The sequence below is a fragment of the Pseudomonas sp. CFBP 13602 genome, from assembly GCF_014842725.1.
Taxonomy (GTDB): Bacteria; Pseudomonadota; Gammaproteobacteria; order Pseudomonadales; family Pseudomonadaceae; genus Aquipseudomonas; species Aquipseudomonas baltica.
In genome coordinates this window covers 397,770-455,440 of sequence record NZ_JACYVT010000005.1, presented here as the reverse complement: position 1 = coordinate 455,440, position 57,671 = coordinate 397,770, and the positions used below count along the sequence as shown (strand labels likewise).

Below are 57,671 nucleotides of genomic sequence, written 5' to 3'. Positions count from 1 at the left end.
GCCGGTCCCAGACCGACGGGCGTGTGGGTCAGCAAGGCTTCCATCTCGGTGGCCAAAGCTAGCTGCGACGCAGTGAGCTCGCCAGTGCCAGCCGACGGACGCAGATGCTGGGTGGGTACTTCCAGCTCCAGCAGAAAGTCGGCTTTGACCATGCCCTGATTGAAATGGGTCTCGAAGCCCGGATCTGAACGCAGGCCAGGTCTGCCGCCGGCATCCGGCGTACTGACTCGTACCCCGATGGCCTTGTTGAGTTCGGCCAGGCCTGGCGTGCCCTTGAAGGTGTTGGCGTGACTGTTGCCCACCAGCGCCACCCAGTTGTGCTCGCCCGTGGCGTGCTGATGGTCGGCAATGACCCGGGTCGCCAGGTAGCTGAACATGCGCTGACGCGCCGTGCTGCGCGCATCCATCACGCCCTTGGCATACCAGCTGGCAGCGCAATCGAGGCTGACCACCTGCAGACCGGCGTCGTGGGCCTTGACCACCACCTGCTCGAAGGTGAAAGGCTGCCCCGCGTCCACTTTGTGGCCGGTGTCGAGCGACTGCAACCGGGCTTTCAACGCCGGTGTCATGACGCCGCTGCCATTGAAGGCTTTGAGGTCGTCGGCCAGGAAATCCATCGGCAGATGCTCGAAGTACAAGGTCTTCACGCCAGTGGCTGCAAGCGTCGCGAAGTTGTCGATCAGAAACCGCTTGGAGGCTGCCGAGGAATGGGCTTCCCCCACCACCAGGCCATTGGCGTTTTCATACACGGCGGCAATCAAGGCAGCAGGTTGAACGTCGCTGGCCAGCACCGGCAGCGGCACGCGCGGTTCGCGCGGTGTGTGCTCGAGGTAGGCATCGGCGTCCTGCAACAACTGCCGGCGCTGGGCGAAGAACCGACTGCGGGCTGCATCCCCCGGCGTGGCCTGCAGCGACGCAGCCATTTCATCGAGGTTGTAGCGCCCCCCTCGGGCCAGTACCTGGCTCATGACGGGACGATCATCCGGTACGATCAGGTAGTCGCCCATGGCGCTGGGGTCGGCAGTGGCCCCGGTGCTGCTTCCTGCACGCGAGCGGCCGCCGGCGCGTAAACCGGTATCCAGATGAGTGACGAAGCGTCCATCGGGGCCTGGTCGAACCGGATGTTCGTGGTTGTTGGCTGCGGTTCGACGCAGGCGCAAAGTGAGTTCGCCGCGGCGACGAAACACTTCGTAGGCATGGCCATCCTGCCAGAGATAGAGCTTGCCGCCCTGTTTCCAGGTACCGGCGTCGGGTCCGCGCTGGAGCCTGGCGCCGACCAGGCTGACCGACGTCTCGTGGCCTGCGAAACCGTCGAGCCGCGTTCGCTGCGGGCTTACCTGCAGCGCAGCCGGGCGCAGGCCCTGGCGCGGCTTCAAACTGCCACGCGCGACTTTGGCAGCCGCCATCCCCGGCAGAAATGACAGCAGGGCAAAACCGAAGTTGAGTTCGGCCGATGCCAGGCGGCGCAAGCCCAGCGCGGGGTCACTGCCCGCAAAGGCCTGCACCGCCTGCCTGGCGTCATGCCAGCCGTCGCTGAGCTGCATCAGCGTACCGATACCCGGCAGGTAGGCAAGCCCGGACATCAATAACTGTTGACCACCCTCGCGCAGTTGCCGCGCGAAAGCCGCACGCACATCCTCGCGGCTGCGAGAGATGAGGCTGGCATCATCGAGCAGCTTCGATCGGTGATCGCGCAGCAGTTTGGTCGCCAACGGCCAGACAGGATCGGCCAACGGGGAAAACTTGATGAAGCGGCCATAGCTGCGTTGATAAGCCTGCTCGATGTAGCTTTCGCGCGCTGCCGTGGGTTGGCCGACGCCCGCTTGCCCCGCCAACCACCGGCGCACCGATGCGCTGCGCAGGCGCAACAACAGGCTGTCGCGCAGGCCTTGAACACTGGTTGCCTGGATGAAGTGAGCGCCGTGCGGCACATCGGGCAGGTACAGGCAGTGAAGGTCTTGGGCGGGTGCCTGGATCAGCAGCAGGCCGCTGGACAAGTCCGCCTGGCCGGGCCCAAGGCTCAGGGTGACCGCGCCGAGTGACACCCCCAGCGCCGCTTGCGCGGCGGCGGACCTGCACTGCGCCGCCCTTTCCAGCATCTGCCAGGCCTGCTCGGTCAGCCAACCCTGACACCAGGCACCAAACGCCTGCAGCCTGAATGCCGCGCTGTAGGGCAGCGCCATGATCTGCCCGTGCAGCGCGGGCCTGGCCGACGCACCCGCAGCGATGGTGAACAGCGCCTGGACGCTTTCCCGATAACGCCGGGCCACATCGAGTTCAAGCACCAACCTGCGCAAGTAGGGGATGTCCAGGCCGGCCATGCTCACCTCGGCACCGGTGTCTCGATGCACCCATTGCGCATACCTCAGGCGCAAGGTCATCTGCCGGTCGATATTGAGCAAGGCCAATTCGACGATGCTGATCGTGGAATGCGCAGCGCTGGGCACCTGAATCTGCGAGGGCACATTGGGCACCGCCTTGACCTCGACACTGTCGGGCAGCCTCAGCAGCAGTCGCTCGGGATCGATGCTCTGCTTCAGGTCGGCCCTGAGCCGTGTTTCGAGCAGATCGGCCGCGAAGGCCCGGATCGTGGTCGGCCGACCTTGCAGATACGCCTCCTGGCCCGCCGCCAGCCGGTTGTAGTCATCGAGCAGGCCGGCATAGTGGTTTCGCTGGGTCTGCCCCGCTGTCGCCAGCCAGCGAGGCAACGCCTGCAACACGGCCTGCAGACGGCGCTGCTCGGCGATATGGCCGATGGCTGTTTCTCGTATGCCGTGCGCCGGTTGCCGCAATGCGCTCGCCAGCTCCTCTCGCAGACGCTGCCGGCCTTGGTCATCGGGCATCCGCGCTGCTGCCTGATCGTACCGATCGATCGTCGCGCGAAGGTGGCTGTCGATCCAGTCTCCTTCGACCGGCGTGGTCACCAGTGGCAGTTTTTCCAGCGCCAGCAGCGGTGCCAGGCGTTTCTGCGTATCAGCAGGGAAGCGCGCCCAGAGCGCGGTGAAGGTGGGGTCACGCAGACTGGCCGTGACGCACTGCAACAGTTGCTCGAGCGAAGCGAAGCGACGCACGCCACCGCTCTCTCCTGTCAGGAACAGCAGCGCAGGCACGACCTGTTCGGTGTTCACCCACACGCTGGCCGCAGCGATGATGTAGGCTCCAGGCAGCGTGCAGGCATAGGTCGCCTCGCCCACCGCCAATTCGGCGACCACCGTACCCTCCGCGCCCCGCAGGTGAGCGTCAGGCTGATTCACGACCTCCAGTATCCGCTCAAGGTCGGCCTCCGCAAGCGTGCCCTCGCAGACTTGCAGCCCGGCGTCATGGCGCAGGGCGTTGCTCAGTTCCAGCGCCAGCGAATGCTGGCGCGACAGGCCCTGCCCCCTGTCGTGGGCCCAGAATGCACGGGTAGGCCAGGACGCCTCTGTGGTCAGTGCCTCGAGCAGCTGTCGAGTCTTGCCTTGCGCCGCTTGCCAGGCACCGTGGAGCTGGCGGTAATGCTTGTGTTCAGGGCTGTCCAGGGCATCACCTGCATACCCTTGGACACCTCCTTCGCAGGCATCCAGCTTCTCTTTGAGCAGCGCCGTGGCGATATTCGGCGTGATGCCGCCAAAGGTCAGCAGCGCCCGTTGGCGCTCGCCATCCGCCCTGATGGCAGCAGCCACCACGGCACTGATGGCCTTGGGCAGAGGAAGCCAGAAGTGTGCCGATCGCTGCCCTGACTCACTGTATTCAGGCGGTGATCCAGCTTCGGCCTGGGCCACCACTTGGCTGGCGATACTGGTCCGCAAACCATGTTCGAGTACGCGCGCTGTGTGTGGAACGAAACGCACCCTGGCGCCCAGGCTTGTGGAAAGGCCCGATAGGCCGTTTGCCGAGAACTGCAAGGCCAGGCGCTGCCGCAGCACGTGGCCCTGGGCGGAAAACAGATACTCGATCAGACCACGTCCAGCCTCGGTGGCGCAGCCGAACTCGAACAACTGCTGTTCCAGCCCAGGGCACACCAGCAAACAGCGTCCTCCACCCCGGCGCTCGATCAACTCGGCGCCGGGCAGCATGGCGTGTGTGCCGTCGCTGGCCAGCAGCGTTACCGTGCTGCACACCAGCAGTACGGCGTCCTCGCCTGGCTGCAGAGCGTCCAGCAACAGCCTGCGCCCGGCCTCGGTCACTTCGCCCAACGCTGCCAGCAACTGGGCGCGATGCATCAGGTCTTCGGCGCGCAGCGCCTCTGCGTGCTGTAACCGCGATAACACGGTGCCAGGGGCTAGGTCACTCCAATAAAGGTCGGTGTCCGTTTGCAGCTGCGCCCGGGCTTGGTGATCGAGAGACTGGAGCAGCGGTGCCCCTGCCGCCAGGCTCTGCTGCGCGAGCGTTGTCTGGGCAACGGCATCGACCAGGCTCTGCAGGCGATTGAGCAAAGGAGTGCGCAGGTGGTCTTGCCCGATATGGGTATTGAGCAGGCTGTTCAGTTGTTCATCGAGTGAGGTGTCCATGGGTTCGCTCTTGCACATTGGGCGACCACTCTGGACAGCACGGCTCACAACAGCGCGCTACATAAGCGCTACCACCAGACGACGCTCGGTTGGTGGATACGAAGCCCGGCACTGCTTGCATGATTGGCCCAACTAGCAGGAGGCTTCCTTCTCTTGCCGATGAATCCTCCTACAGCGCAAACAGGCCGGTCCGAAAGAGGCTTCCCAAACATCCACGCGATACTTCCTACGCCGAAACAAAAACCTACGCACTCCCCTTGGAACGGAGAAAGGGTGCTGATTCTTACAAACGCCCTCCTCCACATATGCAAGGCGCATCCGTAAGTCCTGTAGGACTTTTCCTGCCCGTAACACCACAGCATGGCTGCTGGTGCCCGTCTGCAACACCGCCGACGTGTGATGATTCCACGCAAGGCTTTGACAGTTATGCATTTACACAGGTTATTATCCCTTGGCACGCAGCCTGCATGAGCGACTGCCTTTTCACCTCGTTTTCAGAAACCGGAGTACCGCCCTTGGATGCCACCTTCATCAACAGCCTGTTCTTGATCGGCGCGTTGCTTGTAGGTGCGAGCATTCTGGTCAGCTCGCTTTCCTCCCGCCTGGGCATTCCCATTCTGGTGATCATCCTGGCCGTAGGCATGGCCGCCGGGGTGGACGGCGGCGGCATCATCTTCAACAACTACCCCACGGCCTATCTGGTCGGTAACCTGGCGCTGGCGGTAATCCTGCTCGATGGTGGCCTGCGCACGCGGGTATCGAGCTTTCGCGTGGCGTTGTGGCCCGCCCTGTCGCTGGCCACGGTGGGGGTGCTGATCACCACCGCGCTGACTGGCGCTGTCGCCGCCTGGCTGTTCGACCTGAGCATGATCCAGGGGCTGTTGATCGGCGCCATCGTCGGTTCCACCGATGCGGCGGCGGTGTTCTCGCTGCTGGGCGGCAAGGGCCTGAACGAACGGGTGACCGCCACGCTCGAGATCGAATCGGGCAGCAACGACCCCATGGCGGTGTTCCTCACCGTGACCCTGATCGACATGATCGCCAGCGGCCAGACCGGACTGCATTGGGGCCTGCTGGGGCACCTGCTGCGCGAGTTCGGCATTGGCGGCGTGATTGGTCTGGGCGGCGGCTGGGTCATGCTGCAACTGGTCAACCGCATCAACCTGGCCGCCGGCCTGTATCCGATCCTGGTGGTAGCCGGTGGCCTGCTGGTGTTCGCTCTGACCAACGCGCTGCACGGCAGCGGCTTCCTGGCTGTCTACCTGTGCGGCCTGGTGATGGGCAACAAGCCGATCCGCAGCCGCCATGGCATTTTGCACATGCTCGATGGTATGGCCTGGCTGGCGCAGATCGGCATGTTCCTGGTGCTGGGGCTGCTGGTCACGCCCCACGACCTGCTGCCCATCGCCCTGCCCGCGCTCGCCCTGGCCCTGTGGATGATCCTGGTCGCGCGGCCGCTGTCGGTGATGGTCGGCCTGCTGCCATTCAAAGCGTTCCATGGCCGCGAAAAAGCCTTCATTTCGTGGGTCGGCCTGCGCGGCGCGGTACCGATCATTCTTGCGGTGTTCCCGCTGATGGCCGGGCTGCCGGATGCGCAGCTGTTCTTCAACCTGGCGTTCTTCATCGTGCTGGTATCGCTGCTGGTACAGGGCACCAGCCTGCCGTGGGTAGCCAAGCTACTCAAGGTCACCGTGCCGCCGGATCCCGCGCCGATCTCGCGTTCGGCCCTCGAGGTGCACATCACCAGCGAGTGGGAGCTGTTCGTGTATCGCCTGGGTGCGGAAAAGTGGTGCATCGGAGCAGCCCTGCGCGAGCTGAAAATGCCCGAAGGCACACGTATCGCCGCACTGTTCCGCGGCCAGCAATTGCTCCACCCATCCGGCAGTACCGTGCTGGAAGTGGACGACCTGCTGTGCGTGATCGGCCACGAGCACAACCTGCCGGCCTTGGGCAAACTGTTCAGCCAGGCACCGCAGCGCGGTCTGGACCTGCGTTTCTTCGGCGACTTCGTCCTCGAAGGCGACGCGCAATTGGGCGCAGTGTCGGCGCTCTACGGCCTCAAGCTCGATGGGCTCGACCCGCAGATGCCGCTCAGCCGCTTCATCATTCAGCGGGTTGGCGGCGCGCCGATCGTTGGCGACCACGTAGAATGGAACGGCACCGTCTGGACGGTCGCGGTCATGGACGGAAACCGGATCATGAAAGTGGGCGTGAGATTCCCCGAAGGAAGTCGTCCAGGGCCTGGGCTCTTCCTTTGAATTCCTGACGGGTGAATTCAAGCCCGCTGATGAATGAACGGCCTGCGTACTCAACAACGCTAATACGACCGTTCATCCTGTAAAAAAACATTCAGCTCCCCAACTTTGTACAGACTTTAACTACTGAATCGGAATACCTTTTTTATTCAGTAAGTTGCGAACAGTGTGCAACATTGCAACGCCCCTCCCCTTTGATTTCTGCCGTTTCCGCTGGCGCGACCATTACATTGACCCTGCTAGCCTGATTGTGTCTCAACTTCCATCAGGCCAGGCCCATGCTCCCGGATACCGTACTTTCTTTTCAAGACGCAGCGGTAAATGCGCGACTGTACAACGGCTCCCAGTCACAAAGTTTCCTGTTGACCGGGAACGCTGGTGAAGATCAATTCGTGCAAAACCGCTATACGCGTTACCGCTTGAGTTCCGACGGCGCTCGATTGTGGGCGCAGCCGGAAGAAGACGTTCGGACACAACGTTTCCAAATCAGGCGCTACTCGGATGACACCGTATCGATCCAGTCCGTGCTGACTGGGTACGTGCTGACCTTCAATCATCAGACACCGACTATGGAGATCCTGGTGGCCGGCAACTTAAACCAGCGCTTCCGGCTGGTCACTCAGGGCGATGGCTCCATAGGCATCCGCAGGCACCGCTGGGCGACGTTCGAGGCCACCGTGGACCGTTTCGCGGCCATGTATCGACTGGGTACGCGCTTTCCCCTGATGAACCGGCAACCAACAGGTTTCTACGCCCCCAAGAATAGCGCTTTCAAAGTGATCGTAGTACACACGGACACCCCGCCCATCGCGATGAACCTTTTCATTGGCGCCCCTTACGCCGACACGGACACGCAATACTCCCAGCAACGAACTTATCCCCTTCAACTTGGCACCAATACCATTACCGATCCTGGTGGAGGGGTCATCTACTTCCAACTGGCCAATGAAATAAACGCCGCCAATGTCATCATTCTGGGTGCACAGGAACTTCCCTACTTCGAGCACGGCAATACCTCAACAGCGGTCTATCACGCCATGCTCGACGCCCGGCCAACCCCGTACGTGGAGTTGTACAGCGCCCGGGTCGTTCTGACCGTCGATCGGGCATCGGCGCAGGCTTACAAGAACAGTGGCATACCGCTGCTGATGGCAACTTACGAGCGCATCATTGACGTGCAAGAGACGTTACTGGGTCTGGACAAGGCAGAAGAACTTCATGCACCGGCTCCGCTGAAATATCATCTTGTACTGGGTAACCACGGTGGCGCTGGATCGGCACATGCCACCACCGGGTACACGGCATACAACATGGCGTATGCACGAGGGCTGCTTGAACCCGAGCGCCTCAAGGCGGAGTGGGCAGTGCCTCACGAAATAGGTCATCAGAACCAGATGCGCGCCTACTTGCCCAATGATTTCAGCGAAGTGACCAACAACCTCTTCGCCATGGCGACCCAGCGGGTATTCGGTGTGCGGTCGAATTTGACTCACCCCGGCGCGAACGGCAAGGACACTTGGGACAATGCGCTGGAAAAGCAGGCCGCGGCTGATCTGGACATAACCCAGCTATCTGCGTTCGAGCGTCTGGCGGCCCTGGAGCAACTACGCCTTGGGTTTGGCGACGCTTTTTGGCCACGGTTGAACCGGATTGCCCGTGAGCATGGCCCTTGGAGCACAACGCCCTCACGAGCCCAATCGTTCGATAACTTAGCACTGTTCGGGAGCATGGCCGCTTGGGCTGATCTGCGAGCCTTCGTGCGCGCCTGGGGGATGCCTCTTTCAACGGCAGCCGATCAGCAAATTGCCGAGATGCGCCTGCCTGCGCCGCCTGCAGATCTGCTGACGCTCAGGGAGCCTCGGGCTGGAGCGAGTGCGAGCTCCAGCCCTGAGAAAGAGCCGGAATGTGGCACCGAGCCGCCCGGCGACACGTCTCTGCTTAAAGATGCCTAGACTGGCTCGAAGGGCGCTGGCCCCAGCGATTTGGTCGGGGCCGCAGTCCGGCCCCGCCCGAGACTGTGTGACGGACCGAAGGCGCATAAACCGGACTGTTCACATGACATAGCCTGGCCTGCGTCAGGCAATGCGGTCATGCACGGGAACCGGATCATGAAAGTGGGCGTCAAATTCCGCGAAGGAAGTCGTCCAGGGCCTGGGCTCTTCCTCTAAACTGCCCATCTCTCTTCGAGCTGTACGACGTCTAACCTATGCGCAATTTTCTTTCCGCAGCCCTGCTGGGGCTGTGCATGGCTGTCGCCGGCGTTCAGGCTGCCGACCCCCTCAACCGTGAAACGGTGCAACAGAACCTCGACAAGATCGCCGAGCGCAAGCTGCCAGAAGCCGACCAGAAGGCGCTGCAGCAGGCGTTCGAGCAGACCCTGGGGCTGCTTGGCAACCAGGCCGACAATGAGCGCAAGCTGGCCGAGCTCAAGCAGCAACTGGCCGATGCGCCGAAGCAGACCCTGGAGGCGCAGCGCGAGCTGAGCCGTCTCAAGGGCATGCCGATCATCCCTGTGAGCCAGCGCTATGCCACCTTGAGCGTGCCGCAGCTGGAGCAGATCTTCAGCGAGCGCACCACCGAGCAGGGCGAATTGCAAAAGGCCTTGTCCGATGCCAACAGCCTGATCATCACCGCGCAGACCCGCCCGGAACGCGCGCAGACCGAAATCAGCGCCAGCCAGAACCGTATCCAGCAGATCAGCGGCATTCTCAAGCTGGGCAAGAACGACGGCAAGGCGCTGACCCCCGACACGCGCAACCAGTTGGCGGCCGAACAGGCGTCGATCAATGCCTTGATCTACCTGCGCCGCCAGGAGCTGGCCGGCAACAGTACCCTGCAGGACCTGGGCAATGCCCGTCACGACCTGGTGCTGGAGAAGACCACCCGTTTGGAGCAGGAAATCCAGGACCTGCAGACGCTGATCAACCAGAAGCGCCTGGCGCAGTCCCAGGAAACCGTCACCAAGCAGTCGCTGGAAGCACAGAAAGCCGGCGGCAGCAGCGTGCTGGCCACGGAGAGTGCGACCAACGTCAAGCTGTCCGACTACCTGCTGCGCAGCACCGACCGGCTCAACGAGCTGACCCAGCAGAACCTCAAGACCCGCCAGCAGCTGGACAGCGTGACGCAGAGCGACCAGGCCCTGGACGAGCAGATCAGCGTGCTCAAGGGCAGCCTGTTGCTGTCCAAGATTCTCTACAAACAGAAGCAGGCGTTGCCGCACTTGAAGGTCGATCGCGACCTGGCCGACGAGATCGCCGACATCCGCCTGTATCAGTTCGAAGTCAACCAGCAGCGCGAAGCCATCGGCAACCCGGCGGCGTACGTGGACAACCTGATGGTCAATCAGCCACAGGACCAGAACGCGCCGCAATTGCGCAAAAGCCTGCTGGAGTTGGCGGTCACCCGCAGCGACCTGCTCGAACGCCTGAACCGGGAGCTGAGCGCACTGCTCAACGAGTCGATCACTCTGCAGCTCAATCAGAAGCAACTGCTCAGCACCGCGCAAGGCCTGCGTGCCACGCTGGACGAGCAGATGTTCTGGATCCCCAGTAACAAGCCGCTGGATGACGAGTGGTTCAAAGCCGTGCCGCGACGCCTGGAAAACCAGGTCACCACCCTGCCCTGGGCATCGAGCGTAAGCGAACTGACCGATGGCCTGGTGCAGCGGCCGTTGCTGTTCCTGCCCCTGCTGCTGGTGATCGGCCTGCTGCAGTGGAAGCGCAAGTTTCTCTACCAGAAGCTCAATGCGGTGCATCAGGACATCGGTCACTTCAAGCGCGACCGGCAATGGCACACACCGGCGGCGATTCTGATCAACATTCTGCTGGCCATGCCCATGGCCCTGGGCCTGGCCCTGTGCGGCTACGCCTTGCTGATCGATGCTCGCGGGCAGAATGCCGGTCTTGGCGCGGCCATGTTGCAGATCGCCCAGGCCTGGCTGGTGTTCTACACCGCCTATCGCATCCTTGCCCCCGGCGGCGTGGCCGAGCTGCATTTTCGCTGGGAGCGTGCGCAGGTGGCCTTCCTCCAGGGCTGGGTGCGCCGGCTGGGCTTCGTCGTGCTGGCGCTGGTGTCGGTGGTGGCGGTGGCCGAACTGCAACCCTCGGCGCTGGCGGATGACGTGCTCGGCATTGCCGTGGTGCTGACCTGCTACGCATTGATGGCCTGGCTGCTGGGACGCTTGTTGGTCAGCAGCCCGACCCACAAGAGCGCTTCACTGTTCCGCCGTACCATCGGCCTGTTGTTCACCGCGCTGCCGATCGCGCTGTTCGTGGCTGTGTGTTTTGGCTACTACTACACGGCGCTCAAGCTCACCGACCGGCTGATCGACACCCTGTATCTGCTGATGATCTGGCTGGTCATCGAAGCCGCATTCGTGCGTGGCCTGAGCGTCGCCGCCCGGCGCCTGGCCTACCAACGGGCACTGGCCAAGCGGCAGACGGCGAAGGACAGCGGCGAAGGCGAAGCAGTCGCCGAAGAGCCGACCCTGGACATCGAGCAGGTCAACCAGCAGTCCCTGCGCCTGGTGCGTCTGGCCTTGCTGGCCGGCTTCATCGGCGCGCTGTACTGGGTCTGGAGCGATTTGATCAGCGTGTTCGCCTATCTGGACAACATCACCCTGTACGAGTACACCAGCGGCACCGGCGCGGCCATGAGCATGGTGCCGATCAGCCTCAGCGACTTCATTGGTGCGGCGGTGATCATCGGTATCACCTTCGTGCTGGCCGGCAACCTGCCGGGGCTGCTGGAGGTGCTGGTGCTGTCCAAGCTCAACCTGGCCCAGGGCAGCGCCTACGCCACCACGACGTTGTTGTCGTACGTGATCGCCGGGGTGGGTTTCGTGTCCACGCTGTCGACCCTGGGGGTGAGCTGGGACAAGCTGCAGTGGCTAGTCGCGGCGCTCTCGGTAGGGCTGGGTTTCGGCATGCAGGAGATCTTCGCCAATTTCATTTCCGGCATCATGATTCTGTTCGAGCGCCCGGTGCGCATCGGCGACACCATCACCATCGGCAACCTGTCGGGAACGGTGAGCAAGATCCGCATTCGCGCCACCACCATCACCGACTTCGATCGCAAGGACATCATCGTCCCCAACAAGACCTTCATCACCGGGCAACTGATCAACTGGTCGCTGACCGACACCATCACCCGGGTGACGTTGAAGCTGGGCGTGGACTACGGCTCGGACCTGGACCTGGTGCGCACCCTGCTGCTCAAGGCTGCGCGGGACAACCCGCGGGTGCTCAAGGACCCGGAGCCACTGGTGTATTTCCTCAACTTCGGCGAAAGCACCCTGGACCACGAGTTGCGCATGCACGTGCGTGACCTGGGTGACCGCAACCCGGTCCTGGACGAGATCAACCGCTTCATCAACAAGGAATTCAAGCGCCAGAACATCAACATTTCGTTCCGGCAAATGGAGATCTACCTGAAGAACACCACCGGCCGCGAGTACAAGCTGGTGCCCGCCGAGCCTGGAGAAAGTGCCGGCACCCTGCAGCCGGCGACGACGCCTGCGCCGGCCGAGCCACCGAGCGCACCCCAGGCCGTGGAAGCACCCAAGCCACCGCCCTCGAAACTTGATTGAGCGCACCGCGCCAACGGAGAACGCACATGAAAGGCCTCGACGAACTGATCTTCGACAACCGCTTCGCCCGCCTGGGCGACGTTTTCTCCACCCACGTGCTGCCCGAGCCGATCGACAACCCACGGCTGGTAGTGGCCAGCGATGCGGCGATGAGCCTGCTGGACCTGGACCCGGCATGCGCCCGGACGCCACTGTTCGCCGAGCTGTTCAGCGGGCACAAACTGTGGAGCGAGACCGAACCACGGGCGATGATCTACTCGGGCCATCAGTTCGGCGGTTACACGCCACAGCTGGGCGATGGCCGCGGGGTGCTGCTGGGCGAGGTGTACAACGAGGCCGGCGAGCACTGGGACCTGCACCTCAAGGGTGCCGGGCAGACGCCCTACTCGCGGATGGGCGATGGCCGGGCGGTGCTGCGCTCCTCGATCCGCGAGTTCATTGCTTCCGAAGCCTTGCATGCCTTGGGCATTCCCAGCAGTCGCGCACTGTGCGTGATTGCATCGGACACCCCGGTGTGGCGCGAGAAACAGGAACGCGCTGCCATGCTCCTGCGCCTTTCCCCCAGCCATGTGCGTTTTGGGCACTTCGAGTACTTCTACTACACGCGCCAACCCGAACTGCAGAAACAGCTGGTCGACCATGTGCTGGCAGCCCACTTCCCCGGCTGTGCAACCCAGCCCGAACCCTACCTCGACATGTTCCGCGAAGTCGTCGAGCGCAACGCCGAACTGATCGCCCAGTGGCAGGCTTACGGGTTTTGTCATGGGGTGATGAACACCGACAACATGTCGATTCTGGGCATTACCTTCGACTTCGGGCCGTACGCCTTCCTCGACGATTTCGATGCGAATTTCATCTGCAACCACTCCGACCATCAAGGCCGCTACAGCTTCAGCAACCAGGTGCCCGTGGCGCACTGGAACCTGAGCGCGCTGGCTCAGTCGTTGACGCCGCTGATCAGCGTGGAGGCGCTGCAGGAGGCGTTGGCGTTGTTCTTGCCACTGTACGAGGCGGCTTGGCTGGACATCATGCGGCGGCGACTGGGTTTCACCCTGGCCGAAGAGGGCGACAAGGTGTTGCTCGAACGCCTGCTGGGGCTGATGCAGAACAGCGGTGTGGACTACAACCTGTTCTTCCGCCGCTTGGGTGAGGACGGCTCGCTGGCCGTACTGCGCGACGATTTCGTCGATATCCAGGGCTTCGATGCCTGGGCAGGCGATTACCAGGCGCGCATGGAGCGCGATGTGGTGGAAGGCCGCACGGAACGCATGAACCAGGTCAACCCGTTGTACATCCTGCGCAATTACCTGGCGCAAAAAGCCATCGATGCGGCCGAAGACGGTGACTATTCGGAGGTGCGCCGCCTGCACCAAGTGCTTTGCAATCCATTCGAAGCGCAGCCGGGCATGGAAAGTTACGCCGAACGGCCACCGGAGTGGGGCAAGCATCTGGAGATCAGTTGTTCGTCGTGAGCAACACTGGCCGCGAACGCTGCACCGCAGTGCATCAGGCAGACCGCATCCTGCCCTTCGCGGCCGATGACCGCTCCTACGGAGTAGGCTGTGGCGCTTGGGTTGATAACCGATCTTTCTGCCTCCAGATACGCAGGGGCCATCTTTCAAATCGGAGCCGGACATGAGCGACTCACTGGTAATCCCCTGCCCGCAGTGCAACGGGCTCAACCGCATTCCTGCTTTGCGCCTGACCGACCAGCCAAAATGCGGGCGGTGCAAGGCGGCGGTGTTGCTCGATACACCTTTCGAGCTGACTCAAGGTGACTATGCCAGCCAGATCAAGGGCGATCTGCCGCTGCTGGTGGACGTCTGGGCCGACTGGTGCGGGCCATGCAAATCCTTCGCACCGGTGTTCGAGCAGGCGGCAAAGCAACTGCAGGGCCAATGCCGACTGGCCAAGCTGGACAGCCAGGCCAACCCGCAGCTGTCCACGCAGCTTGGCATCCGCTCGATACCGAGTTTGATCCTGTTCAAGAATGGTCGAGAAGTGGCGCGGCAGAGCGGCGCGATGCCGTTGCCACAGTTGCTGGCCTGGCTCGGTGCCCAGGGTATCGCCAACCTGTAGCAACCTGATGCACCGCATCGAGGCCGGACGCGGCTTGCGCCGCTGCTACAGGGGATTGAGCAAGGCCCGCCCTTGGGTTGATCGCGGTGCGTGCGCCAGCGGCGCAAGCCGCGTCAGCGAACGGCGCGGTAGGTCAGGCGGATCGCGGTGCCCGTAGCAGCGGCGCAAGCCGCGTCAGCGAACGCCGCGGTGGATCAGGCAGATCGCGGTGCCTGATTCGCGGCCGCAGAACGCTCCCACAGTCGATCACAGGGGTGGGAGGTCAGGCTTGTTCGAGCAGGTCATGCAGCTCGACGAACTGCTGGGTCAGCTTGTGTCGCGGGTCCAGGTAGATCAATGGGATATTCAGCTCATGGGACTCGCGCATCTTGACCGAGCTGTTCAAATACACCGGCAGCACGGGCAGGCCCTCGGCGATCAGTTCGTCGAGCATCTGCCGAGGCAGGCTGGCCCGAGGCTGGAACTGGTTGACGACGATACCTTCGACTTCAAGACCCTCGTTGTGGTCCTCTTTCAACTCAGCGATTTCACTCAGCAGACCATAGAGCGCATGCCGGGAAAAGCTGTCGCAATCGAAGGGAATCAACACCCGATCCGCAGCGATCAGCGCCGACACCGCATAGAAATTCAGCGCCGGCGGGGTGTCGATATAGATCCGATCATAATCTTCACTGAGCTCGTCGAGCAGTTTGCGCAGCTTGTTGATCTTGTGCTTGGCTTCCAGCTTGGGCTGCAGATCAGCCAACTCCGCCGAAGCCGTGACTACATGCAGGTTGTCATAGGGCGTTTGATGGATATCCACCTTGCCTTTCTTGCTGGCCGGACCCGACGACAGGATCTGCTTGAAGAAGTCCGCGATGCCCATCGGAATATCGTTACCGGTCAGCCCGGTGAGGTACTGGGTAGAGTTGGCCTGGGCATCGAGGTCGATCAATAACGTGCGAAAGCCCTCGTTGGCACTGACGGCCGCCAGGTTGCAGGCAATGCTGGATTTGCCTACGCCGCCCTTCTGATTGAACACCACGCGCCGCATCTATATCCCTCCATGACAGGCAAAGCCTCGAGTGTAGCGGCCAGAATATTACAGTTGCTAGCACGCCGGGACGTTCATTCTCGGATTTTTCCTACAATTTCCTGCAGTCTCGGTGCTAGTGTTGGCAGAAATCATTAGCCAGCTATATAGTTTTTCAACTCCTGCCGCCCCCCTCCCGAGGTCACCGTGAAAACTGCTGTCGCGCCTGCTGCGCAAGCTGTTGATACCTCCCATCAAAACGCCGCTCAGTTCAACGAGCAGTACATCGAAAAAGGCACCCCGCAGTTCCTGCGCACGGTACTCGCCCTGTTCAGCGGCGGCTTCGCCACCTTTGCCCTGCTGTATTGCGTGCAACCCATGATGCCGATCCTGTCCCACGAGTTCGGCATCAACGCCGCCCAGAGCAGCCTGGTGCTGTCGGTGGCTACCGGGATGCTGGCCATCGGATTGCTGATCACCGGGCCGATTTCCGACAGTGTAGGACGCAAGCCGGTGATGGTGGCAGCCTTGTTCAGCGCAGCGCTGTGCACCCTCGGCAGTGCCTTGATGCCCACCTGGGACGGCGTGCTGTTGCTGCGCGCCTTGACCGGATTGAGCCTGAGCGGCCTGGCTGCGGTAGCCATGACCTACCTGAGCGAGGAAATTCATCCGCAACACATCGGTCTGGCAATGGGTTTGTACATTGGCGGCAACGCCATCGGCGGCATGAGCGGACGCCTGATCACCGGCGTGCTGATCGACTTCGTCAGTTGGCACACTGCACTGTTGGTGGTCGGCGGCCTGGCTCTGGTCGCAGCGGCGGTGTTCGTCAGGATCCTCCCGGAATCGCGTAACTTCCGCCCCCGCAAGATGAACCCACGTGGCTTGCTGGAAGGCTTCACCATGCACTTCAAGGATGCCGGCCTGCCTTGGCTGTTTCTCGAAGCGTTCCTGCTGATGGGCAGCTTCGTGACGCTGTTCAACTACATTGGCTACCGCCTGTTGGCCGAGCCCTACCACATGAGCCAGGCGCTGGTGGGGCTGCTGTCGGTGGTGTACCTGGCCGGCATCTACAGCTCGGCGCAGGTGGGCTCGCTGGCCGACAAGCATGGCCGACGCAGGGTGTTCTGGATGAGCATCGTGCTGATGTTCGCAGGCCTGCTGGTGACCCTGTTCAATCCGGTACCCGTGATCCTGCTGGGGATGCTGATGTTCACCTTTGGCTTTTTCGGTGCGCACTCGGTGGCCAGCAGCTGGATCGGACGGCGTGCGTTGACGGCCAAGGGGCAGGCGTCTTCGTTGTACCTGTTCAGTTATTACGCGGGGTCAAGCGTGGCCGGGACGGCGGGAGGGATGGCCTGGCACTACGGTGGCTGGACGGGTGTGGGCGGGTTCATTGCGGGGTTGTTGACGGTGGCGTTGGTGGTGGCGGCGAGGCTGGCGAAGTTGCAGCCGGTGGGGGCGTCCAAATGAACCGCATGCACCGCCGACGCGGCTTGCGCCGCTGCTACAGGGGTGGGTGTTTCTGTAGCAGCGGTGCAAGCCGCGTCAGGTTTCAACGCGAGCGTCCAGATGTACCGCGTACGCCGCCGACGCGGCTTGCGCCGCTGCTACAGGGGCGGGTGTTTCTGTAGCAGCGGTGCAAGCCGCGTCAAGATTCAACACGGAAGGATGTCAGCCGTGATATTGCCCTGAAAACTCATGCACGGCGTTGATGAACGCGCCGGCATGCTCGGGATCGACTTCCGGGGTGATGCCGTGGCCGAGGTTGAACACATGGCCTGTGCCCTGCCCGTAGCTGGCGAGGATCCGCGCCACTTCGGTGCGAATCGCTTCGGGCTTGGCGTACAGCACGGTAGGGTCCATGTTGCCCTGCAGGGCGACCTTGTGGCCAACGCGGCGACGGGCTTCGCCGATGTCGCAGGTCCAGTCCAGGCCCAGCGCGTCGGCGCCGGCGTCGGCGATGCTTTCCAGCCACAGGCCGCCGTTCTTGGTGAACAGGATCACCGGCACCTTGCGCCCTTCGTGTTCGCGGATCAGGCCGCTGACGATCTTGCGCATGTAGGCCAGGGAGAATTCCTGATACGCCGCGGCCGACAGGTTGCCGCCCCAGGTATCGAAGATCTGCACCGCCTGGGCCCCGGCCATGATCTGGCCATTAAGGTAGCTGGTGACCGACTGCGCCAGCTTGTCCAGCAGCAGGTGCATGGCCTGGGGCTGGTCGTAGAGCATGGCTTTGGTCTTGCGAAAATCCTTCGACGAACCGCCTTCGACCATGTAGGTGGCCAGCGTCCAGGGGCTCCCGGAAAAGCCGATCAGCGGCACCCGGCCGTTGAGTTCGCGGCGGATGGTGCTGACCGCGTCCATGACGTAGCCCAGATCCTGATGCGCATCGGGGATCGGCAGCGCTTCGATGTCGGCCAAGGTACTGACGACCTTCTTGAAGCGCGGGCCTTCGCCGGTTTCGAAGTACAGGCCCTGGCCCATGGCATCGGGGATGGTGAGGATGTCGGAGAACAGGATGGCCGCATCCAGCGGGTAGCGTTCCAACGGCTGCATGGTGACTTCGCAGGCGAACGACGGGTTCTTGCACAGGCTCATGAAGTCACCGGCCTTGGCGCGGCTGGCGCGGTACTCGGGCAGGTAGCGTCCGGCCTGGCGCATCATCCACACCGGGGTGACGTCAACGGGCTGCTTGAGCAGGGCACGCAGGAAGCGGTCGTTCTTGAGGGGAGTCATGTCAACATCCGGCAGAAAAGTATGAGGATTTTCGCAGAGCAAAGAACAACAAGCCACCGGCGAGGGCTGGGCGGTGATCTGCGCAGCAGCACCACCCGGCCGCTTGGCTGAATCAGTCCTGCGTATCGCTGCAGCGACTCACCAGGGCGTCGATCCTGCTTTTGCACTGGTCCATGGCATGGGCGTGGCCCTGGCTCAGCTCGACCTGGCGCTGGCATAGATTCAGCGCGGCCAGCACCAGCAGGCGGTCGCCGATCAATGTCGGATGGCTGCGCTTGGTCTGCGCCAGCGTGCGCTCGAGCATGCCGAACGCCTGACGCAGCGCCTGCTGTTCGCCGGGCGGTGCTTTCACTGAATATTCGTTGCCCAGGATCGAGAAGACCTCAACCCCGTCGTCAAGGTTCATACCGCCGCCGCGGTAGCACGCTCGACCAGTGCTTGAATACGCGCCGTGGTTGCGCCCTGCTTTTCTTCCTGTTCCAGCAGACTGAGCTGCAGCGTGTCGTTGTCATCCTTGGCCTGGGCCAGCTCGCCGGCCAGCTGGGCATTGCGTTCGGCCAGTTCCCGGTTGTGCTTGACCAGGTCGTTTACCAGGCTTTCCAATTGATTCAGGGATGCTTCCAACATTTGCTATTTCCAACACTTTGTCAGGGGCGCGAACGATAAAGAAAAAACCTCGCCCGGGCCAGCTTTGATAGGACCCCGATGGACCCCCAAATCGCTGTTCGGTTCGTCCCGTTCATCGGTCTTCATCGCTTGAGCGTTCGCGATGACGCGCATCACCTGCGGCAATTTGTCCCCTTCAGACTTTTTACATTCGACCGATAAGCCGTGCAGCCCTTTCTTGTGTCGCACGGACGCGCCCTACCTTTCGGTAACCTCACATGTCTTTACGCAACATGAACATCGCCCCGCGCGCGCTGCTCGGTTTCTCCCTCATCGGCGTGCTGATGATCGTGCTCGGGGTGTTTTCCCTGGTCCAGATGAGCCACATCCGCGCCGCCGGCCAGAACATCGAGAACAACACCGTACCCAGCATCACCAGCCTGGACGAGCTGACCCAGCTGACGCTGCGCCTGCGTGTGCTGTCGTACCGCTTGTTGCTCAATCGCGAAGCCGACATCCAGCAGAAAACCGTGCAGCTGTTCGACCAGCGCAACGAGCAGATCAACCAGGCCCAGGCCCGTTACGAGAAAATGATCTCCAATGACGAAGAGCAGGCGGCCTACGATGACTACAAGCGTTTGCTGGGCCAGTATCGCCAGCTCGAAGCTCGCATGAAGAGCTTTTCGGCCAACGGTCAGGTGGAAGAGCTGCGGACCATGCTCAACAGCGACATGCTGAGCAATTCCGAGCAGGTCAATGCCGTGCTCGAGAAACTGGTCAAGATCAACAATGTGCAAACCCGCGAGATCAATCAGCAAGCCGAGGATGAATACCGCTCGGCGTTCACCTGGGTGGTGGGCATGCTGATCGTGGCGACCCTGCTGACGTTCCTGTTTGCCTGGCTGTTGACCCGCAGCATCGTCAGGCCGATCGACCAGGCACTGGTGGCGGCCGAGGCAATTGCCGAAGGCAACCTGACCCGGCCGATCCATGCCGAGGGGCGCGACGAAGCCGCGCGGTTGCTGCTGGCCATGCAGAAGATGCAGGGCAAGCTGCGCGATACCCTGCAGCGCATTTCCGGTTCGGCGACCCAATTGGCATCGGCTGCCGAGGAACTCAACAGCGTCACCGACGAAGGTGCTCGCGGCCTGACTCAACAGAACAACGAGATCGAACAGGCCGCCACTGCAGTCAACGAGATGACCAGTGCGGTCGAAGAAGTGGCACGCAACGCCGTGAGCACCTCCGAGGCGTCCAAGGACGCGACCACGTCGGCCAGCGATGGCCGTGACCTGGTCATGGAAACCGTCAGCGCCATCGAACGCATGAGCGGCGACGTGCAGAGCACCGCCGAGCTGATTGGCAACCTGGCAACCGAGTCGCGCGACATCGGCAAGGTGCTGGACGTGATTCGTGGCCTGGCCGACCAGACCAACCTGCTGGCGCTCAACGCAGCCATCGAGGCGGCACGTGCTGGGGAGGCAGGCCGCGGGTTTGCCGTGGTGGCCGACGAGGTCCGCGCGCTGGCGCACCGCACCCAGCAGTCGACCAGCGAGATCGAGCGCATGATCGGCAGCATCCAGGGTGGCACCGAGCAAGCCGTGGACTCGATGCGCAACAGCACCGAGCGCGCCGAGTCGACCCTCAACATCGCCAAGGGTGCCGGCATGGCGCTGGAGACGATCAATGGCGCCATCGTGCAGATCAACGAACGCAACCTGGTGATTGCCAGCGCTGCCGAAGAGCAGGCCCAGGTGGCGCGCGAAGTGGACCGCAACCTGGTGAACATTCGCGACCTGTCGGTGCAGACCGCTGCAGGTTCGGCGCAGACCACGGCGGCCAGCGGCGAACTGGCGCGCCTGGCAGTGGATCTGAATGGGCTGGTGGCGCGCTTCAAGGTGTAAGCACCAGGCGCCTTCACGCGTTCACTCATAGACACCGCGCGCACCGCCGACGCGGCTCGCGCCGCTGCTACAGAAATACCGCAATGCCTCGTCGTCCCGCCTCGACGCAGTCGTTCAAATGCACCGCAATACCTCGTAGCAGCGGCGCAAGCCGCGTCCCGCCTCGACGCAGTCGTTCAGAAACACCGCGACCCCCTGTAGCAGCGGCGCAAGCCGCGTCCGGCCGCGACGCAGGCGTTCAGATGCACCGCAATACCTTGTAGCAGCGGCGCAAGCCGCGTCCCGCCTCGACGCAGTCGTTCAGAAACACCGCGACCCCCTGTAGCAGCGGCGCAAGCCGCGTCTGGCCTCGATGCAGTCGTCCGAAACCACGACTGACATCGCAATCGCACATCAGAACTCGATGCGCACATCTCCCTTCGGCACGCTGCAGCAGGACAGGATGTAGCCCTCGGCTTCGTCATCCTCGGTGATGCCGCCGTTGTGCTCCATCTCCACCTCGCCTCCCAGCTTGAGCACCTTGCAGGTGCCACAGATGCCCATGCCGCAGGCCTTGGGAATCATCATCCCGAGCTTGGAAGCCGCTGCGTGCACGGTTTCGCCCGGCGCCACGCGGATGCTCTTGCCGCTGGCGGTGAACTCCACCAGGTGCAGTTCCGAGACGTCCACTTCCGGCGCATCGGCGGCCTGCTCGGCCTGTTCCACGGCGTCGGCGCGCGCCTCGGGCGGCGTGGCGCCGAACGATTCCTCGTGGTAACGGGTCATGTCGAAGCCGGCGGCTTCCAGCAGGCGCTTGACCGCAGTCATGTACGGGGTCGGCCCGCAGCAATACACCTCGCGCTCCATGAAGTCGGGCGCGATCAATTCCAGCAGCTTGTGGTTCAGGTAGCCACGGTAGCCCGACCACGGCTCACCCAGCCCATGCTTCTCGCAGATGATGTGCAGGCTGAAGTTGTCGACCCGCGAGGCCATGTGCTCCAGTTCGCGGTGGTAGATGATGTCCTTGGGCGAACGCGCACTGTGCACGAAAACCATGTCGACGTTGGCGTTGGTGTCGTAGAACCAGCGCGCCATCGACATCACCGGCGTGATACCGACCCCACCGCTGAGATAGAGAATCTTCGGTGCCGGAAAGTCGATGGCATTGAATAGCCCGACCGGGCCATGTACCGCCAGCTCCTGGCCCTCGTGCAGGGTATCGTGCAACCAGTTCGAAACGCGCCCGCCCGGCACTCGCTTGATGGTGATGGAAAAGCTGTACGGCACCGACGGCGCGCTGGAGATGGTGTACGAGCGCATCACCGGCTGGCCTTCGATTTCCAGTTCCAGGGTCACGAACTGGCCTGGCTTGAAAAAGAACAGAATGGGCTGGTCGGCCATGAAGCAGAAGGTGCGCACGTCCCAGGTTTCCTGGATCACCTTGACGCAACGAACGATGTGGCGCCCATTGGCCCAGGTCTGGGTATTGACGGGCATCAGGAAGGGGTTGGACATGCTGGTCTCCAAGGTCGACTGCCGACTGTGCGTGCAGCGATTCTGCGGGTGCACCGCCACCGCCACATTCCCATCCGCGACATCCACATGCTCATGGCGACCAGCCCCATGCCGCCTAGCCTGCAGCGTCGGGAATGGATTTGGCCATGTCGCCCATGGATAAGGTTCATGGCGCGCCGAGTCGCACACTCCACCGCATCTGAACGCAGTTTCAGCCGCCTTGCGTCGACAACCGTAACAGCCACTTTTTTCGCGGCCACACTGCCTGGCCATGAGGATGAACACGATGGATGCCACCACTACCCTGAGTCTGGGCGATCCGCTGGAACCCGCACGCAAGGCAACCGCCCAGATGCTGCAGGAACGCGAGCGTACCTTCTCGCTGCCGCAGCCGTTCTACAACGACGAACGCCTGTTCCAGATCGACATGCAGGAGATCTTCAACAAGGAATGGCTGATCGCCGGCATGACATGCGAGATCCCGGCCAAGGGCAACTACCTCACCCTGCAGATCGGCAGCAATCCGATCCTCGTGGTGCGCGGGGCCGAAGGGGTGGTGCATGCCTTTCACAACGTCTGCCGCCATCGCGGTTCGCGACTGTGCACCAAGGAAAAAGGCAAGGTGGCCAAGCTGGTCTGCCATTACCACCAGTGGACCTACGAGCTGGATGGCCGCCTGCTGTTCGCCGGCACCGAGATGGGCGCCGACTTCGACATGAAGCAGTACGGCCTCAAGCCCGTGCATGTGAAAACGTCAGGCGGCTACATTTTCATCAGCCTGGCGGAGAACCCGCCTGCGATCGACAATTTCCTCAGTACGCTGAACCATTACATGGAACCGTACGACATGGAAAACACCAAGGTCGCGGTGCAGACCGATCTGCTGGAAAAGGCCAACTGGAAACTGGTGCTGGAGAACAACCGCGAGTGCTACCACTGCGGCGGCGCCCACCCCGAATTGCTCAAGACCCTGCTGGAATGGGACGACGTCACCGACCCCCGCGCCGACCAGGCCTTCAAGGACCATGTGGCCGCCTCGGCTGCCGCCTGGGATGCCGAAAAGATCCCCTACGCCCACGCCAGCCACGGCCTGCGCAACCGCATCGTGCGCATGCCGCTGCTCAAGGGCACGCTGTCGATGACGCTGGACGGCCAGGTCGGCTGCAAGAAACTGATGGGGCGCATCAAGAATCCGGACCTGGGTTCGATGCGCATCCTGCACCTGCCGCATTCCTGGAACCACTGCATGGGTGACCACATCATCGTGTTCACGGTGTGGCCGATCAGCGCGCAGGAAACGGTGGTCACCACCAAGTGGCTGGTGCACAAGGACGCCGTGGAAGGCGTGGACTACGACGTCGCGCGGATGCGCCAGGTGTGGGACGCGACCAACGACCAGGATCGCCGCCTGGCCGAGGAAAACCAGCGGGGCATCAACTCCACCGCCTACCAGCCGGGGCCGTACTCCAAGACCTACGAGTTCGGCGTGGTGAACTTCATCGACTGGTACAGCGAGCGGCTGCTGAGCAACCTGGGGGCGGAGCCTGCGGCGTATCTCAAGGGCGTGGCAGTGCACGAGTAACAGGCGAGCTCGGGATACATCCTGAAAAGATGCAATCTGGCGTTTGCCTGCCCAGGCATTCTATGGTCGCTGCCCAACAATAAAAGGGCGGCACCATGTCCTCCACTCCCGGCTTGCCATACGTTGCGGGCATCGATGGCCTGCGCGCGATCGCGGTACTTGCAGTCATCGTTTTCCATGTCGATTTCCTGCGCTTTCTGCCAGGAGGCTTCACCGGCGTAGACATGTTCTTCGTCATTTCCGGCTACGTGATCAGCCGCTCCCTGGCGCAAACGAGCGGCCTGCCGCTGCGCACCTTCCTGCTGGGGTTCTACCAACGACGCCTGCTGCGCATTCTTCCGGCGTTATTGCTTGTGCTCACCGCCAGTGTACTGATGTCGGCGCTGATCGTTCCCCCGGTATGGCTCAGCAGCCAGAACGAAGACACCGGCCTGGCCGCATTCGTGGGGCTGAGCAACCTGGTTCTGGCCTGGCAGACCGACACCTATTTCTCACCGAAAGCCGAGTTCAACCCGTACCTGCACACCTGGTCGCTGGGCGTGGAAGAACAGTTCTATCTGCTATTGCCCACGGTCTTCCTGCTCTGGCTGCGCTACCGCGAAAACAGCGTGATCGCGCGCTGCCTGCTGCCTGCCTTGACCCTAGCCTCGCTGGCCTGGTGCGCGGTGCAGACCCACGCCGCACCCTTGTCGGCGTTCTATCTGCTGCCCAGCCGTTTCTGGGAACTGGCCGCTGGTGCATTGCTGTTCCAGGCCATTGGCCAAGGCCGCCTGACTCGCCTGCAACCGTGGCATCGACAGGCGATGCTGGTGGCCGGGCTGGCGTTGCTGGCGGCAGGCTTCATCCTGACGCCGGCTGCACGCTTCCCGTACCCATGGGCGCTAGTCCCGGTGCTGGGCACGGTGTTGCTGATCGCCGCCGTGGTGCTCGGCAGCGATCGACCCGCTGGCCCGTTGCTGACGGTCTTGCAATGGCCAGCCCTGACGTACGTGGGGCGCCTGTCATATTCGCTGTACCTGTGGCACTGGCCCGTAGCGGTATTCCTGCGCTGGACCATTGGCCTGGAAGCATTGTGGATCCAGCTGGCCTACCCGTTGCTGGTGTTCGGCCTGGCAGCGGCGTCCTACCACTGGGTCGAAATGCCAGTGCGCCGTGGCGGCACGCGGTGGCATCGCCGTGCGGGGCTGTCGATGTGCGGTGGGCTGAGTGCCATGGGGCTGTGCGCCGGGATTGCGGCGTGGACAATCCACTCCACCGAGCGTTTATCGCTGAGTACCGTGGCCGATAGCTACACCTGGCATGCCTACAGACACTACCCTCGGGAGCCGATCGAAAAGATCGACCAGCCGGGCCTGCACGGGCGCCAGCTTTTCGTGCTGGGCGACTCACACACCGCCGCCTACCGCACGATGCTCAACATCGTCTCGCTGCGATTGGGCATCGACGTGGTGGAATACGAACGCGGCGGCTGCGCGGTGGTCAGCCTGCTGGATGCCGATCCGCCCGCCTGCGCGACTTGGCAGAGCAGTGCGTTGGCCGATATTCAGGCACGCGCCAAGCCAGGCGATGTGGTGTTCCTAGCGTCCCTGCGCATGCCGGAGCTGGCGGGCCGCGATTGGCAGCAGGGCGAGGACGCAATCTTCGAACAAGCACGCGGCGAGCGCACTGTGCAACACGCCCAAGCGGCCCGCCAGGCCGCCGACGCCGTGCTCGAACCGCTGCAGGCGGCGGGCTTGACCGTACTGATCGACGCACCGTCGCCGGTCTTCAAGGCCCCGGCGAACCGTTGCTCGGATCCATTCAACCGAATGAATCCGATCTGCACGCCCGGACTGAGCGTGGAACACGACCGGATAGTGCAGCTACGTGCGCCGCAGATGCATCTGCTGACGATACTGACCCGCGAATACCCGGCGCTGAACGTCTGGGATCCGTTGCCGATCCTTTGCCCGGGCAACACCTGCTCGGCCTACGACTCGAACGAAACACCACTCTTCGCCGATGCCGACCACCTGAGCGGCCACGGCAACCGTGTGCTCGAACCCTCTTTCACAGCGCTTTTGATACACCTCTACGCACCCCTGCGAACGCGATGACGCACCCGGCACGGCAAGCCGAACGCGGCCTGCATCGCCGCTACAGTTGTGCGCAGCGTTGATACCGTGGGTGTTCATGGCTGGCTGCCGGGCGATCAGAGATAAAGAGGGAAATCTATCCGAGCAAGGCAGGACAGCATGTCGCCCCTTCGAAGCATCTCCGATCAACTCGCCATCCATGCCCGCACCCCGGCACTGGTGGTGTCCGACCCCCGTGGCCTGGCCGTACGTACCATCGGTTATTACCGACGCGAAGCCGACGTCCCTGCCGAGCCCCGGGTCAGTGCCCAATGGCATGACCACGCAGGCCGTCCTGTCAGCCAGTGGGATCCGCGTCAGTTCGAGCATTTCCAGAGCGGTGTGAGCGAGACGCCGAATCAAGCAACGGTGTTCAGCTTCTCGGGTACACCGTTGTTGCAGCGCAATGCGGATTCTGGCTGGAAAGCGATGTTGCTCGACGCCCAAGGCTCCAACCGGGAAAGCTGGGACAGCAAAGGCATCCACACCACGCTGAATTATGACCGACACGCCAGGTTGATATCGGTTGCCAAACGCGATGCCGAGGGCCGGCAACGCGTCACGCAACGCGTCGATTACGCAGCGGTCGACAGCGAGCACGCTGCTCGCAATCTGTGCGGCACGAGCTATCGGCATGACGATGACGCGGGCAGCAGAATCGCCCATGGGTTTGACATCAACGGCGAAGCGATCAGCTATACGCAGCGTTTTCTGGACGCAGAGGTGCTACCCGACTGGCCCGTGTCCCTGGCGGAACGCGATGCCTTGCTAGAGCCTGGGCCGGGTTATCGCACCTCCTATACCCACGATGCCACCGGCATGCTTGTCACCCACAGAGACGCCTTGGGTAATGTGCAACATTTTGGCCATGACATCAGTGGTCTGGAGGCTACCAGCCGGCTGGTGACCGCCGAAGGGCTGAACTGTGAACTGCTGTCGGCGTTGAGTCATGATGCAGGCGGGCGGATCGTTTCGCAAACGATAGGCAATGGCGTGACAAGCCGCGCCGAGCTCGACCCCATCGACCAACAGCTACTCAGGGCAACGTCCGTAAGCGCCGACGCGGTCGTGCTTCAGGATTTGCACTACCTGTATGATCCAGCCGGCAACATCATCAAGGTCAGCGATCAATCTCAACCCACCAAATACCACGCCAATCGTCGCATCGAAGCGGTCAACGAATATCGCTATGACTCGTTTTGCCAACTGATCGAAGCTACCGGTCGCGAAGCTGCAAATGCGGGCGGCGAAGGCCCATCACTGCCGCCGTTGCTGGCAATGCCTCAGGATCCTTCCTTGCTGCTCAACTACCGGCAGAACATGGAGTATGACCGGGCGGGCAACCTGACAGAGCTTCGCCACGTCAATGGGCAACGGAACCGAACACTCAGAATGGCGGTGGCAAGTGCCAGCAACAGATCGCTGCCCGAGCGCAATGGGCAACTCCCCGATGAAGGCCAGTTGACCGATGGCTTCGATGCCAATGGAAACTCCCGCGAACTGCTGCCCGGGCAGGTAATGACATGGGATGAATACAACCAGCTGCAGCGCGTGGCACCGGTGCAGCGCGACGATGAAGAAGACGACTATGAGCGCTACATCTACGACGCTGCGGGAAGTCGTTTGCGCAAGATATCCCATGCCCAACAGCGCAGCGGCGCACGTCGATGTGAGGTCCGCTACCTACCGGGGCTGGAAATTCGGACGGACAGCCGCAGCGGTGAGCGCTTGCATGTCATCGTTGCGCAAGCGGGTAAGAACGGCGTCCGTCTGCTGCATTGGGCACATGGCAAACCCGAGGGTTTGCCTAATGATCAACTGCGTTTCACCCTGAGCAACCATTTGCGCTCAGCCACGTTGGAGTTGGGCAGCGACGGCCAGTTATTGAGCCGGGAAGAATACTATCCGTTCGGGGGCACCGCCTGCTGGGCCGGTCGCAGTGCACTGCAAGCCAAGTACAAAACCATCCGCTACTCCGGCAAGGAACGTGACGCCACCGGTCTTTACTATTACGGCTTGCGCTACTACGCACCCTGGCAGATCCGATGGATCAATCCGGATCCGGCGGGCGATATCGACGGTCTGAACCTTTATGCGATGGTAGGCAACAATCCTATCACCATGGTGGACGGTGATGGGCGCGCCAAAACAAAGCATGACACCCTTGAAAGCATGATTGAAGCGGGCCCTACAGACGAATACCTGGCGGGGCAGCCGTATTGGGGAACCGGTTCCGAGAGCGAGCGACGCCGTAAATATGAGAACTGGAAAGGCCATTGCAAGACCTGGTTCAATCGCACCAGGCAGAGCCGCGCGCAGGTACTGCTTTCGGCCTACGAAATCTCTGAAACCAATAGCAAGGGTGTGATCCAGGCACTGAAAAATATGGAAAGCACTACTGAGCTGGCGAAGTCGGTCGGACTTCGAGGGGCGACTATCGTTGTTTCCAACTTGAGCTCTACAGCCACAGGAACAGCCATTGGCACAGCCGTCGGGGCGATGGCATTGGGCCCGGCGGGGGCTCTGGCCGGTGCTGGCATAGGCATGGTGCTCGGTAAGCTGGCCAGTGTCGCCTCGGAAAAGGCAATGGAAAAAGCCGGCAATACCGCCACTCTGCATCTGCGTACTGGAACTCTGAGTGCTTCATCGATCATTCATGACGCGAAGATTCGCAAGAACGGTCTGGTGGGTAAGTTCTACTATAAATCTCGCACTTACGTACCCGACAATCCCAAGAATGCCCTGAACCTCGGCACTGAAGTCGCCAAAACCGCAGGTTCCAAAGCCGCAGGGCCAGCGGGCGTCGCCGTCAAGATCGGCGTCGATGCAATCAAGGCTGGCTATGAACTGTATAAAACCCAACAAGACAAAGACCCGGCGAAGCTCGAACTTTTGGAAACCAGCGCGGACGGTGCGTTCGCCGAGCTCTATCGGCGGACGCTACAGATAGCAAAGATGTACAACGCGACCGAGGCTGACGATAAACTCACTGGGCTGACCAATAGCACGTTCACTGGAAAAAGCATGACGTTGGGTGGCCTGGTCGCGCAATTCAGTACGGCTGTTGACCATCTGCAAGCGGCTGCCGGTGCCACCAGCGCATTCCGCCAGCGGCATCAAGTCGACGTGCTTGGCTTGTAGCGACGCGCGCATCAAAGCCGCACCACCCCCTCCTCGATCAACGCCTTGAGCACCGCCTGAGCGCCCTCTTCGGCGCTCAGGCCCTTGAGCACCTGCCCTCCTCCGCCACTGGCCTTGGCCGTGGCGGCCTTCATGCGATCCGCGCCGCTCTTGGCCTTGATCACCTTCAGGCGTTTGGGCCGGGGCTTGGCCGGTTGCAGCTCGGCGCTGTCGAACAGTTCGTCGTTGATCACCTCCACCTCATCCACCGGCAGCCGTCCGCGCTGCGCCGGGCCGTAGGCGCTCTGCCGAGGCTTGGGCGCGGCGTTGTCGACGGTGGCCAGCAACGGCAGCCGCACCTTGAGGCGCCGCCGTTGGCCTCGGGGCAAGGCCTGCAGCACCTGGGCCACGCCGTTGTCGATGGACTCAACCTCGGCCAGGCCAACGATCAACGGCCAGCCGAGTTTTTCCGCCAGCAGAAAGGGCAACATGCCCGAGCCTTCGCCGGTTTCGGCCTGGGTACCGGTGAGCACCACGTGCGCACCGGCCGCTTGCAGGTAGTCGCACAGGGCCGGCAGGGCATCGGCGCCTTGTGGCTGTTCAAGCACGTGCAACTGCTGCAGGCCCATGCCCAGGTACGCGCGCAACGCGGGCTCGGCGACATCGCCGGCGTGCAGTACCTGCAGGTCATCTCCGGCCAGTTGCAGGCCCAGCTCCACGGCGCGTGAATCCTGGTCTGCGCGCCGGGGACGGCCGGACGTCGGGTGGGCGCCGATGGAAACGAGGGTGATGACCTTGGTGTTCATGGCTGTGTCTCTTTCATCGTGGCGCCCATCAGGCGGCATCGCGCTTGGCTTGGTTGCGATAGGCCTGGATGGCGTCGATCAAGGCGTGCATGATCGCCTGCCCGTCGCCGATCACCGACAGGTCGGCACGCTTGACCATGTCACAGTTGGCGTCGAGGTTGATGGCGATGACCTTGTCGCAACCACCAATGCCCTGCAAGTGCTGGATGGCACCGGAAATGCCCACCGCCACGTAGACCCGCGCGGTCACCCAGGTACCACTGGCGCCGACCTGACGGTCGCGCAGCATGAAACCATCGTCCACCGCCACCCGCGAGGCACCTTCGGTCGCACCCAAGGCCTGGGCCGTCCGGTGGAACAGTTCCCAGTCCTTGACCCCATTGCCTCCCGAGAATATGAATTCCGATTCGGCCATGGGCACGGCCGCCGGGTCGACTGCTACCGCCCCGAGGTCTTCGATGCGCGGCAGGCTGCGCGCCGTGGCTGCGGACAACGCCACCGGCAGCGCTTCGTGACGAGTCTCGTCCACCGGTTCGGCGCACTCGGCGGCCGCCAGGATCAAGCGCGGCAGCGGTCGGGCAATGTCCTGCTGGCCGGCACCGGCACGGCTGATGCACTGGCCGTCCTTGACCTGCCACACACGTGTGGCGGGACGTTCACCCTGGCAAGCGGCAAAACGCCGACCCAGCTCGCCACCGCCGGTACGGCTGTCGGGCAACAGCCAATGGCGTGGGCTGAACTGATTATCCACCGCGCGCAGGCCGTGGATTCGCTGTTCCGGCGCATAACCTTCGAATTCGCCGCCTTGCACAATCAACAGCCGGTCGACGCCTGCGCTATCGAAAGCGTTTTCCTTGTGTTCGCCGAAGACGATGGCCAATACCGCGCCGCCCCCCGCTGTCAGGCGATGAGCCAGGCCCAGCACGTCGCGGTCGTGGCTGCTCAGGCGGCCGCCGACCATGTCCGGCACCACGGCGATGTAGAATTGGGGCACCGCCACCTGGTGCAAGGGCAGCTTCACTTCCACGGCTGCCGAACGCTTGCTCGCGCCGCCCTGCTGGGCGCCGCTGCGGTCGATGCGCTTGATCCCGTTGGCGCCGATGAAACCGATGCCGTGAGGGTTCTTGCGCATGACGCCATTGGGCCCCATCCACGCACTGGCCTGAGGCTGCAGGGCACTGTGCAAGGGATGCAGGCGGTTGCGGGCGATCCATTCGGCCCGCGGATCACGACGGATGAGGTCACTCATCAATGCACCTCCTCGACAACTTCACGTTTGGCCGGTGCGGGCCTGGCGGGGGCAACACTGTCCTCGACCAGCGCCTCGGCGACCAGTTCGGCGATGTCCTTGACCAACGGCCGCGGTTCCACCACGCCTTCGAGCATGGCGGTGCACTGCGGGCAGCCCACAGCCACGACTTCGGCCTGGGTTTCGCGGATGTCTTCCATGCGCATGTCGGGAATGCGCTGCTTGCCGGGTATGTCGGTGATCGGCGCGCCGCCACCGCCACCGCAACAGCGGGAACGGAAACCCGAGCGCTGCATTTCCTTGACCTCGATACCCAGCGCCTTGAGCACATCGCGCGGGGCCTGGTACTCGCCGTTGTAGCGGCCCAGGTAGCACGGGTCGTGGTAGGTCACGCTGCCGCCCTTGTGCTGCCCCAGGTGGAGCTGGCCGGCGGTGACCAGTTCGGCCATGAAGGTGCTGTGATGCAGCACCTGATAGTTGCCGCCCAGCGCACCGTACTCGTTCTTCAACACATGGAAGCTGTGGGGGTCGCAGGTGACGATGCGTTTGAAGCCGTACTTGGCGAGGGTGCCGATATTGCGCTTGGCCAGCAGCTGGAAGGTGGCCTCGTCGCCCAGTCGCCGCGCCACGTCTCCGCTGTCGCGCTCTTCCAGGCCGAGCACGGCGAAATCGACCTTGGCCGCTTTCAGCACTTTGACGAAGGCGCGCAAGGTGCGTTGGTTGCGCATGTCGAAGGCGCCGTCCCCAACCCAGAACAGCACGTCGATGGTTTTGCGCTCGCTCAACAATGGCAGGTTCAGGTCGGCGGCCCAGTTCATCCGGCCACCAGGACTGAAACCGCCGGGGTTGTCGGTGGCGATCAGGTTGTCCAGCACTTCGGCGCCCTTGTTGGGCGTGGCGCCTTTTTCCAGGGTCAGGTGGCGGCGCATGTCGACGATGGCGTCGACGTGCTCGATCATCATCGGACACTCTTCCACGCAGGCGCGGCAGGTGGTGCACGACCACAGGGTGTCGGCATCGACCAGGCCATTGACGATCGGCTGGTGCGGGTTGCCGGCGTGTTCGCCAATCGCCTTGCCAGGATAGGGGCTGCCGGCGAAGTTCGCATCGGTGCCACCGGCCAGGCCTACGACCATGTCCTGAATGAGCTTCTTCGGGTTCAACGGTTGACCGGCGGCGAACGCCGGGCACGCGGCTTCACATTTGCCGCACTGCACGCAGGCATCGAAGCCCAGCAGCTGGTTCCAGGTGAAGTCCTTGGGTTTTTCCACGCCCAGCGGCGCAGTGGGGTCGTTCAGGTCCAACGGCTTCAGGCCGGTGGAGCGACCACCGCCAAAGCGTTCGGCGCGGCGGTGCCAGGCCAGGTGCAAGGCACCAGCGAAAGCGTGCTTCATCGGCCCGCCCCAGGTCAGTCCGAGAAACAGTTCCGACACGCCCCACAGCACGCCGATGCCCAGCACCGCAGCCAGTACCCAACCGCCGAAATTCATCGGCAAGATACCGGCCACCGGCAAGGTGGCGATAAAGAAGGTGGCCGAGAACATCAGCAGGCTTTTCGGCAGGCGCATCCACGGGCCCTTGGACAGGCGCGCGGGCGGGTTGCGGCGGCGGGCGTAGACGAAGCAGGCACCGACGAACATCAGCGCGGTGGCGAACAGCAGCGCATAGCCAAGCATGCGATTGTGCAGGCCGAAGCCATGGACCAGCACCGCCAGCACCGCCGCTAGCACCGCGCCACCGGCCGTGGCGACGTGGGTGTTGGCGATGTACTTGTCGCGCGCGACCACATGGTGCAGGTCGACCATGTAGCGCTTGGGCATGGCCAGCAGGCCGCCCAGCAGGTCGACCTGGGATGGCCGACCGCGGCGCCACATATTGATTCGCCGCACGGCGCCCAGAACAGCCAAGGCGAGGGCGGCGAACAGCAGGATGGGAAGCAGTGTATTGAGCATGGTGAAGCCTCTGTGGACCCTCGTAGGAGCGGTCATCGGCCGCGAAACGGTCACTGCGCTGTATCAGGTACACCGCAGTGATCCCTTCGCGGCCGATGACCGCTCCTACGGGAGCAGGGTCAAAAATCCTTGCACAGGCGCAGCGCGTCGTAGATCGCCGCGTGGGTGTTGCGCTGGGCCACGCAGTCGCCGATACGAAACAGCAGATAGTCGTCGCCCGAAGTACTCAACGACGGCTGCGGCTGGATCGCGAACAAGGCGTCGATGTCCATCTGGCCCTTGTTGCGCGACCCCTGCTTGAGCGCGTAGTAGAGCTGTTCGTCGGGACGCACGCCGTTCTCCACCACCACCTGGTCGACCACGCGTTCTTCCTTGGCGCCGGTGTATTCGTTCTCCAGCACGGCCACAAGCTTGTCGCCCTCGCGGTAGACCTTGTCCAGCATCATGTCGCCGGTCATGATCACTTCCTTGGGGTACATGCTGCGGTAGTAGGTGGGGAACGACGTACCGCCGATGGCCACCCCCGGCTTGATGTCGTCGGTGACGATCTCCACCTGGCTGCCCTTGTCGGCGAGGAAGTCGGCCACCGACATGCCGGTGAACTCGCAGATGGTGTCGTACACCAGCACGTTCTTGCCCGGTGCGACCTTGCCGTCGAGCACGTCCCAGCTGCTGACCACCAGGCCCTCTTCGGCGCCCCAGTGCTCGTTCTGTTCCAGAAACGGGTGGCCACCCACCGCCAGCACGACGATGTCCGGGCGCAGGTCCATGATGGTATCGGCATCGGCAGCCGTGCCCAGGCGCAGGTCGACCTTCAGGCGCGCCAGTTCCAGCTGGAACCAGCGCGTGATGCCAGCGATCTGGTCACGCTGCGGCGCCTTGGACGCAGTGGTGATCTGCCCACCGATGAAGTCCTTCTTCTCGAACAACGTCACGTCGTGGCCACGCTCGGCCGCCACGCGCGCGGCCTCCATGCCGGCAGGCCCTGCGCCGACCACCACCACCTTGCGCTTCACGCCGGTGGACTTTTCGATGATGTGCGGCACGCCCATGTATTCACGCGACGTGGCCGCGTTCTGAATGCACAGCACGTCCAGCCCCTGGTACTGCCGATCGATGCAGTAGTTGGCGCCCACGCATTGCTTGATCTGGTCGATCTGGCCCATCTTGATCTTGGCGATCAGGTGCGGGTCGGCGATGTGCGCCCGGGTCATGCCGACCATGTCGACGTAGCCGCCTTCCAGAATACGCGTCGCCTGGTTCGGATCCTTGATGTTCTGCGCGTGCAGCACCGGGATGTTCACCACCTCCTTGATCCCTGCCGCCAGGTGCAGGAACGGCTCGGGCGGGTAGCTCATGTTGGGAATGACGTTGGCCAGGGTGTTGTGGGTGTCGCAACCCGAGCCCACCACGCCGAGGAAATCGAGCATGCCGGTGTCGCAGTAGTACTTGGCGATTTCCTTCATGTCCTCGTGGCTGAGGCCATCGGGATGGAATTCGTCGCCGCAGATGCGCAGCCCTACGCAGAAGTCGTCGCCGACTTCCTTGCGCACGGCCTTGATCACCTCCATGCCGAAGCGCATGCGGTTCTCGAAGCTGCCGCCCCACTCGTCGGTGCGCTTGTTGACCCGCGGGCTCCAGAACTGGTCGATCATGTGCTGGTGCACCGCCGACAGCTCGACGCCGTCCAGGCCGCCGGCCTTGGCGCGGGCCGCAGCGCTGGCGTAGTTGCCGATCACGCGCCAGATCTCTTCGGGCTCGATGGTCTTGCAGGTCGCGCGGTGCACCGGCTCGCGGATGCCCGAGGGCGACATCAGAGTCGGCCAGTGCTCGCCGTCCCACCGCGAGCGACGGCCCATGTGGGTGATCTGGATCATGATCTTGGCCCCATGCTTGTGCATGGCGTCGGCCAGGTTCTGGAAATGCGGAATGATCTTGTCGGTGGCCAGGTTGACCGATTTCCACCAGCCCTGGGGGCTGTCGATGGCCACGCTGGAGGAACCGCCGCAGATGGCCAGGCCTATTCCGCCACGGGCTTTCTCTTCGTAGTACTTCACGTAACGATCGGTGGTCATGCCGCCGTCGGTGGCGTAGACCTCGGCGTGCGCGGTACTGAGCACGCGGTTGCGGATCGTCAGCTTGCCGATCTGGATCGGCTGGAACATCGCTTCGAAAGCCATGACGGTTGATTCCTCGACTTACAACGGTTTCACGGTGAAGAGGCCATCTTCGTGGCCTTCTTCGGAGCCGCCGTACACTTGCTCGGCGACGGTACGAATGCTGCTGCCGCGAGCGGCGAGAATCTGGTCCATGGCGCCGGCGAACCAGCCGGTGAACATGTAGTCGACCTTGCGTCCGACCTTGCCGTACACGTAGACGAAGGCGGAATGCTCCAGCTTGACGCTACAGGTGCCCTGGTCCAGGTCGATGTCCTGGATCTTGAACAGGCCCCAGCCGCGCTGCGACAGGCGCTTCATGTAGTGCTCGAACACCGCGACGCCTTCCAGGCCATGGCACTCGGCTTCTTTCTCGCACCAATGCCAGGCGGATTTGTAGCCCGCCTTGTAGAGAATCTCGGCGTAGGCATCGGCGCCCAGCACCTCTTCGATGCCCATGTGGTTGTTGACGAAGAAGTGACGCGGCACGTACAGCATGGGCAGGGCGTCGGAGGTCCAGATACCGGTTTCGCTGTCGACTTCGATGGGCAGTTGCGGGGCGATCTTGGCCATGGTGAGTGATCTCCGATAAACATGATTCGAGCAAGCAACGCAGAATCGCTTTGCTCGTAGATAGACAGTTGTGTGAATGCCTTTGGAGCCGTAGCGAGCACGTCGAGAGCAAGGAAGGACCGGAGCGAAAGGCGAGACAGTACCGAGGTACGGCGAGCTTTTCGCGAGGACCTGACGCAGCTATCGGCGAGCGCAGTAGGCTCCAGAGGTATTCACTCGCCCCAGACGTCCTTGAGGACATTGACCCAGTTCTCGCCCATGATCTTGCGCACCACGCGTTCGCTGTGGCCGCGCTTGAGCAGGGTTTCGGTCAGGTTGGGGAACTCGCCCACGGTGCGGATGCCCAGCGGATTGATGATCTTGCCGAAGCTGGTCAGGCGGCGGGCGTAGCCCTTGTCGTGGGTCAGGTATTCGAAGAAGTCCTGGCCGTGGCCCTGGGTGAAGTCGGTGCCGATGCCGATGGCGTCTTCACCGACGATGTTCATGGTGTATTCGATGGCTTCGGCGTAGTCGTCGATAGTCGAATCGATACCCTTGGCCAGGAAAGGCGCGAACATGGTCACGCCGACGAAGCCACCATGGTCGGCGATGAATTTCAGCTCTTCATCGGACTTGTTGCGCGGGTGCTCCTTGAGGCCCGACGGCAGGCAATGGGAGTAGCACACCGGCTTTTTCGACTCGAGGATGACTTCTTCGCTGGTCTTGGAGCCGACGTGGGACAGGTCGCACATCACGCCCACACGGTTCATCTCGGCAACGATCTCGCGGCCGAATCCGGACAGGCCGCCGTCGCGCTCGTAGCAGCCGGTACCGACCAGGTTCTGGGTGTTGTAGCACATCTGCACGATGCCCACGCCCAGCTGCTTGAACACTTCCACGTAGCCGATCTGGTCTTCGTAGGCGTGGGCATTCTGGAAGCCGAAGAGGATGCCGGTCTTGCCGGTTTCCTTGGCCTTGCGGATGTCGGCGGTGCTGCGCACGGGCATCACCAGGTCGCTGTTCTCGCGCATCAGCTTCTGGCTCTTGCAGATGCTGTCGATGGTGGCCTGGAAACCTTCCCACACCGACACCGTGCAGTTGGCCATGGTCAGACCGCCCTTGCGCATGTCCTCGAACAGTTCGCGGTTCCATTTGGCAATGATCAGCCCGTCGATGACGATGCTGTCGGCGTGCAGTTCGGCTGGGCTCATCGGGCAGTCCCCATCAGGCAAGTCAGGCGCCGAATCGTATGTCGGCGCTTCATGGAGCCAGCATATGCCTGCGCGACAGGGCGACCGGATGCAAAAACGACAGGGGAATTGCCGAAAGCGTCAACGCACGATGCAAAAGATGACCACCCCCCTTGCAGGGGAGACCTGCTTGGTCGTGCCACTGCATGAAATAAACCGCCTGGCATCGCTGCGCCCCTATGCTTTCCAGCGCCCCTGAGACAGAATCAGCGGCAATTGTCCTGCTCAACGGGTTAGGTAGATCCTCATGAGATTCACGCTGCTGATGCTTGCCCTGCTGTCCTTCGCCGCCCAGGCAGAAGAGTCCGACGGCCCCACCCCGTGCGATAACGTCGAAACCGATCAGCAGAGCTACGATTGCTCGGCCTACAACCGCAAGACATCGGAAACCGAGATGAGCGAGTCGTACACCGACCTGCTCGACCGCATCAACTCCCAGTTCCCCAAAGGCTCGCCCGAACTCAAGGCGTTCACCGACAGGCTCAAGACTGCCCAGGACCTGTGGGCCAAGTCGCGCGATGCCGATTGCGACGTGTACACGGTCAATGCCGGCAAAGGCACCAAGGCCTATGACATTGCCCAGAACGATTGTCGCGCGCAGAAAAGCGACGAGCGTTCCGAATTTCTGCAATCGGTGGGCCTGGAGTGAGCGTGAAAATAGTCGGGGTCGAGATCAAGGGCAGCGAAGCGATCTTTGCAGTGGTGGAATTCGACGGTGCCGACTTGGCGCATCTTCCCACTTCCCTCAAGAAGATCGCGCTGGAAGACGATGACATCGCGGCGAACGTGCGGCAGTTTCGCGAACAGGTGGCCGCTTTCGTCGGCGACAACGGGTTGAAGATGCTCGCCATCAAGAAGCGCGGCAAGAAAGGCGAGTTCGCCGGCGGGCCGACCACCTTCAAGATCGAAGGCGTGCTGCAGCTGCTCGAAGGCTGCGAGGCAGTGCTGGTGTCGCCGCAGACCATCAGCGCCCAGGCCAAGAAGCTGGTTGAGCTGCCAGGCAGCTTGAACAAATACCAGCACGAAGCCTACAAGGCTGCCTGCGCGGTATTGCTCAAGGCGCGCTGAAACGGTCAACAGTCGTCTTTCATTCCTCCTCGTTTACCCGGCAGTCCAAGCCGATGTCGGTCGGATTGCTGGGGTCCTGCGCCACGAACGCACGCGTCTTGTGCTCGGCATCCGCCAGGCTGTCGGCCTCCACGGGCAGATCAACCAGGGTGTTGTTCCAGGCGTCGTCGGCCTGGTTGTCGATGACCCGGCAGTCGTACCACGCCGCCGCTGCCGGCCCGGCCAATGCCAGAAGAGCCACTGCCAGAATTGGCGCACCCATGACTTGCTTGCTCATCTCTATGATTCCTCTATCGCTGAATGAGCGCGCAGGTTAGCGGCCGCCTGCCGTGCCAGAACGGTACATATGCATTGGCCCTACCGGCGCCTTCGCGGCCACAGACCGCTCCTACGACACGCACACATTCCATCCGCAGGAGCGGCCAGTGCCCCAGGCGGTAGAGGGATCACAGTCCTTCCGCAGGAGCGGCCAGTGGCTCAGGCGGCAGAGGGATCACAGTCCTTCCGTAGGAGCGGCCAGTGGCCGCGAAGGCAGAGGGATAACAGTCTTCCGTAGGAGCGGCCAGTGGCCGCGAAGGCAGAGGGATCACAGTCCTTCCGTAGGAGCGGCCAGTGGCCGCGAAGGCGTCGGCACGGCCGCTGCATGGTGAACGACCTACCCCGACTCGCGCCCGCGCCGATCTTCACGCGGGCAGCAGGCAAAGCGCGCCCGATAGCTGCGGGTAAAATACGACGGCGAGTCGAAACCGCAGGCAATGCTCACCTCCAGCACGCTCATCTGGGTCTGGCGCAGCAGCTGCCGGGCTTTTTCCAGGCGCAGGCGCAAGTAGAAGTTGCTCGGGGTGTCGTTCAGATGCAGACGGAACAAGCGCTCCAGCTGGCGGCGAGTGACCTTGGCCAGGTCGGCCAGCTGCAAGGTGCTCAGCGGCGGTTCGGTGTGCTGTTCCATCTCGCCGATCACCTGCACCAGCTTTTTGTTGCTGAGGCCGTAGCGTGAAGCGATTTCCATGCGCTGGTGGTCCTTGCGCGGGCGAATGCGCCCCACCACGAACTGCTCGGACACCTGGATGGCCAGCGGGCTGCCATGGGCCTGGCCGATCAGATCGAGCATCAGATCGATGCAGGCAGTACCGCCGGCGCAGGTGATGCGCAGGCTGTCGGCCTCGAACAGCTCCTGGCTGGCGCTGAGCGCGGGGTAGGATTCGCGAAAAGCATCCAAGGCCTCCCAGTGCAGTGCCACGCGGTGGCGCTCGAGCAGGCCCGCCTCGGCCAGGACGAAACTGCCGGTGTCGATACCGCCCAGGGTCACGCCCTCGCGATCCAGCCGCCGCAGCCAATCGCGCAGCGTTGCATCAAAGGCTGCCAGCGGCTCGAAGCCCGCCACCACCAACAACGTCACGCCCTTGGCCAGCGGCCCGAGTCCCCCATCGGCATTCACCGACATGCCGTTGCTGGCCAGTACCGCGCCGCCGTCCAGGCTCAGCACCTGCCACCGGTACAGCTCGCCGCGAAAGCGGTTGGCCACGCGCAGAGGCTCGATCGCCGAGATGAAACCGATTGCGGAAAATCCGGGCAGCAACAGGAAATTGAAGTCTTGGGCCATGGTGTGCTCTGTGAGTTCTGCGGTCAGCGATCCCACAGCGCGATCCTGTGGAAGCGGGGCGGGCGGCGCGCCCTCTGCCCGCGAAGAGGGCCTCTGTGAAACACCACTAATACCCACCACGTCGCCACTGTGCAAGAGCCGGTCGCCGCAGTGCGTTTTTTCCGGCAATGGCCTGCGTACCTTATGCAAACGGCGCGCAGACGCCGCCCCCATAACAATTCGAACTGCCGCCTGAGGGAGCCATCATGAACAGATTGATCAGCTGCTGCCTGCTGATGCTTACCGGTACCGCGCTGTTGACCGGCACGGCCAGCGCCGCGGAACCGGCCAGTTGCAAGAACGTGCGCCTGGGCGTAGTCAACTGGACCGACGTGATCGCCACCAGCGCCATGACCCAGGTGCTGCTCGACGACCTGGGCTACAGCGTCAAACAGACCAGCGCGTCCCAGCAGATCATCTTCGCCGGTATCCGCGACCAGCGCCTGGACATGTTTCTGGGTTACTGGAACCCGTTGATGACCCAGACCATCACTCCCTTCGTGGAACAGAAGCAGGTCCGCGTGCTGGCCGAGCCCAGCTTGAAGGACGCCCGCGCCACGTTGGCCGTGCCGACCTACCTGGCCGACAAAGGCCTGAAAAGCTTCGCCGACATTGCCAAATTCAAGAAGGAACTGGGCGGCAAGATCTACGGTATCGAACCGGGGTCGGGCGCCAACACGCAGATCAAGGACATGATTGCCAAGAACCGCTTCGGCCTGGGCGACTTTCAACTGGTCGAGTCCAGTGAAGCCGGCATGCTCTCGGCGGTGACGCGCGCGGTGAAGCGCAACGAGGCCATCGTGTTCTTCGGGTGGGCGCCGCACCCGATGAACGTCAATCAGGACATGACCTACCTGAGCGGCAGTGAAGATGCCCTGGGCCCGAACGAAGGCATGGCCACGGTGTGGACAGTGACCGCGCCGGACTACGCCAGCCGCTGCCCGAACGTGGACAAGCTGCTGGGCAACCTGACTTTCACCGCCGCCGACGAAAGCCGAATGATGCAGCCGCTGCTGGAGCACAAGGACGCCTTCGACTCGGCACGGCAATGGCTCAAGGACCACCCTCAGGACCGCCAGCGCTGGCTGCAAGGCGTCACCACCTTCGACGGCAAACCCGCCGCTTGAACACACCCCTGTAGCAGCGCCGCCTGTGGCAGCGGGTTCTGTGGGAGCGGGTTCTACCCGCGAATGGTTCACCACGGTAGATGAACAAGACCGCGCTGCATCAGTTACACCGCAATACCGCCGACGCGGCTCGCGCCGCTGCTACAGAACACTGCGCCTGGCTTGTACGTGCGGGAACAACCGCGCTCTGCCGGACACACCGCGATCCCCTGTAGCAGCGGCGCAAGCCGCGTCCGGCGACAACCGCGTTACATCAGACACACACCTCAAGGAACCCTGCAATGAACCACGACGTCATCATCACCTGCGCTTTGACCGGTGCTGGCGACACCACCGCGAAAAGCCCGCATGTTCCGGTCACGCCGAAACAGATCGCCGCCGCCGCCGTAGAGGCAGCCAAGGCGGGCGCCACGGTCGTGCACTGCCATGTCCGCGACCCACATACCGGCCGCTTCAGCCGCGACGTGGCGCTGTACCGGGAAGTCATGGAGCGCATTCGCGAGGCCGACATCGACATCATCGTCAACCTCACCGCCGGCATGGGTGGCGACCTCGAGATCGGCCCTGGGGAAACGCCGATGGCGTTCGGCCCCGGCACCGACCTGATCGGCCCGCTGGCACGCCTGGCTCACGTCGAAGCGTTGCTGCCGGAGATCTGCACCCTGGATTGCGGCACCCTCAATTTCGGCGACGGCAATAGCATCTACGTGTCCACCCCCGCGCAATTGCGTGCCGGTGCCAAACGCATCACCGAGCTGGGCGTGAAGGCCGAGCTGGAAATCTTCGACACCGGCCACCTGTGGTTCGCCAAGCAGATGATCAAGGAAGGCTTGCTGCACGATCCGCTGTTCCAGTTGTGCCTGGGCATTCCATGGGGTGCGCCGGCCGATACCACCACCATGAAGGCCATGGTCGACAACTTGCCGGCAGACGCGGTGTGGGCCGGCTTCGGCATCGGTCGCATGCAGATGCCCATGGCCGCGCAGGCGGTGCTGCTGGGCGGCAACGTGCGGGTCGGGCTGGAAGACAACATCTGGCTGGAGAAAGGCGTGTTGGCCACCAACGGTCAATTGGTCGAACGCGCCGGCGAGATCCTTACCCGGCTGGGCGCCCGGGTGCTGACACCGGCCGAAGGGCGGAAAAAGATGAACCTCGTCAGCCGCTGATTTTTCTGGTGCTCTCCAGGCCTCTTCGCGGGTAGCAGCTTCGCCGCCCGCCCCGCTCCACAAGGTTCTCCATGTGCCACAGATCCAGTCTGCGCCGCTACTCCCTGTGGGAGCGGGCTCTGCCCGCGAAAAGGCCGGCACAGACCCTGGAAATCCAAAGAAAGGAACACCCATGACCTACATCACCCACATAAAAACCTTCGCCGCCCTGGGCAGCGGTGTCATCGGCAGCGGCTGGGTCGCCCGCGCCCTGGCCCATGGCCTGGACGTGGTGGCCTGGGACCCTGCGCCCGGCGCCGAAGCCGCCTTGCGCCAACGCGTCGCCAACGCCTGGCCGGCCCTGGTCAAGCAAGGCCTCGCGGCGGGTGCAGCGCAGTCGCGGCTGCGCTTTGTGGCCACCGTCGAGGACTGCGTGCGCGACGCCGACTTCATCCAGGAAAGCGCGCCAGAACGGCTGGAACTGAAACTGGACCTGCACGCCCGAATCAGCGCCGCCGCCAAGCCCGACGCCTTGATTGGTTCCAGCACGTCAGGGCTGCTGCCCAGCGAATTCTATGAAGGCGCCACACACCCGGAACGCTGCGTGGTCGGCCATCCGTTCAATCCGGTCTACCTGCTGCCGCTGGTGGAAGTGGTCGGCGGCCGGCACACCGCTCCCGAGGCGATCCAGGCGGCCATCGCCGTGTACGAGAGCCTGGGCATGCGCCCGTTGCACGTGCGCAAGGAGGTGCCCGGTTTCATTGCCGATCGCCTGCTCGAGGCCTTGTGGCGCGAAGCCTTGCACCTGGTCAACGACGGCGTGGCCACCACGGGCGAGATCGACGACGCCATTCGCTTTGGCGCCGGTTTGCGCTGGTCGTTCATGGGCACGTTTCTGACCTACACCCTGGCGGGCGGCGACGCCGGCATGCGGCACTTCATGAACCAGTTCGGCCCGGCGCTGAAGTTGCCCTGGACCTACCTGCCGGCGCCGGAGCTGACCGACTCGCTGATCGACGAGGTGGTTGCGGGTACCTCGGCGCAGCTGGGCGAACACAGCATCGGCGCCCTGGAGCGCTATCGCGACGACTGCCTGCTGGCGGTGCTGGACGCAGTACGGGTGACCAAGGCCCGGCACGGCATGAGCTTCGCCGAATGATCACCTACCAGACGCCGGTGCTCGCGGAGTGGGTGGACTACAACGGGCATCTGCGCGATGCGTTCTATCTGCTGATCTTCAGCTACGCCACCGATGCGTTCATGCTGCGGATCGGAGTGGATCCGCAACGTGACGGACGCTCGCTGTTCACGCTGGAATGTCACCTCAACTATCTGCATGAAGTGAAACAAGGGGCGCAGGTTCAGGTGCGTACGCGGGTGCTGGCCCATGACCACAAACGGGTGCAGGTGTACCACACGCTGCACCTGCAAGGCGCGGACGAGGTGCTGGCCGCCAGCGAGCAGATGCTCTTGCATGTGGATCTGAAGGGGCCGAAGTCGGCGCTGTTCGGGGTGCCTTCATTGGCCGTGCTGGCCGAGGCTTTCGAAGCGCAGCGACAACAGCCCGAGGCGGAGTACGCAGGGCGACGGATTGCGTTGCCTGGCTGAATACCACGCCGCGCCCTTCGCGGCCACGGACCGCTCCTACGGGGTTTCTGGTGCCTCGTAGGAGCGGTCATCGGCCGTGAAAGCCGCACTGCGGTCTGCCTGATACATCGCATCGCGCCCTTCGCGGCCACAGACCGCTCCTACGGGGTTTGAGGTGCCTCGTAGGAGCGGTCATCGGCCGCGAAAGCCGCACTGCGCTCTGCCTGATACATCGCATCGCGCCCCTTCGCGGCCACAGACCGCTCCTACGGGGTTTGAGGCGCCTCGTAGGAGCGGTCATCGGCCGCGAAAGCCGCACTGCGGTCTGCCTGATACATCGCATCGCGCCCTTCGCGGCCACGGACCGCTCCTACGGGATTTGAGGCGCCTCGTAGGAGCGGTCATCGGCCGCGAAAGCCGCACTGCGCTCTGCCTGGCGCTCCACCGCCGCCGCAATCAGCGGCGCCATCTCGCGTAGCCCTTCCAGCCCGACTTTGCCCTCTTCGAACAAGCGCAACCATTGCCGTCGCACGCGCATCACCCGCTCGTCATCGCGCAGCGGCAGGTGCTTGAGGGTGTACTCGGCCCGCGCCCGCACCGCTTCGGGCACCTGGTCGGTCAACACCAGTTGCAGCGACGGCAGCAACACCTCGAACCAGCCCTCGCGCACCTCGAACGGATCGAGAAAATCCTCGGCTTTCTTGTTGCCCTTGGCGCTGTTCATCCAGGCGTCGACATAACGGTAGTTGCTCCACTCATAGGCCATGCCACGGTCCTGGTCACAGCTGATGAAATGTTCCACGGTGCCGCTGGGAATGTACATGGCGCCGAACGCGCAGCGGTTGGCGAAGCCCTCGCCCAGTTCCGGGCGAAACGGCGACCAGTAGTCGCGTGGCCTGGCAGCGTCGGGATTGTCCTGCAACCAGGCATTGCCGCGTTGGCGGCAGCGCTCGTCGAAGCCGTGAGGTTCGGGCAGCGGATTGACGAGCTCGATCATGCCCCTGCTCCAGCCTTGGTCACCACCCAGGCGGGCCAGAAATGGTCCCCTGGGGGCAGGGTGCGCAGCAGCTGCGACTCGATCGCCGCCTCACTGTCCAGCCCCTTGGGCAGCCCCGATCGCTCGCCGCGCATCCAGACCTGGGCAGCATCGATCGCCGCTTCCGCTTCCACCGAGCGCGCCTGGCGCAGGCCAAAGCTCTCGGACACCAGCCAGTTCACGGCATCGCCCTGGGGCGCCCAGACTTGTCGGTGCAGCTGTACTTCACCGGCCTGCACGCCCAAGGTGAAGAGTGCATCGCGCGCTTCGACGAACTGCGTCTCCATGGAGGCCAGCACCAGCGGCGAGTGCGTGGCCACGATCATCTGCACCGCCAGGCGTTGACGGGTCAGCGCCCCGACCACAGCCATCAGCGCCGGGACGATACGGCGCTGCCACTGAGCGTGCAGATGGCATTCGACCTCATCCACCAGAAACACCAGTTCATCGCTCGCCCGCACACCGGCCAGGCGGCAGGCGCGGCGGTGGCCTTCCCAGGTCCAGACCAGCATGTAGGCCAGGGCCACCACGCGGCGGATGGCACTGGAGGTTTCGGGCAGGGGCACCTGCCCCTGGGGCCGCTGCAAGGTCGGGTACTGGGTTTCATCCAGCAGGCCGATGTGACACGGGCGACCGGGCAGCAACAGCTCCTCGCGCGAGGGCGACAGGGCATGCAGTACTTGCTTCAAGGCGGCGAACGCCTTGCAGCCATGATTGCGCTGCCAACGCACCCAGTCGCTGATCAAACCGTTGCACAAGCGACCCTGGCCAGCCATCGAGGCGCCCTGCCACAACTGGGTTTCATCGAAGTGATAGGCTGCCAGCTCGCCTGCATTGCGCAGCGGATCCCAGACGCTGAAGGTGCCGTTGGCGTGGGCATACACCACCAGCGAACGGCTCGGCGTGCTGTCGCCCAGCGCCGCCCAGCGGCCTTGCTGCCAGGCCCACTGCCCGGCGCTGCGGTCCGCACCCGTGAACCGATAGTCGATCACCGGCAATGCCGTCTTGTCGCGCGCCTTGATGGGTTTGCCCGCAGCCCAGGTACGGGTTAGCACCCACCAGGCGGCATCGAGCACGAAGCTCTTGCCCAGGCCGTTGTCACCGGTAATGAAGTTCAGCCGTGGCGCCAGCCCGATGGGCCCCAGCGCGGGAGAAGGGCCGACGCCCTTGAAGGAGAGAAAGTCGAGCATGTCCATTGCCGTCCATTGGAAGTGAACGGCAAGGGTATTCAGGGTTGCGTCGCACGGTGCCATACCCCGGTGCTACAAGGGCCGAACGCAGGCATGCGAAAAACGACCTGCCTGTGTGCAATCCGGCCATGGCGACCGTCGACGCTTGCCGAGCGCGTGCAGGGCTACCAGAATCGGCACACCGTCACGCCATTTGAAGAAGGATCAGCATCATGATGCATGCAGACTTGATTGATCAGGATGACCTGCTGGGCCAGCTACGCGCGCTGGGTTTCGACATGCCAGCCGGCGCCACGGCCGAGCAGGCCTGTGAATGCGCAGTGCGCGGCCTGGACAGCGGACGGGCCCAGGCCCTGCGCAAGATGGTGGAACAGATGCTGATGGGCAGCGCGACCATCCTGCCAGCGGTGCGCCAGGCGATCGACCGGACCTTGCTGCCAGCGTTGGCCCAGCATTCGAAACGGGCCTGAATTTCAGCGCAGGCCCTGCCCCCCCACAGTCGCCTAGCAGCCGTGGGAGCAGGACACCCCTTGTGGGAGCGGGCTCTGCCCGCGAAGAAACCACTGCGGTGAATCTGACACATTGCGGTAAACCCTTCGCGGGCAGAGCCCGCTCCCACAGGTGTGACGCACACCCTGTGGGAGCTTGGCGGGCGGCGGGCTTTCTGCCCGCGAAGGGCCCGCCGTAGTATCAAATCCTTACACTGGCAAAGGTCGATTCATTGCGTGCCTGGCTCAAAGCCGACAACGGACCTGCCAGCACCATGGCCTGCGGAATCGGCAGCATCGCCACCTGCTGGGTGGTATTGGAACCAACCCGCTCGTCGCGCGGCGGAATGCCGAAATACTCGCGGTAGCACTTGGAGAAATGCGGCGTGGAAACGAAGCCGCACACCGACGCCACTTCGATGATCGACATGGGCGTCTGCTTGAGCAGCTGCCGCGCCCGAATCAGGCGCAACTTGAGGTAATAGCGCGATGGCGAACAATGCAGGTATTTCTGGAACAACCTTTCCAGCTGGCGCCGTGACACCGCCACGTACACCGCCAGTTCGTCCAGATCGATCGGCTCTTCCAGGTTGGCTTCCATCAGCGCGACGATTTCCTGCAGCTTCGGCTGGTTGGTGCCCAGCATGTGCTTGAGCGGCACGCGCTGATGATCCTGCTCGTTGCGAATGCGCTCGTAGACGAACATCTCGGAGATCGCCGCCGACAGCTCGCGGCCGTGATCGCGGCTGATCAGGTGCAGCATCATGTCCAGCGGCGCGGTACCGCCCGAGCTGGTGAAGCGGTTGCGATCGAGGGTGAACAGCCGCGTGCTCATGGCCACCCGGGGAAAGGCCTCCTGCATCGAGGCCAGGCATTCCCAGTGCACGCTGCATTCGAAGCCATCCAGCAGACCGGCGCAGGCCAGTGCCCAGCTACCGGTACAGACCGCACCCAGGCGCTTGGACTGCCGCGCCTGGCTCTGCAACCAGCTGACATGGTCACGGCCCACGGCACGCTGGATACCGACACCGCCACAGACGATGACCGCGTCCAGCGGCGCAGCCTTGTGCATGGCCGCATCCGGGGTGATCTGCAGTCCGTCACTGGCCCATACCTGGCCACCGTCGGCGCTGAGGGTGGTCCACCGATACAGCTCGCGCCCGGACAACTGGTTGGCCATGCGCAGCGGTTCGACCGCCGAGGCCAGGGAGATGAGCGTGAAGTTGTCGAGCAGCAGGAAGCCGATGGACTGAGGGCTGCGAGTCTGCGGTTGAGCGCCGGGGGTGAAGGACGTCATTGCGGTATCTCCTTACGCGAAGCGGATGGTGGCCTCAGGCAGGCTCTTGTTATTACCCTCTGTTTGACAGGGGCTTTACTTTGCTACGCAAACGCCATGCCGACAATTGGTCGGGAACTCCACGGCGCCTGAAAACGACGTCGCGCAGGGCTATGCAGAGCCGTGCGCCGGGCGTTCCCCTGCGGCGTGCGATTCTTGCCAAAAGCATAGCCGCCGTGGGGTCTGAGCACTTCGGTAGCAGCCGTTGGGGCATTGCGCCGCCAAGTGTCACCGCAAGCACGTTGCCCACCGTCGCCAGGCCCTGCGCGCGTGGATCGAAGGATCTCGGGAACAGCGCGCGAAAAAGAGGCGTGGCGCTCACGCCTGCACGCTCGTGTGGCAACCTCATAGAGGTGGATGTGCGTCGATGTCGCGGGTAAGGTCGCTGCTGCAAGCCTCATGAGCTGTAAGCGACGTCACCGACACTGGATACGACTCTGTCCGCACTGGATACGACGCACCCTGTAGGCGGTTGATTTGCGCTGGTACATGATCACTCACGGCTCATCGCCCGGCACCGTGTCGGCGCACCCGCCGCATGCACGGCGATCGAGCATCCAGACAAGCGTGGCGCGCCGTCAGGCCCACGCCGAGAAAAACCGGGAGCACACCATGAAAGGTCCATCATCGATTCTGCTGGCTACCCTGCTGGGCCTGCCTGTAATGGCTCAAGCAGCGGAACCGGCGCGATGCGCCACTGTGAATTTCTCCGATGTCGGCTGGACCGACATCACCGTCACCACCGCGGTCACCAGTGCGGTGCTGCAGTCGCTGGGCTACAAGACCAAGACCACCATGATTTCCGTACCGGTGACCTACAAGTCCCTGGCCGATGGCAAGAACATGGACGTCTTCCTCGGCAACTGGATGCCGACCATGGAAAACGACATCAAGCCCTACCGCGACGCCGGCACCGTGGAAACGGTACGGGCCAACCTGGAAAACGCCAAGTACACCCTGGCCGTGCCTCAAGGACTGTACGACAAGGGCCTCAAGGATTTCGCCGACATCGTCAAGTTCAAGAAGGAGCTGGACGGCAAGATCTACGGCATCGAGCCGGGCAACGACGGCAATCGCCTGATCCAGAGCATGATCGACAAGAACGCGTTCGGCCTCAAGGACGCCGGCTTCAAGGTGGTCGAATCCAGCGAGGCCGGCATGCTGTCGCAGGTCGACCGTGCTCAGCGGCGCAACACCGACGTGGTGTTCCTGGGCTGGGAACCGCACCCGATGAACACCCGCTTCAAGGTGCAGTACCTGACCGGCGGCGATGACTTCTTCGGCCCCAACTTCGGCCAGGCCACCATCTACACCAACACCCGCAAGGGCTACACCCAAGAATGCAGCAACGTTGGCCAGTTGCTGAAAAACCTGCAGTTCAGCCTGGCCATGGAGAGCACGCTGATGGGCAATGTCCTGGACGACAAGCAGAAACCCGACGCGGCCGCACGGGCCTGGCTGAAAAACAACCCACAGGTGCTCGACACCTGGCTGGCTGGCGTCACCACCATTGATGGCAAGCCGGGTCTTGAAGCCGTCAAGGCCAAGCTCGCGCAATAACGCAGGCAAGCGGGCCGGCGGTTGCCGGCCTCACCGGCCGGCACTTTGTTCCCTCGCATGCGGACACTCACTACCATGCTGACAGACCACAAGATCCCCCTGGGCGAGTACATCGCGGCGTTCGTCGATTGGCTCACTCAACACGGGGCCTCGACGTTCGATGCCATCGCATCCACGCTCGAAGCGATCATTCATGGTTTCACCGCCGGCCTCACCTGGTTCAACCCCTACGTACTCACCGCACTGATCGCCGCGCTGGCGCACTTCATCCAGCGCAAATGGGGACTCACGCTGTTCGTGGCGCTGTCGTTCCTGCTGATCCTCAACCTGGGGTACTGGCAGGAAACCATGGAGACCCTGGCGCAGGTGCTGTTCGCCACTCTGGTCTGCGTGATCATCGGCGTACCGCTGGGCATCGTGGCCGCGCACAAACCCATGTTCTACACCATGATGCGCCCGGTCCTCGACCTGATGCAGACGGTACCGACCTTCGTCTACCTGATTCCCACGCTCACCCTGTTCGGGCTGGGCGTCGTGCCAGGCCTGATTTCCACGGTGGTGTTCGCCATCGCCGCGCCGATTCGCCTCACCTACCTGGGCATCCGCGACGTGCCGCAAGAGCTGATGGACGCCGGCAAGGCCTTCGGCTGCTCGCGACGCCAACTGCTGTCGCGCATCGAACTGCCGCATGCCATGCCGAGCATCGCCGCCGGTATCACCCAGTGCATCATGCTGTCGCTGTCGATGGTGGTGATCGCCGCTCTGGTGGGCGCCGATGGCCTGGGCAAGCCGGTGGTCAACGCGCTGAACACCGCCGACATCGCCCTGGGCTTCGAAGCCGGTCTGGCCATCGTGTTGCTGGCGATCATGCTGGACCGAATCTGCAAACAACCTGACGTGAAGATAGGGGGTGATGCATGAGCATTATTCGATTCGACAACGTCGATGTGATCTTCGCCAAGGATCCACGCGAAGCGCTGAAGCTGCTCGACCAGGGCCTGACCCGCAACGAGATCCTGAAAAAGACCGGGCAGATCGTGGGCGTGGAAAAAGCCAGCCTGGACGTCAACAAGGGCGAGATCTGCGTGTTGATGGGGCTGTCCGGTTCGGGCAAGTCGAGCCTGCTGCGCTGCATCAACGGGTTGAACACCGTGAGCCGCGGCAAGCTGTTCGTCGAGCATGAAGATCGCCAGATCGACATCGCCTCCTGCACACCTGCGGAACTGAAGATGATGCGCACCCAGCGCATCGCCATGGTGTTCCAGAAGTTTGCCCTGATGCCCTGGCTGACGGTGCGCGAGAACATCAGCTTTGGCCTGGAGATGCAGGGCCGTCCGGAAAAGGAACGGCGCAAGCTGGTCGACGAGAAGCTGGAGCTGGTGGGCCTGACCCAGTGGCGCAACAAGAAACCCGACGAGCTGTCCGGCGGCATGCAGCAGCGTGTGGGCCTGGCCCGGGCGCTGGCCATGGATGCCGACATCCTGCTGATGGATGAGCCCTTCTCGGCGCTCGACCCATTGATCCGCCAAGGCCTGCAGGACGAGCTGCTGGAGCTGCAACGCAAGCTGAACAAGACCATCGTGTTCGTCAGCCATGACCTGGACGAAGCGCTCAAACTGGGCAGCCGCATCGCCATCATGAAAGACGGGCGGATCATTCAGTACAGCGTGCCCGAGGACATCGTGCTCAACCCGGCCGACGACTACGTGCGGACCTTCGTGGCTCACACCAATCCACTCAATGTGCTGTGCGGGCGCAGCCTGATGCGCACGCTGGACAAGTGCACGCGCGTCAATGGTTCGGTGTGCCTGGACCCAGGCGTGGATTCATGGCTGAACCTGGGCGCCGGCAACTCGCTGACCAGCGCACGTCAGGGCGATGCCGTGCTCGACCTGCAAGGCTGGGCACCGGGGCAAGCCATGGAAGGCCTGGGGCGGCGCCCGACGTTGGTCCATGCCGACATCGGCATGCGCGACGCCCTGCAGATCCGCTACCAGACCGGGCACAAACTGGTGCTGCAGGACAGCGACAAGCAGGTGGTAGGCATTCTCGGGGACACCGAGCTGTACCACGCCCTGCTGGGCAAGAACCTGGGCTGAGCCTTCCCTCTGCTGGCCACACCCTGTGGGCGCCATCCCCTGTAGGAGCGGTCAGCGGCCGCGAAGGCCTCGCCGCATTCCCCCTGATCCACCGCGCCGTCCTTTTCGCGGCCACGGACCGCTCCTACACGACTGTTCGATTCCCTGTAGGAGCGGTCAGCGGCCGCGAAGGCCTCGCCGCATTCCCCCTGATCCACCGCGCCGCCCTTTTCGCGGCCACGGACCGCTCCTACACGACTGTGCGATTCCCTGTAGGAGCGGTCAGCGGCCGCGAATGCATCACCGCAACCTACCTGACACCCCCCTCTCGAAGCCCATTGCCTTCCCCTTCCCAATCCTCTAAAACCACGCGCACATTCACCCGTCCTTTTTTATTGATTGATCGTTCAATAAAAATAAACTAGACTGGCTTCAGTCGGCTGTCACTCACTGCCCGTACTGCAGGCCCAAGGAGATTTGCCCAATGCCCAAGGTCGGTATGCAACCCATCCGCCGCCAACAGTTGATCGAAGCCACGCTCCAGGCGGTCGATCAGGTCGGCATGAGTGACGCCAGCATCGCTTTGATTGCCCGTCTGGCCGGTGTGTCGAACGGCATCATCAGTCACTACTTTCAGGACAAGAACGGCCTGATCGCGGCGACCATGCGCCACTTGATGAACGTTCTGATCGACAACGTCGCCACACGGCGACAAGCCTTGGACGACGACAGCGCCAGGGCGCACTTGCAGGTGATCATCGAAGGCAACTTCGACGCCAGCCAGGTCAACGCTCCGGCCATGAAGACTTGGCTGGCCTTCTGGGCCACCAGCATGCATCAGCCGTCTCTGCACAGGTTGCAGCGGATCAACGATCACCGCCTGTATTCCAACCTGTGCTGCCAGTTTCGCCGTGAATTGCCGGTGGAACAGGCACGCAACGCCGCACGCGGCCTGGCCGCCCTGATCGACGGTCTGTGGTTGCGCGGCGCGCTGTCGGGCGATGCCTTCGACACCGCCCAGGCTCACCGTATCGCCTGCGAATACATGGACATGCAACTGGCAAAACAGCAGCGCTGAAGCTTCGCGCCTCGCCTGCTGCCACCTTAACTGCACCGCGAGGATCTTATGGCCCGTTTCCCAACGCAAAAACTCTACATCGATGGCGGCTACGTGGACGCCAGCGGCAGCGGCACCTTCGATGCCGTCAACCCGGCCACCGGTGAGGTGCTGGCGCAGGTTCAGCGCGCCACTGCCCAGGACGTCGAGAAAGCCGTCGCCAGCGCCGAGAAAGGCCAGAAAGTCTGGGCCGCGATGACCGCCATGGAGCGCTCGCGAGTGCTGCGCAAAGCCGTTGACCTGCTGCGCGAACGCAACGACGAACTGGCCCTGCTGGAAACCCTGGACACCGGCAAGTCCTATTCGGAAACCCGCTACGTCGACATCGTGACCGGTGCCGACGTGCTGGAGTACTACGCCGGCCTGGTCCCCGCCATCGAAGGCGAACAGATCCCGCTGCGCGACACTTCCTTCGTCTACACCCGCCGCGAGCCGCTGGGTGTGACCGCCGGCATCGGCGCCTGGAACTATCCGATCCAGATCGCCTTGTGGAAGTCCGCACCGGCGCTGGCCGCCGGTAACGCGATGATCTTCAAGCCCAGCGAAGTCACCTCGCTGACCACGCTCAAGCTGGCCGAGATCTACACCGAAGCCGGCCTGCCGGCTGGCGTGTTCAACGTGCTGACCGGCAGCGGCAGCGAAGTCGGCGCCTGGCTCACCGAGCATCCGCGTATCGAGAAGATCTCGTTCACCGGCGGCGTCAGCACCGGCAAGAAGGTCATGGCCAGCGCCTCGAGCTCTTCGCTCAAGGAAGTGACCATGGAACTGGGCGGCAAGTCGCCGCTGATCATCTTCGACGATGCCGACCTCGACAAGGCCGCCGACATCGCCATGATGGCCAACTTCTACAGCTCCGGCCAGGTGTGCACCAACGGCACCCGAGTGTTCGTGCCCAACGCGCTGAAGGCCCAGCTGGAAGCGAAGATCCTGGAACGTGTGCAGCGTATCCGCATTGGCAACCCCGAGGACGAGAACACCAATTTCGGTCCGCTGGTGAGCTTTGCCCACATGGAAAACGTGCTGGGCCACATCGCCAAGGGCAAGGCCGAAGGCGCGCGCCTGCTGTGCGGCGGCGAGCGGCTGAGCGAAGGTGAACTGGGCAAGGGTGCGTTCGTCGCCCCGACCGTGTTCACCGACTGCAGCGACGAGATGACCATCGTGCGTGAAGAAATCTTCGGTCCGGTGATGAGCATCCTCGGCTACGACAGCGAAGAGGAAGTGATCCGCCGCGCCAACGCCACCGAGATGGGCCTGGCCGCCGGTGTGGTCACCCGCGATCTGAACCGTGCGCACCGTGTGATCCATCAGCTCGAAGCAGGCATTTGCTGGATCAACGCCTGGGGCGAGTCCGACGCGAAGATGCCGGTGGGTGGCTACAAGCAATCCGGTGTGGGCCGCGAAAACGGCATCAGTTCGTTGGCGCAGTACACCCGGATCAAATCGGTACAGGTAGAACTGGGCGATTACGTTTCGGTGTTCTGACCCGGGACCGCAGCGCGCCGTTCGCGGCCGATGACCGCTCCTACAGGGTCATCAGCCCCACCGACCCATTTTTTCAAAGAGGGAACCTCCATGTCCCAGGAATTCGACTACATCATCATCGGCGCCGGTTCGGCCGGTAACACCCTGGCCACGCGCCTGACCGAAGACCCGGGCGTGACGGTTCTGCTGCTCGAAGCCGGCGGGCCGGACTACCGCCTGGACTTCCGTACCCAGATGCCCGCCGCCCTCGCCTTTCCGCTGCAGGGCCGCCGCTACAACTGGGCCTACGAGACCGAGCCCGAGCCGCACATGGACAACCGCCGCATGGAATGTGGCCGCGGCAAGGGCCTGGGCGGCTCTTCGCTGATCAATGGCATGTGCTACATCCGCGGCAACGCCATGGACTACGACGGCTGGGCCAAGCTGCCGGGCCTGGAAGACTGGAGCTACCTGGATTGCCTGCCGTATTTCCGCAAGGCCGAAACCCGTGACATCGGCCCCAACGACTACCATGGCGGCGAAGGCCCGGTCAGCGTCACCACGCCCAAGGCCGGCAACAACCCGTTGTTCGCCGCCATGGTCGAAGCCGGCGTGCAGGCAGGTTTCCCGCGCACCGACGACCTCAATGGCTACCAGCAGGAAGGCTTCGGTCCCATGGACCGTACCGTGACGCCCAAGGGCCGACGCGCCAGCACCGCGCGCGGCTATCTGGACCAGGCCAAGCAACGCGACACCCTGACCATCGTCACTCACGCCTTGACCGACAAGATCGTCTTCGACGGCAAGCGCGCGGTCGGCGTCAGCTACCTGGTCGGTGACAGCGACGAGCGTATTCAGGCCCGCGCCCGCAAGGAAGTGCTGCTGTGCGGCGGCGCCATCGCCTCGCCGCAGATTCTGCAGCGCTCCGGCGTCGGCCCGGCCGAGGTGCTCCAGCCCCTGGGCATCGACGTCGTGCATGACTTGCCAGGCGTGGGTCAGAACCTGCAGGACCACCTGGAAATGTACCTGCAATACAGCTGCACCCAGCCAGTCTCGCTGTACCCGTCGCTGAAGTGGTGGAACCAGCCGCAGATCGGCGCCGAATGGATGTTTCTGGGCACCGGCATCGGCGCCAGCAACCAGTTCGAGGCCGGTGGTTTCATCCGCTCGCGCCCTGAGTTCGAATGGCCGAACATCCAGTACCACTTCCTCCCGGTGGCGATCAATTACAACGGCACCAAGGGCGTTCAGGAACACGGCTTCCAGGCTCACGTGGGCTCGATGCGCTCGCCGAGTCGCGGCCGCGTCAACGTCAAGTCGAAGAACCCGCGCGACTACCCGAGCATCCTGTTCAACTACATGGCCAGCGAGCAGGACTGGCAGGAGTTCCGCGACGGCATTCGCCTGACCCGCGAGATCATGCAGCAGCCGGCGCTGGACCAGTACCGCGGGCGTGAAATCAGCCCAGGCATCGAAGTGCAGACGGACGAGCAGCTGGACCAGTTCATCCGCGAGCATGCCGAAACGGCTTATCACCCGTCGTGCTCGTGCAAGATGGGCACCGACGACATGGCTGTGGTCGATGGTCAGGGTCGCGTGCATGGCCTGCAAGGCTTGCGTGTGGTCGACGCTTCGATCATGCCGATCATCACCACCGGCAACCTGAACGCGCCGACCATCATGATCGCCGAGAAGATCGCCGACCGCATTCGTGGCCGCAAGCCCGAAGCGCGTTCGACCGCGGCCTACTATGTCGCCGGCGATGCGCCAGTACGCGGCAAGCCGATGCGCGAAGTGGGCGCGACCACCCGCGGCTGATCCGGATTTGCTCCGTGCCGGTGGCAGGCCTAAGCTGTGGGCCTGCCAGATTCCGGTTCGGTTTGCAGACTTTTTCACGGCCGCTGTCCGCGCCTACAGGACACTGTAATCCCCTGTAGGAACGGTCAGCGGCCGCGAACAGGCCGAGCACCGACGCCCCCCAGAGGCCCGTCCATGTTCGATTTCACCGCCACCTTGCAACAACGCTTCGCTGCTTTGCGCACCCGCGCCGAATTCTTCTCCCTGCGCCACGTGCGCCAATCCAGCCAGCACCTGGCCGTGCGCAAGAACATTGCCGAACCGCCGAGCCTGAGCCTCGACGAAGGCGTGATGATCACCGTTCGAGTGCATGGCGTGGAAGCCTATGCCGCCACCGGCGACCTTTCCTTGCAAGGGTTGCAGCAGGCCCTGGCGCGTGCCGAACAGCAAGCAGGCGCGATCGCCGCGCATGCCCTGCTCGACTTGCAGCAACAACCGGTCAGCAGTGCCCGCAGCGACTACCTCTCCCCCGACGTGCAGGCAGCCTTCCCGACTCTGGCCCAGTGCTACCAATTGCTCAACGAAGAGTCGGCCAGCGTGCCCGACGACTCCCGCCTGGTCAGCTGGTATGCCGGCCTGGGCATCACCGATGTCGAACAGATCTACCTGAACAGTGCCGGCGCGCAGATCCGCCAGGCGCAGCGCTTCGTCTTTCCTGGCTTGAGCGTCACCGCTTTCGATGGCAACGACAGCCAGACCCGCAGCCTGGGCCGCGACAATTTCGGCCAGCAAGGCGGTGTCGACGTGATAGAGCGCTGCGGCATCGTCGGCGCGGCTCGCCAGGTCGCCGACCAGGCCCTGCAGTTGCTGCTGGCGCCCAACGCCCCACACGGCCCGCGCGACCTGCTGCTGACGCCCGACCAGATGATGCTGCAGATTCACGAATCCATCGGCCACCCCTTGGAGCTGGACCGCATCCTGGGCGATGAGCGCAACTACGCGGGCACCAGCTTCGTCAAGGTCGAAGACTTCGGTCACCTGCAGTATGGCTCGCCGCTGCTCAATGTGACCTTCGACCCGGACATTCCCCACGAGCTGGCCAGTTATGCCCATGACGACGACGGCACTGCAGCGAGCAAGCAGTGGCTGATTCGCGATGGCGTACTGGTCCGGCCACTGGGCGGCGCGCTGTCGCAATACCGCAGCGGCATGGCGGGCGTGGCCAACAGCCGCGCCAGCAGCTGGAACCGGGCGCCGATCGACCGCATGGCCAACCTCAACATCGAACCGGGCGAGCACAGCCAGGCGCAACTGATCGCCGGCATCGAGCACGGCATCCTGATGTCCACCAACCGTTCCTGGTCGATCGACGATGCGCGCAACAAATTCCAGTTCGGCTGCGAATGGGGTCGGTTGATCGAGAACGGCGAACTCAAGGGCGTGGTCAAGAACCCCAACTATCGCGGTATTTCCGCCAGCTTCTGGAAAAAACTCAGCGCCGTGGGCGACGCCAGCACGCTGCAGGTGCTGGGCACGCCCAACTGCGGCAAGGGCGAGCCCAACCAGGTCATCCGTGTGGGGCACGCTTCGCCCAGTTGCGTGTTCAGCCAGATCGACGTTTTCGGAGGTGACGCATGAGCCATCACGCCGAGCATTTCCAGGCACTGGTGCAGTGGCTGCGCCAGGCTGCGGCCCCGACCCAGCGCTTCACCCTGAGCTACAACGCCGAGGCCTCGGATTTCATCCGATTCAACCACGCCCGGGTACGCCAGGCGGGGCAGGTTGCCCAGGCCACGGTGTCGCTGAAGCTGATCGAAGACGGTCGTCAGGCCGAGCTGCAACTGACCTTGGCCGAGGACCTGGAGGTGGACCGGCAGCGTCTGACCCAGGCCCTGCACCAGTTGAGCCAGACGCTGCCGCTGCTGCAACCGGACCCCTACCTGCAACTCGACACCTCGCCGTGGCAGACCCGTCATGTCGACGACACGCCCTTGCCCGATGCGGGTCAGGTGGTCGAACAGATAGGTTCGGCGGCCAGCGGCCTGGACCTGGTCGGCATCTATGCCGCGGGCACGATCTGCCGCGGTTTCGC

The 57,671-nt window shown here is 63.2% G+C and carries 42 protein-coding genes and 1 pseudogene (2 of these 43 cut by a window edge); 26 read left to right on the top strand and 17 right to left on the bottom strand.

The window, feature by feature from the left end; translation table 11 throughout:
- Positions 1-4,490: the 5' portion of a membrane-targeted effector domain-containing toxin gene (locus IFU31_RS13280; RefSeq protein ID WP_192103220.1), read on the bottom strand. Its footprint begins 235 nt before the window's first position; only the first 4,490 of its 4,725 coding nucleotides appear in the window; the start codon lies at positions 4,488-4,490; its stop codon lies beyond the left edge, outside the window.
- A 515-nt stretch (positions 4,491-5,005) separates the two neighbouring features.
- On the opposite strand from IFU31_RS13280, the gene IFU31_RS13275 reads away from it, so the two are divergent.
- The 5 genes from IFU31_RS13275 to trxC all read left to right on the top strand — a co-directional run bounded on the left by IFU31_RS13275 (position 5,006) and on the right by trxC (position 14,411).
- Entirely contained in the window at positions 5,006-6,748 is a 1,743-nt protein-coding gene (locus IFU31_RS13275; RefSeq protein WP_122479769.1) for a potassium/proton antiporter, read from the top strand.
- A 275-nt stretch (positions 6,749-7,023) separates the two neighbouring features.
- Positions 7,024-8,697 carry a M60 family metallopeptidase gene (locus IFU31_RS13270; RefSeq protein WP_192103218.1) on the top strand — a complete coding sequence of 558 codons (1,674 nt, stop codon included), beginning with the start codon at positions 7,024-7,026 and terminating at the stop codon, positions 8,695-8,697.
- 254 nt (positions 8,698-8,951) lie between these two features.
- A complete protein-coding gene (mscK, locus tag IFU31_RS13265) occupies positions 8,952-12,332 on the top strand; it encodes a mechanosensitive channel MscK (RefSeq protein ID WP_192103216.1) in 3,381 nt (1,126 codons plus the stop codon).
- 26 nt (positions 12,333-12,358) lie between these two features.
- The gene (gene selO / locus IFU31_RS13260) at positions 12,359-13,804 is read left to right on the top strand and encodes a protein adenylyltransferase SelO (protein WP_192103214.1); all 1,446 of its coding nucleotides are present in this window, start codon (positions 12,359-12,361) and stop codon (positions 13,802-13,804) included.
- A 163-nt stretch (positions 13,805-13,967) separates the two neighbouring features.
- On the top strand, positions 13,968-14,411 hold the full coding sequence (gene trxC / locus IFU31_RS13255) for a thioredoxin TrxC (protein ID WP_122479773.1): 444 nt from the start codon (positions 13,968-13,970) through the stop codon (positions 14,409-14,411).
- A gap of 262 nt (positions 14,412-14,673) precedes the next feature.
- Here the strand turns inward: trxC and IFU31_RS13250 are convergent, their stop codons facing one another.
- The gene (locus tag IFU31_RS13250; protein ID WP_192103212.1) at positions 14,674-15,444 is read right to left on the bottom strand and encodes a ParA family protein; all 771 of its coding nucleotides are present in this window, start codon (positions 15,442-15,444) and stop codon (positions 14,674-14,676) included.
- A gap of 186 nt (positions 15,445-15,630) precedes the next feature.
- On the opposite strand from IFU31_RS13250, the gene IFU31_RS13245 reads away from it, so the two are divergent.
- Positions 15,631-16,896, top strand: a complete 1,266-nt coding sequence (locus tag IFU31_RS13245; RefSeq protein ID WP_122479775.1) for an MFS transporter — start codon at positions 15,631-15,633, stop codon at positions 16,894-16,896.
- Between the two features lie 201 nt (positions 16,897-17,097).
- Here IFU31_RS13245 and hemE read toward each other — a convergent pair whose 3' ends face one another.
- The 3 genes from hemE to IFU31_RS13230 form a co-directional block, all read right to left on the bottom strand.
- The gene (gene hemE, locus IFU31_RS13240) at positions 17,098-18,162 is read right to left on the bottom strand and encodes a uroporphyrinogen decarboxylase (protein WP_185794776.1); all 1,065 of its coding nucleotides are present in this window, start codon (positions 18,160-18,162) and stop codon (positions 17,098-17,100) included.
- Between the two features lie 112 nt (positions 18,163-18,274).
- Entirely contained in the window at positions 18,275-18,568 is a 294-nt protein-coding gene (locus IFU31_RS13235) for a cell division protein ZapA (RefSeq protein ID WP_122479777.1), read from the bottom strand.
- Positions 18,565-18,789, bottom strand: coding sequence for a hypothetical protein (locus tag IFU31_RS13230; protein WP_192103211.1), 225 nt, complete (start codon positions 18,787-18,789; stop codon positions 18,565-18,567). The genes IFU31_RS13235 and IFU31_RS13230 overlap by 4 nt, the downstream gene beginning before the upstream one ends.
- 257 nt (positions 18,790-19,046) lie before the next feature.
- Between IFU31_RS13230 and IFU31_RS21895 the strand changes: the two are divergent.
- Positions 19,047-19,817 (top strand): annotated as a pseudogene (locus tag IFU31_RS21895) (MCP four helix bundle domain-containing protein); the annotation flags it as partial.
- Positions 19,800-20,672, top strand: a complete 873-nt coding sequence (locus IFU31_RS21890; protein ID WP_425312018.1) for a methyl-accepting chemotaxis protein — start codon at positions 19,800-19,802, stop codon at positions 20,670-20,672. The pseudogene IFU31_RS21895 and the gene IFU31_RS21890, both read left to right, overlap by 18 nt.
- A gap of 393 nt (positions 20,673-21,065) precedes the next feature.
- Here IFU31_RS21890 and gbcB read toward each other — a convergent pair whose 3' ends face one another.
- On the bottom strand, positions 21,066-22,166 hold the full coding sequence (gene gbcB, locus IFU31_RS13220; protein WP_122480122.1) for a glycine-betaine demethylase subunit GbcB: 1,101 nt from the start codon (positions 22,164-22,166) through the stop codon (positions 21,066-21,068).
- 286 nt (positions 22,167-22,452) lie between these two features.
- Here gbcB and gbcA point away from each other — a divergent pair, with 286 nt between their 5' ends.
- The 3 genes from gbcA to IFU31_RS13205 all read left to right on the top strand — a co-directional run bounded on the left by gbcA (position 22,453) and on the right by IFU31_RS13205 (position 29,003).
- On the top strand, positions 22,453-23,748 hold the full coding sequence (gene gbcA / locus IFU31_RS13215; protein ID WP_122480123.1) for a glycine-betaine demethylase subunit GbcA: 1,296 nt from the start codon (positions 22,453-22,455) through the stop codon (positions 23,746-23,748).
- Positions 23,749-23,843: 95 nt separating this feature from the next.
- The gene (locus tag IFU31_RS13210) at positions 23,844-25,844 is read left to right on the top strand and encodes an acyltransferase family protein (protein WP_192103210.1); all 2,001 of its coding nucleotides are present in this window, start codon (positions 23,844-23,846) and stop codon (positions 25,842-25,844) included.
- Between the two features lie 138 nt (positions 25,845-25,982).
- A complete protein-coding gene (locus IFU31_RS13205; RefSeq protein WP_192103209.1) occupies positions 25,983-29,003 on the top strand; it encodes an RHS repeat domain-containing protein in 3,021 nt (1,006 codons plus the stop codon).
- Positions 29,004-29,014: 11 nt separating this feature from the next.
- Here IFU31_RS13205 and etfB read toward each other — a convergent pair whose 3' ends face one another.
- The 6 genes from etfB to IFU31_RS13175 all read right to left on the bottom strand — a co-directional run bounded on the left by etfB (position 29,015) and on the right by IFU31_RS13175 (position 36,908).
- The gene (gene etfB / locus IFU31_RS13200) at positions 29,015-29,788 is read right to left on the bottom strand and encodes an electron transfer flavoprotein subunit beta (RefSeq protein ID WP_192054985.1); all 774 of its coding nucleotides are present in this window, start codon (positions 29,786-29,788) and stop codon (positions 29,015-29,017) included.
- Between the two features lie 28 nt (positions 29,789-29,816).
- Positions 29,817-31,037 (bottom strand): electron transfer flavoprotein subunit alpha, encoded by a 1,221-nt coding sequence (gene etfA, locus IFU31_RS13195; protein WP_192103208.1) that lies wholly within the window; start codon positions 31,035-31,037, stop codon positions 29,817-29,819.
- Positions 31,037-32,989: a dimethylglycine demethylation protein DgcB gene (gene dgcB, locus IFU31_RS13190; protein ID WP_192103207.1), complete on the bottom strand. Its 1,953-nt coding sequence runs from the start codon at positions 32,987-32,989 to the stop codon at positions 31,037-31,039. The genes etfA and dgcB overlap by 1 nt, the downstream gene beginning before the upstream one ends.
- A 119-nt stretch (positions 32,990-33,108) precedes the next feature.
- Entirely contained in the window at positions 33,109-35,169 is a 2,061-nt protein-coding gene (gene dgcA, locus IFU31_RS13185; protein WP_122479785.1) for a dimethylglycine demethylation protein DgcA, read from the bottom strand.
- 18 nt (positions 35,170-35,187) lie between these two features.
- Positions 35,188-35,718, bottom strand: a complete 531-nt coding sequence (locus IFU31_RS13180; RefSeq protein WP_122479786.1) for a DUF5943 domain-containing protein — start codon at positions 35,716-35,718, stop codon at positions 35,188-35,190.
- A gap of 212 nt (positions 35,719-35,930) precedes the next feature.
- Positions 35,931-36,908, bottom strand: a complete 978-nt coding sequence (locus IFU31_RS13175; protein ID WP_122479787.1) for a dipeptidase — start codon at positions 36,906-36,908, stop codon at positions 35,931-35,933.
- 286 nt (positions 36,909-37,194) lie between these two features.
- Between IFU31_RS13175 and IFU31_RS13170 the strand changes: the two genes are divergently transcribed.
- Positions 37,195-37,596 carry a lysozyme inhibitor LprI family protein gene (locus IFU31_RS13170; protein ID WP_122479788.1) on the top strand — a complete coding sequence of 134 codons (402 nt, stop codon included), beginning with the start codon at positions 37,195-37,197 and terminating at the stop codon, positions 37,594-37,596.
- A gap of 2 nt (positions 37,597-37,598) precedes the next feature.
- Positions 37,599-38,015, top strand: coding sequence for a DUF3010 family protein (locus IFU31_RS13165; RefSeq protein ID WP_122479789.1), 417 nt, complete (start codon positions 37,599-37,601; stop codon positions 38,013-38,015).
- A 19-nt stretch (positions 38,016-38,034) separates the two neighbouring features.
- Here IFU31_RS13165 and IFU31_RS13160 read toward each other — a convergent pair whose 3' ends face one another.
- Entirely contained in the window at positions 38,035-38,292 is a 258-nt protein-coding gene (locus IFU31_RS13160) for a hypothetical protein (protein WP_122479790.1), read from the bottom strand.
- A 378-nt stretch (positions 38,293-38,670) separates the two neighbouring features.
- The gene (locus IFU31_RS13155) at positions 38,671-39,618 is read right to left on the bottom strand and encodes a GlxA family transcriptional regulator (RefSeq protein WP_192103206.1); all 948 of its coding nucleotides are present in this window, start codon (positions 39,616-39,618) and stop codon (positions 38,671-38,673) included.
- Between the two features lie 245 nt (positions 39,619-39,863).
- On the opposite strand from IFU31_RS13155, the gene choX reads away from it, so the two are divergent.
- The 4 genes from choX (at position 39,864) to IFU31_RS13135 (ending at position 43,537) form a co-directional block, all read left to right on the top strand.
- On the top strand, positions 39,864-40,784 hold the full coding sequence (gene choX, locus IFU31_RS13150) for a choline ABC transporter substrate-binding protein (RefSeq protein ID WP_185794763.1): 921 nt from the start codon (positions 39,864-39,866) through the stop codon (positions 40,782-40,784).
- A 281-nt stretch (positions 40,785-41,065) separates the two neighbouring features.
- The gene (locus IFU31_RS13145) at positions 41,066-41,950 is read left to right on the top strand and encodes a 3-keto-5-aminohexanoate cleavage protein (RefSeq protein WP_122479793.1); all 885 of its coding nucleotides are present in this window, start codon (positions 41,066-41,068) and stop codon (positions 41,948-41,950) included.
- A 172-nt stretch (positions 41,951-42,122) separates the two neighbouring features.
- Entirely contained in the window at positions 42,123-43,088 is a 966-nt protein-coding gene (locus tag IFU31_RS13140) for an L-carnitine dehydrogenase (RefSeq protein WP_192103205.1), read from the top strand.
- A complete protein-coding gene (locus tag IFU31_RS13135; protein WP_185794761.1) occupies positions 43,085-43,537 on the top strand; it encodes a thioesterase family protein in 453 nt (150 codons plus the stop codon). Before IFU31_RS13140 ends, IFU31_RS13135 begins: the two co-directional genes overlap by 4 nt.
- Positions 43,538-43,886: 349 nt before the next feature.
- On the opposite strand, the gene IFU31_RS13130 is transcribed toward IFU31_RS13135, so the two are convergent.
- Entirely contained in the window at positions 43,887-44,513 is a 627-nt protein-coding gene (locus IFU31_RS13130) for a hypothetical protein (protein ID WP_192103203.1), read from the bottom strand.
- Positions 44,510-45,742: an AAA family ATPase gene (locus tag IFU31_RS13125; protein ID WP_192103202.1), complete on the bottom strand. Its 1,233-nt coding sequence runs from the start codon at positions 45,740-45,742 to the stop codon at positions 44,510-44,512. Before IFU31_RS13125 ends, IFU31_RS13130 begins: the two co-directional genes overlap by 4 nt.
- Positions 45,743-45,954: 212 nt before the next feature.
- Here IFU31_RS13125 and IFU31_RS13120 point away from each other — a divergent pair, with 212 nt between their 5' ends.
- Positions 45,955-46,212: a hypothetical protein gene (locus tag IFU31_RS13120; RefSeq protein WP_185794758.1), complete on the top strand. Its 258-nt coding sequence runs from the start codon at positions 45,955-45,957 to the stop codon at positions 46,210-46,212.
- 220 nt (positions 46,213-46,432) lie between these two features.
- Here IFU31_RS13120 and gbdR read toward each other — a convergent pair whose 3' ends face one another.
- Entirely contained in the window at positions 46,433-47,527 is a 1,095-nt protein-coding gene (gene gbdR, locus IFU31_RS13115; RefSeq protein WP_122479798.1) for a choline metabolism transcriptional regulator GbdR, read from the bottom strand.
- Positions 47,528-48,178: 651 nt separating this feature from the next.
- Here gbdR and IFU31_RS13110 point away from each other — a divergent pair.
- The 8 genes from IFU31_RS13110 to IFU31_RS13075 all read left to right on the top strand — a co-directional run.
- The gene (locus tag IFU31_RS13110) at positions 48,179-49,126 is read left to right on the top strand and encodes a choline ABC transporter substrate-binding protein (protein ID WP_192049970.1); all 948 of its coding nucleotides are present in this window, start codon (positions 48,179-48,181) and stop codon (positions 49,124-49,126) included.
- Positions 49,127-49,201: 75 nt separating this feature from the next.
- The gene (choW, locus tag IFU31_RS13105; protein ID WP_043192362.1) at positions 49,202-50,047 is read left to right on the top strand and encodes a choline ABC transporter permease subunit; all 846 of its coding nucleotides are present in this window, start codon (positions 49,202-49,204) and stop codon (positions 50,045-50,047) included.
- On the top strand, positions 50,044-51,225 hold the full coding sequence (gene choV, locus IFU31_RS13100; protein WP_192059496.1) for a choline ABC transporter ATP-binding protein: 1,182 nt from the start codon (positions 50,044-50,046) through the stop codon (positions 51,223-51,225). The genes choW and choV overlap by 4 nt, the downstream gene beginning before the upstream one ends.
- 463 nt (positions 51,226-51,688) lie before the next feature.
- Positions 51,689-52,282, top strand: a complete 594-nt coding sequence (gene betI / locus IFU31_RS13095; protein WP_192103201.1) for a transcriptional regulator BetI — start codon at positions 51,689-51,691, stop codon at positions 52,280-52,282.
- 48 nt (positions 52,283-52,330) lie between these two features.
- A complete protein-coding gene (gene betB / locus IFU31_RS13090; protein ID WP_192103200.1) occupies positions 52,331-53,803 on the top strand; it encodes a betaine-aldehyde dehydrogenase in 1,473 nt (490 codons plus the stop codon).
- 90 nt (positions 53,804-53,893) lie between these two features.
- Positions 53,894-55,600 carry a choline dehydrogenase gene (gene betA, locus IFU31_RS13085; RefSeq protein WP_185794755.1) on the top strand — a complete coding sequence of 569 codons (1,707 nt, stop codon included), beginning with the start codon at positions 53,894-53,896 and terminating at the stop codon, positions 55,598-55,600.
- A 174-nt stretch (positions 55,601-55,774) separates the two neighbouring features.
- Positions 55,775-57,217 (top strand): TldD/PmbA family protein, encoded by a 1,443-nt coding sequence (locus IFU31_RS13080; RefSeq protein ID WP_192103199.1) that lies wholly within the window; start codon positions 55,775-55,777, stop codon positions 57,215-57,217.
- Positions 57,214-57,671, top strand: the start of a protein-coding gene (locus IFU31_RS13075; RefSeq protein WP_192103198.1) for a TldD/PmbA family protein. The gene runs 871 nt beyond the window's last position; the window shows 458 of its 1,329 coding nt (coding positions 1-458); its start codon is at positions 57,214-57,216; its stop codon lies off the right edge, out of view. Before IFU31_RS13080 ends, IFU31_RS13075 begins: the two co-directional genes overlap by 4 nt.

Excerpts from the sequence above, each read along its gene's own strand:
- IFU31_RS13270 (WP_192103218.1), top strand. The coding sequence starts at position 7,024 with ATGCTCCCGGATACCGTACTTTCTTTTCAAGACGCAGCGGTAAATGCG.
- mscK (WP_192103216.1), top strand. The coding sequence starts at position 8,952 with ATGCGCAATTTTCTTTCCGCAGCCCTGCTGGGGCTGTGCATGGCTGTC.
- selO (WP_192103214.1), top strand. The coding sequence starts at position 12,359 with ATGAAAGGCCTCGACGAACTGATCTTCGACAACCGCTTCGCCCGCCTG.
- trxC (WP_122479773.1), top strand. The coding sequence starts at position 13,968 with ATGAGCGACTCACTGGTAATCCCCTGCCCGCAGTGCAACGGGCTCAAC.
- IFU31_RS13250 (WP_192103212.1), bottom strand. The coding sequence starts at position 15,444 with ATGCGGCGCGTGGTGTTCAATCAGAAGGGCGGCGTAGGCAAATCCAGC.
- hemE (WP_185794776.1), bottom strand. The coding sequence starts at position 18,162 with ATGACTCCCCTCAAGAACGACCGCTTCCTGCGTGCCCTGCTCAAGCAG.
- IFU31_RS13235 (WP_122479777.1), bottom strand. The coding sequence starts at position 18,568 with ATGAACCTTGACGACGGGGTTGAGGTCTTCTCGATCCTGGGCAACGAA.
- IFU31_RS13230 (WP_192103211.1), bottom strand. The coding sequence starts at position 18,789 with ATGTTGGAAGCATCCCTGAATCAATTGGAAAGCCTGGTAAACGACCTG.
- IFU31_RS21890 (WP_425312018.1), top strand. The coding sequence starts at position 19,800 with ATGCAGAAGATGCAGGGCAAGCTGCGCGATACCCTGCAGCGCATTTCC.
- gbcB (WP_122480122.1), bottom strand. The coding sequence starts at position 22,166 with ATGTCCAACCCCTTCCTGATGCCCGTCAATACCCAGACCTGGGCCAAT.
- gbcA (WP_122480123.1), top strand. The coding sequence starts at position 22,453 with ATGGATGCCACCACTACCCTGAGTCTGGGCGATCCGCTGGAACCCGCA.
- IFU31_RS13210 (WP_192103210.1), top strand. The coding sequence starts at position 23,844 with ATGTCCTCCACTCCCGGCTTGCCATACGTTGCGGGCATCGATGGCCTG.
- IFU31_RS13205 (WP_192103209.1), top strand. The coding sequence starts at position 25,983 with ATGTCGCCCCTTCGAAGCATCTCCGATCAACTCGCCATCCATGCCCGC.
- etfB (WP_192054985.1), bottom strand. The coding sequence starts at position 29,788 with ATGAACACCAAGGTCATCACCCTCGTTTCCATCGGCGCCCACCCGACG.
- etfA (WP_192103208.1), bottom strand. The coding sequence starts at position 31,037 with ATGAGTGACCTCATCCGTCGTGATCCGCGGGCCGAATGGATCGCCCGC.
- dgcB (WP_192103207.1), bottom strand. The coding sequence starts at position 32,989 with ATGCTCAATACACTGCTTCCCATCCTGCTGTTCGCCGCCCTCGCCTTG.
- dgcA (WP_122479785.1), bottom strand. The coding sequence starts at position 35,169 with ATGGCTTTCGAAGCGATGTTCCAGCCGATCCAGATCGGCAAGCTGACG.
- IFU31_RS13180 (WP_122479786.1), bottom strand. The coding sequence starts at position 35,718 with ATGGCCAAGATCGCCCCGCAACTGCCCATCGAAGTCGACAGCGAAACC.
- IFU31_RS13175 (WP_122479787.1), bottom strand. The coding sequence starts at position 36,908 with ATGAGCCCAGCCGAACTGCACGCCGACAGCATCGTCATCGACGGGCTG.
- IFU31_RS13170 (WP_122479788.1), top strand. The coding sequence starts at position 37,195 with ATGAGATTCACGCTGCTGATGCTTGCCCTGCTGTCCTTCGCCGCCCAG.
- IFU31_RS13160 (WP_122479790.1), bottom strand. The coding sequence starts at position 38,292 with ATGAGCAAGCAAGTCATGGGTGCGCCAATTCTGGCAGTGGCTCTTCTG.
- IFU31_RS13155 (WP_192103206.1), bottom strand. The coding sequence starts at position 39,618 with ATGGCCCAAGACTTCAATTTCCTGTTGCTGCCCGGATTTTCCGCAATC.
- choX (WP_185794763.1), top strand. The coding sequence starts at position 39,864 with ATGAACAGATTGATCAGCTGCTGCCTGCTGATGCTTACCGGTACCGCG.
- IFU31_RS13145 (WP_122479793.1), top strand. The coding sequence starts at position 41,066 with ATGAACCACGACGTCATCATCACCTGCGCTTTGACCGGTGCTGGCGAC.
- IFU31_RS13140 (WP_192103205.1), top strand. The coding sequence starts at position 42,123 with ATGACCTACATCACCCACATAAAAACCTTCGCCGCCCTGGGCAGCGGT.
- IFU31_RS13135 (WP_185794761.1), top strand. The coding sequence starts at position 43,085 with ATGATCACCTACCAGACGCCGGTGCTCGCGGAGTGGGTGGACTACAAC.
- IFU31_RS13130 (WP_192103203.1), bottom strand. The coding sequence starts at position 44,513 with ATGATCGAGCTCGTCAATCCGCTGCCCGAACCTCACGGCTTCGACGAG.
- IFU31_RS13125 (WP_192103202.1), bottom strand. The coding sequence starts at position 45,742 with ATGCTCGACTTTCTCTCCTTCAAGGGCGTCGGCCCTTCTCCCGCGCTG.
- IFU31_RS13120 (WP_185794758.1), top strand. The coding sequence starts at position 45,955 with ATGATGCATGCAGACTTGATTGATCAGGATGACCTGCTGGGCCAGCTA.
- gbdR (WP_122479798.1), bottom strand. The coding sequence starts at position 47,527 with ATGACGTCCTTCACCCCCGGCGCTCAACCGCAGACTCGCAGCCCTCAG.
- IFU31_RS13110 (WP_192049970.1), top strand. The coding sequence starts at position 48,179 with ATGAAAGGTCCATCATCGATTCTGCTGGCTACCCTGCTGGGCCTGCCT.
- choW (WP_043192362.1), top strand. The coding sequence starts at position 49,202 with ATGCTGACAGACCACAAGATCCCCCTGGGCGAGTACATCGCGGCGTTC.
- choV (WP_192059496.1), top strand. The coding sequence starts at position 50,044 with ATGAGCATTATTCGATTCGACAACGTCGATGTGATCTTCGCCAAGGAT.
- betI (WP_192103201.1), top strand. The coding sequence starts at position 51,689 with ATGCCCAAGGTCGGTATGCAACCCATCCGCCGCCAACAGTTGATCGAA.
- betB (WP_192103200.1), top strand. The coding sequence starts at position 52,331 with ATGGCCCGTTTCCCAACGCAAAAACTCTACATCGATGGCGGCTACGTG.
- betA (WP_185794755.1), top strand. The coding sequence starts at position 53,894 with ATGTCCCAGGAATTCGACTACATCATCATCGGCGCCGGTTCGGCCGGT.
- IFU31_RS13080 (WP_192103199.1), top strand. The coding sequence starts at position 55,775 with ATGTTCGATTTCACCGCCACCTTGCAACAACGCTTCGCTGCTTTGCGC.